We start from the raw sequence: 57,671 nt of genomic DNA, 5'->3' as shown, positions 1-57,671 counted from the left end.
TACAAAGGCCTGGGCGAAATGAACGCCGAACAGCTTTGGGAAACCACGCTTGACCCGAATGTGCGTTCGCTGCTGCAGGTCAAGGTGACGGATGCGACCGACGCGGATTCCTTGTTCTCGCGCCTGATGGGCGACGAAGTGGAGCCGCGCCGCGAGTTCATCCAGGAAAACGCGTTGAGCGTCGCCAATCTGGACGTTTGATAAAGAAAGCCCCGGAAATCCGGGGCTTTTCTCATTTCAGACTTTTATTCGCCGCGGCGCTTCTTGCTGTAACCGCCGCCTTCGGGCTTTTTACCGCCCTTTTTGAAGCCGTCTTTCTTGAAGTCGTCTCCACGGGAGAAATCGCGCGGCTTGTCCCACTTGTCGCCCTTCGAGCGGTCGCCTTTGTAGCCGTCGCTCTTGTAGCCGTCGCGGAAGCCGCCTTCCTTGAACTTCTCGCCGCGCGGCTTGAAACCGCCCTTGCCTTCGCGCGGGGCAGCGTCGCCGCCTGCACCTGCAACAGCGGTGCGGATCACGAGACCCTTTTCGCCAGTGCCGCGTTCTTCGACCGAACGGCGGAACTCGTCAGCCTTGGAGGCTGTGATTTCGAAGCGGGTTTCATTGTCGAAAATCTTGATCGATCCGACATCGCGCTTGGAAACATCGCCCGCCTTGCAGATCAGCGGCAGCAGCCATTTCGGATCGGCGCGATGCTTGCGACCTGCGGAAACCGAGAACCACACGCCGTCAAACTGAGCATTGCGGTCGAAACGTTCGCCCGGTTCGCCACGATCACGACGCTCGAAGCGGTCGCCACGGTCAGAACGCTCACCTTTTTCAAAACGATCCCGGGGCTTCTTGCCGCCAACCGGATGCACCGGCGCGTCGGAAACTTCTTCGGCTGCGGGGTAGGAAGCCACTTCGCGGTTGAGGAAGGCACTCGCAATCTGTTCGGGCGTATAACGCTCGGTCAGCGCCTTCAGGAGATCCTGATATTCTTCTTCGACCGGCTGGTTGAAGACTTCGGCATTCAGGATGCGCTCATTGGTCTTGCCCTGAACCGCAGCAATGCTTGGCGCGGGGACCGTCTGCGCATCGAGCTTTGCCATGTGCAGAAGGCGCTCGGCCGTGCGGCGGCGCGAGAACGGCACAACCAGCACGCAGGTGCCCTTGCGACCGGCGCGGCCGGTGCGGCCCGAACGGTGGAGCATCGTTTCAGGATTGTTCGGCAGATCGGCGTGGATGACGAGGTCGAGATTGGGCAGATCGATACCGCGCGCGGCAACGTCGGTTGCAACGCAGACGCGGGCGCGGCCATCGCGCATGGCCTGAAGCGCATTGTTGCGTTCTGCCTGGCTCAATTCGCCCGACAGTGCCACCACCGCAAAGCCACGATTGGAAAGCCGGCTTGCCATGTGCTTCACCGCTTCGCGGGTCGAGCAGAAAATGATCGAGTTCTGGCTGTCGTAATAGAGCAGCGTGTTGATGATCGCGTGATCGCGCTCATGCGGCGGCACCGGCATGGCGACATAGTCGATGTCGGCGTGCTGGCTGGTTTCGCTCTGGACCGTGAGACGAAGCGCGTCGTTCTGGAAGCGCTTGGCAAGCTGGGCAATCGGCTTCGGCACGGTTGCCGAGAACATCAGCGTGCGGCGATCTTCCGGCGCTTCGCCGAGGATGAATTCGAGGTCCTCGCGAAAGCCCATGTCGAGCATTTCGTCGGCTTCATCGAGAACAACCGCGCGCAGTTCCGACATATCGAGGGCATCGCGGGTAATATGGTCGCGCAGGCGTCCCGGCGTGCCGACGACGATATGGGCGCCACGTTCAAGCGCACGGCGTTCGGTGCGGATATCCATGCCGCCGACGCAGGATGCGATGCGCGCGCCGGTATCGGCATAGAGCCATTCCAGCTCACGGCGAACCTGAAGCGCCAGTTCGCGCGTCGGCGCGATGATCATGGCAAGCGGCGCACCGGCATCGCCGAAACGCAGTTCGTCTTCGAGGATGGTATTGGCCATTGCAAGGCCGAATGCGACCGTCTTGCCCGATCCGGTCTGTGCGGAAACGAGAAGATCGGCATCGAGCGTTTCGGATGCCAGAACGGCATTTTGAACGGCGGTGAGCGTATTATAACCGCGAGCGGCTAATGCTCCGGACAGAGCCGGAGCGATGGTTTCGGGCAAAGACATGAACCACTTTCACGAAAAAAGCTTCTCAAGCCGTATACCCATTGGTCGCGAACCACATGTCCACGACTCCCCTGACGACCACCGAAGCAACAGAATTAATGCTTCCCTATAGGGTTGGGCCGCTCAGGTCAACCGGCCAAACCTCAATGCGCCTCATCCCAGTTATGCGCTGCACGCGCATCGACATGCAGCGGCACTGCAAGCGAGACGGCAGGCATGGCCGCATTTTCCATGACATGACGAACCACGGAAACGGTCTTTTCGACTTCATTTTCCGGAACTTCGAAGATCAGTTCGTCATGCACCTGCAAAAGCATGCGGGCAGCAAGCTTTTCCTTCGCCAAGGCATCTTCCATGCGGATCATGGCACGGCGAATGATGTCGGCCGCAGAACCCTGGATCGGCGCATTGATGGCGGCGCGCTCGTTGAAGGCGCGTATCTGCGGATTCGAGGCCCTGATATCCGGGTAGTGCGCACGGCGGCCGAAAATGGTTTCGACATAGCCATGCTCGCGCGCAAAGGCCTTGGTTGCTTCCATGTAATCCTTGATGCCGGGGAAGCGCTCGAAATAGGTGCGGATATATTGTCCGGCTTCTTCGCGCGGGATCGACAACTGGTTCGCCAGACCGAAGGCTGAAATGCCGTAGATGATGCCGAAATTGATCGCCTTGGCGCGGCGGCGCACTTCCGAAGGCATACCCTCGACCGGCACGCCGAACATCTCGGATGCGGTCATGGCGTGAATGTCGATGCCGTCTGCAAAGGCCTGCTTCAGTTGCGCGATATCTGCGACATGCGCCAGCACACGCAGCTCGATCTGGCTGTAGTCTGCAGAGATCAGCTTGTTGCCGGGTTCGGCGATGAAGGCCGTCCTGATCTTGCGGCCCTCTGCGGTGCGCACCGGAATATTCTGCAGGTTGGGATCGGATGACGACAGGCGACCGGTCGAGGTGGACGCCATCGCATAACATGTATGAACGCGTCTGGTTGCAGGGTTTATGAACCCCGGCAACGCATCGGTATAGGTGGATTTGAGCTTGGTGAGCTGTCGCCAGTCCACGATCTTGCGGGGCAGCGGGTGACCCTCGGCGGCAAGGTCTTCCAGCACCTGCGCGGAGGTGGACCATTGGCCGGTCTTGGTCTTGGATGCGCCGGGCAGGCCCATCTTGCCGAAGAGAATGTCACCAAGCTGCTTGGGCGAACCGATGGTAAACCTCTCGCCTGCCAGTTCGTAGATCTCGTCTTCATAGGCCGCAGCAGCCTGCGCCAGATCGCCGGAAAGACGCGAAAGCACCTGACGGTCGACGGCGATGCCGCGCTCTTCCATGCGCGCCAGCACATCGACCAGCGGACGCTCGAGACGTTCATAAACCGACATCAGCCCTTCTGCGGCGAGGCGCGGTTTCAACACCTGCCAGAGGCGCAGTGTGACATCGGCATCTTCCGCCGCATAGGCCGTCGCCCGGTCGATATCGACCATATCGAACGTGACCGAACTCTTGCCGCTGCCTGCCACGTCCTTGTAGGCAATCGGCGTATGACCGAGCCAGCGTTCGGACAGCGGGTCCATGCCGTGGCTGCCGGTGCCTGCATCCAGCACGTAGGAAATCAGCATCGTATCGTCGAACGACACGGTGTTGATCCCATAGCGCCGCATGATCAGCCAGTCATATTTCATGTTCTGCGCGATCTTGAGGACCGAGGCGTCCTCAAGCACCGCCTTCAAGGCGGCCAGCGCCTCGCCCAGCGGAATCTGTCCCTCCACCATGCCGCCGCCCAGCAGATCGCCCGCACCGGATTTGTGCTGAAGCGGAATGTAAGCGGCTCTGCCCGGCGCAAGCGCCAGCGAAAAGCCGACGAGTTCCGCCTGCATCGGATCAACGGAAGTGGTTTCCGTGTCGAAAGCCAGGAGGCCGGTTTCCACTGCTTCGGCGAGCCACAGCTTCAATGTCGCGATATCGCGAATACAGGTATAGGCGCTGGTATCGACCTTTTGCGCACGCGCCGCTTCCGCGCGTTTGTCGGCAAGCGCTGTCGGTGTGTAGCCGGCTTCTGTCGTGGAAACGGACACCGTCGCCGTCACGGCCACGACCGTCACTTCGCCATCCGCCTTTGGCGGGATATCCATGTCCGGCCCGTGAAGGTCGGCAGTGGACGCATCGGCGCCCCAGCCGGTCTCCACATGGCTCGGCTCCACCGAGGAAGCATCCGTATCGGTCGCCTCGGCAACACGGCGCGTAAGCGAGGTGAATTCCATGGCCTTGAGGAAACCGATCAGTTTCGGCCCGTTCTGCGGCTCCAGCACAAGCCCGTCCAGATCGACATCCAGCGGCACGTCGTTCTTGAGCGTCACCAGTTCGCGCGCAATCTTGGTCTGGTCGGCAAAGGCCAGAATATTCTCGCGGCGCTTGTTCTGCTTGATTTCCGAGGCGCGGGCCAGAAGCGTGTCGAGATCGCCGAATTCCTCCAGCAACTGCGCCGCGGTCTTTGGGCCGATGCCGGGAATGCCCGGCACATTGTCGGTGCTGTCGCCGGTCAGCGATTGCAGGTCGATCATCTTTTCCGGCGGAACGCCCCATTTCTCGATCACTTCCGGGATCGAAATCTGCTTGTCCTTCATGCTGTCATACATCGACACGCTTGGCGTCACGAGCTGCATGAGGTCCTTGTCGGACGAGACGATGGTGACATCGCCGCCCGCTTCCGCCGCAATGCGGGCGTAGGTCGCGATCAGGTCGTCGGCCTCGAAACCCTCCTTCTCGATGCAGGGCAGGTTGAAGGCGCGCGTCGCCTGACGGATGAGACCGAACTGCGGGATCAGGTCTTCCGGCGGCGCGGTACGGTTGGCCTTGTAATCGGGATAAAGCTCGTTGCGGAAGGTCTTCGACGAATAGTCGAAGATAACCGCGAAATGGGTCGGCACCACGCCCACATCCGTGTTGCGCGCATCCTTCAGGAGCTTCCACAACATGTTGCAGAAGCCCGAGACGGCGCCAACCGGCAGACCGTCCGTCTTGCGGGTCAGCGGTGGCAGGGCATGATAGGCGCGGAAAATGTAACCCGAGCCGTCAACGAGAAAGAGATGATCGCCTTTTTTCATACGGTAGAATTAGAGGAAAGCGGCGCCAAAGGAAACCGCTCCCTTGTCAGGAGAAACAACCGTCCACGTGAAAGAAACCGATCACGTCGCGATAACGGGTTTGTTACAGATTTGTAATCTTCCACGCCCTTGAATAGCCACAGTTGAAAGGCCAAATTCAGGTCATCGACAGTTCGTCGGTCGCCGGTTTTCTGACCCGTCCCCCGTTGGATGCCGGATGTTAGCGGCAGCCTCATTTCCCCTCTCCGGGCTGCCGCTTTGAGTGTAGTGATATGGCCGTTACGGTAACCCCCTCACCGTAACGGCCAATTCATTTTTCGGAGAACGGCTTTCCTTCAAATTGGGTTTCTTCTTGACGACGCTGGTTGTAGTGTGCCGCCAGTTTACGTTACGACTCGTCAGGAAATCTTCATGTCCCAGCAATCGTCTGCGCCATCGCTCGACAAAGTCCTCGCCCATCTCGACAACAATCTCGACAAGAGCCTCGATCGCTTGTTCGATCTCCTGCGGATCAAGTCGATTTCCACCGATCCGGCCTACAAGGCCGATTGCCGCAAGGCCGCCGAATGGCTGGTCGAGGATTTGAAGACGATCGGCTTCGATGCGAGCGTGCGCGATACGCCCGGCCATCCGATGGTGGTTGCCCATCAAGAAGGCGCGACACCCGATGCCCCGCATGTGCTGTTCTACGGCCATTATGACGTGCAGCCGGTCGACCCGCTCAATCTTTGGGAAAACGACCCGTTCGAGCCTGCGATCAAGGATGTGGGAAACGGCCGCAAGATACTGACCGGGCGCGGCACATCCGACGACAAGGGCCAGCTCATGACCTTTGTGGAAGCCTGCCGGGCCTATAAGGCAGTGAATGGCAATCTGCCGGTCAAGGTAACGCTGCTGTTTGAAGGCGAGGAAGAATCCGGTTCGCCCTCGCTCAAGCCTTTCCTCGACGCCAACAAGCAGGAACTGAAAGCCGATGTGGCGCTTGTCTGCGACACGGCCATGTGGGATGCGGAAACGCCTGCGATCAGCGTTGGCCTGCGTGGCCTCGTGGGCGAAGAAATCGTCATCAAGGCAGCAGACCGCGATCTGCATTCCGGCTTCTTCGGCGGAGCTGCGGCAAACCCGATCCATATCCTGACCAGGATTCTGGCTGACCTGCACGACGAAACCGGGCGCGTGACGGTGCCTGACTTCTACGAGGGCGTGGAAGAAACCCCGACGCAGATCCTGAAGTCGTGGGAAAGCCTCGGCCGCACGGCGGAAAATTTCCTCGGTCCGATTGGACTTTCCATCCCGTCCGGTGAGAAAGGCCGCAGCGTGCTGGAACTGACATGGGCGCGCCCAACGGCGGAAGTCAACGGCATTACCGGCGGCTATACCGGAGAAGGCTTCAAGACAGTCATCGCCGCACAGGCTTCCGCCAAGGTTTCGTTCCGCCTCGTCCACAGCCAGGACCCGGTCAAGATTCGCGAATCCTTCCGCACCTTCGTCAAGGAACGCGTGCCCGCCGACTGCTCGGTGGAGTTCCATCCGCATGGCGGCTCGCCAGCCATCCAGCTGCCCTATGATTCACCGCTCGTTTCCAAGGCTAAGGACGCGCTTTCCGACGAATGGCCGAAGCCAGCCGTGCTGATCGCCATGGGCGGCTCGATCCCGATTGTCGGCGATTTCGACAAGTTCCTCGGCATGGAGTCGCTGCTGGTCGGCTTCGGTCTCGAAGATGACCGCATCCATTCGCCCAACGAAAAATACGAGCTGAACTCCTTCCATAAGGGACAGCGCTCATGGGCGCGTATCATGGCGGCTATCGCCGCCAAGTAGGGCACGCATCATGGCGGCTATCGCCGCCAAATAAGGACAGTTAAATGACAATCCGTTTTCATAAGAACGATTTGCCGAACCTCCATCATTATCAGGTCGATGCGGTCGCCATCGATACCGAAACGCTGGGCCTGAATCCGCATCGCGACCGGCTTTGCGTGGTACAGATTTCGCCCGGCGACGGTACGGCGGATGTGATCCAGATCGAAGCAGGACAAAAGAAAGCGCCAAATCTGGTCAAGCTTCTGAAAGATCGCTCGATCACCAAGATCTTTCATTTCGGTCGCTTCGATCTGGCCGTGCTGGCGCACACATTCGGCACCATGCCGCAGCCCGTGTTCTGCACAAAGATCGCATCGAAGCTGACCCGTACCTATACGGACCGTCACGGCCTGAAGGAGCTTTGCAACGAGCTTCTCGACGTTTCGATTTCCAAGCAGCAGCAATCGTCGGACTGGGCGGCGGAGACACTGTCGGCGGCGCAGCTCGAATATGCGGCTTCTGACGTGCTTTACCTGCATCGCCTGAAAGCCGTGCTTGAGCAGCGGCTTGAACGCGACGGCCGTGCCAAGCAGGCCGAAGCCTGCTTCAAGTTCCTGCCGACACGCTCGGAACTCGATCTCATGGGCTGGCCGGAAGACGATATTTTCGCGCATAGCTGAGGCTTGCGTGAAAAGCTCTCCAACCATCAAACGGCGGCGGCAGCCGCCGTTTTCTTTTGCGGAACCTCATCGATATAGGCCCAGGCCGGACGGCGGAACAGAAACCGACCGTAGCCGCTCCACTGGATAAGGCCATAAAGAATGACCGGACCGACGACGCCGCTTGCCGTGGTCAGAAGCGAGACGGTGCCGATATCGCCGACGCCGAGTTTCAGCAGCACCGTGCGGGCAATGGCCATCGGCAGGAAGAAAGCGAGATAGACGACGATCGAATGCGCGCCGAGCCAGCTCAGGCCCCGATGCAGCCAGCTGCCAGCTGGCAGAAGGCTCAGGAGCGAGGAGATGGAGATGATCGCCAGCGCCCCCACCAGACCCAGCAGGAGTGAGACGACCGGCAGATCGCTGACCGCGCCGCGTCCGTCCAGAAGATCACCTGCCGGCGATATCAGCGCGGCGAGACTTTCCGGCACCGGCATGAAGACGAGCATATATTCGACGAGCCCCCAGACGAGCAGTCCGGCAATGCCGATGAGCGGTCGCTGGCGCAGCCAGTCTGCAACCCGGAAGATGGCGGGAGCAAAGGCGTAGCCCGCATAGAAATAGACGAACCGCGAGCAGAATTCGTCCACCATGACCCAGCCCGTATGGATCGGCAGGATTTCCAGCAGTGCCAGCACCGTAAAGGTCACCCCCACCGGAACGCGCTTCAAAGCCCTTGTCGCAATGAAGAAAACGGGCAGGATATAGATGAACCAGAGCGTGCCGAACGGCTCGATGAAAGCCATCAGATAGGCATTCACCACGCCCGAAATTCCGGCTTCGCTGGCGATGCCGGGTGCCTTGAATGCGAACTGGATCGTCAGCCAAAGAATGTAGAAATAGAGGAAGTGCACCACCTTGCGGTCGAGATAGCGCCGCCAGGGCCGGTCGATGACGAGACCGAGGAACAGGCCTGAAATCATGAAGAAATCTGGCATGCGGAAGGGCTTGGCGAAGGCCACCACATAGTGCATCCAGCCTTGCGCGCCGGCAGCCTTCTCCACGCCGAGCGTCGAATGCATCATGACCACGAAGATGATGCAGATGCCCTTTGCAATATCGACCCAGTCGACCCGCTCCCTTACGCCCGTCGTGCCATGCATTTCCATGTTCCCCGCAAGTTTTCCTGCCCTCTATAACCTGAATGGCGGCATAATCACATCCCGAAGAACTTGCGCCTGCCTGCGCCATATTGCGCCTGTCTCCGGTCGAGACTCATCACAAGCGGATCACGGGAACGTGTACTGCGGGGGCGACATTCCCCTTGCTGTGTCCCGTTTGCTACAGACTTTTGACAGCAATCGCTTATATTGGGGATAAATATTGGTTCTGAGACTTTCCTTCAGGAGGTTTATCATGAAGCTCAAGGCCCTTCTTCTTGCATCGACTGTCGCCCTTGTGGCCGCTACGGGCGCAAAGGCTGCCGACGCCGTCATCGAACAGGAACCAGCTCCTGTTGTAGTCGCTCCGTCCTTCACCTGGACCGGCGCCTATATTGGTGGCCAGATCGGCTACGGCTGGGGCAAGTCGAACTTCGACGGCGATGTGTTCAGCTATGGCAATGTCAAGCCGGATGGTTTCCTCGGCGGCGTTTATGCCGGTTATAACTTCGACCTCGGCAACAACGTCGTTCTCGGTATCGACGGTGACGTGACCTATAACGACGTCTCCAAGGATATCGACGTATTCGCCGGCGGCGTCCCAGTTGGCGATTTCGAAACCAAGCTTCGCTGGTCCGGCGCCGTTCGCGCTCGCGTCGGCTATGCGGTTGACCGTTTCATGCCTTACCTTGCTGGCGGTGTGGCCTTCGGCAACATCAAGAACAGCGGCAGCATCGACAATATCGGCAGCTTCTCCGAAAGCAAGACGCTCACCGGCTGGACCGCAGGTGCCGGCGTGGATTACGCCGCGACTGACAACCTGATCGTTCGCCTTGAATATCGCTACACCGACTACGGCGACAAGGACATCGACTTCGGTGGCCTGAACATCAATCAGGACTTCAAGACCAACGAAGTTCGCCTCGGCGTCGCATACAAGTTCTAAGCTCCAGGCAGCTTGTGATTGTGAAGGGCCCCACTCCGGTGGGGCCTTTTTTTGTGCATTGAAGATTTACGTCCCTTTAAACTGCCGCATTTACCCTGCACCGCATTAGGCCCTATTTGCTTTTGCGGCGCAAAACCCCGTAAAGCACGCAGACATTGTTCAAAATGACCGGTCCGCATGACGGCATGGACCGGCAATCGGGTGGGCGGCTCCAGACTGACATGGCATCGCGTGACGACAAAAACCGGCGCATCGAACCTTCCTTCGGTGGCGAAGAGAAAAAAGACGATGAGGTTTTTCGCGTCGACGAGGAGGACCGCATGGCTCGCTCGCAGCAGCGCCGACGCAGGCAATCGGATAGACCGGAACCGCGCGCGTCGCGCCGCGGCAAGAAGAAGCCGCGCGGCTTCTTCGGCTTTGTGCGCCGCTCGATCTACTGGTGCCTGGTGCTGGGTCTGTGGGGCGGCATCGCCTTTGCGGGCATGCTGGTCTATTTCGCGGCCAAGATGCCACCGACGACCGACTGGGCCATTCCCGACCGTCCGCCCAATGTGCGCATTGTCGACGTCAACGGCAACCTGATCGCCAATCGCGGCACGACCGGCGGCGAGGCGGTCAGCCTGCAGGAGATGTCTCCTTTCATCCCGAAGGCGGTCATCGCCATCGAGGACCGCCGCTTCTATTCGCATTTCGGCATCGACCCCATCGGCCTTGCCCGCGCGGTTGTAACCAATGTCGTTTCTGGTCGCGCCGTTCAGGGCGGCTCGACGCTCACGCAGCAGCTTGCCAAGAACCTGTTTCTCTCGCCCGACCGCACGCTGGAACGCAAGGTACAGGAAGTCATGCTCGCCCTGTGGCTCGAGCACAAATACACCAAGGACCAGATTCTGGAGATGTATCTGAACCGGGTTTATCTCGGTTCTGGCGCGTTCGGCGTCGATGCAGCCTCGCGGCGTTATTTCAACAAGTCCGCCAAGGAGGTGAACCTTATGGAAGCGGCGACCTTGGCCGGTCTCCTGAAGGCTCCGTCGCGCCTGTCACCGGCCCGCGATCCGGAAGCCGCCGCCGCGCGCGCCAAGCTGGTGCTGGGCGCGATGCGTGAAGAAGGCATGATCGACGACAGCCAGATGGCCATCGCCGAAAGCGAACCGCCGACACGGGCGCCTTCCTACTGGCAAGGTTCGGAAAACTATGTCGCCGACAAGGTGGTGGCCGCGCTGCCCGAACTGATCGGTGAGGCGAAGGACGACATTACCGTTCAGACCACGATCGATCTCAACCTGCAACGCGCGGGCGAAGACGCTATCAAGGACCAGATTTCCCAGAACGGCAAAAAGATGAATGCGAGCCAGGGCGCGCTGGTTTCCATCGACAGCACCGGCGCGGTTCGCGCCATGGTCGGCGGGGTCGATTATGCCACCAGCCAGTTCGACCGTGTGACGGATGCCCGCCGCCAGCCCGCCTCCTCCTTCAAGCCCTTCGTCTATCTGACGGCGCTTGAACAGGGCCGCACACCGGACTCCGTGCGCAACGACGCACCGGTCCGCATCGGTAAATGGACCCCCAGCAACGACAACGGCAAATATATGGGGCAGGTGACGCTGGCCACAGCACTTTCCCACTCGCTGAACTCCGTCGCCGCACAGCTCGTCATGGAAGTCGGCCCGCAGACCGTGATCGACACGGCGCACAGGCTGGGTGTTCAATCGAAACTCGAGGCCAATGCCTCGCTGGCGCTTGGCACATCGGAAGTGACATTGCTGGAACTGACCGATGCCTATGTGCCATTTGCCAATGGCGGCTATCGCGCGCCGGTCTATTTCATAACCAAAGTGACCGATTCCGAGGACAAGGTTCTCTACCAGAAGGAAGATGGCGTCGGACCGCGCGTCATCGACGAGCGCAATGTCGGCATGATGAACGCGATGCTGCGGCGCACCGTCGAAGACGGGACGGCAAAGCGCGCCGCCTTCGGCTGGCCCGCCGCAGGCAAGACCGGCACCAGCCAGAATTTCCGCGATGCATGGTTCGTCGGCTATACCGCCAACCTCACGACCGGCGTATGGTTCGGCAATGACGATGGCAAGGGCATGAAGCGTGTGTTCGGAGCGACCTTGCCGGTCGCGGCCTGGAAAAGCTTCATGAAGGAAGCGCACAAGGGCGTGCCGATCGCCGAGCTTCCCGGCCATTACGACATCCAGAACATCGTCCCCGGCGGCAGCGACGGCATCGACCCGAATGCGCCCTACGACCCGGGCATGATGCCGCAGGATCCCTATGGCGGCCAGCCGATGGCGGGTAATGGCGATGACGGCTATTGGCCGCCTGCGCCGGATTCCACGATGCGCGGCACCGTCCAGCAGCCCGGTGCCGTGGCCTACCCGGCCAATGCCAACGACGATTTCCGTCCGTTGCCCCCCGGCGATATCGGCGGCGGACAACCGCAACAATCGGGAAAATCCACGACACTGCTCGATATCATAATGGGGAACTCGCAATAGACCTTAGCAACAAAAGTCATTTTAGAAGGAAGGCAGAGAATGAATAGTTCATCGAAACCGGTCTGCCGGATCGTCCGTCCCGGAAACACTTATTCCGGGAAACAGGGCCTTGATTATTTTGAAGGAATTGCAGCCGAAACTGTCGGTTCGGAAGGCATTTGCATGCATCTTCTGACCATCCCGCCGGGTGCCCGCGCCAAGGCCCATCTTCATGCTTCCCACGAGACGGCGATCTATGCGCTTTCCGGCGAAACACATTGCTGGTTCGGCGAAAAGCTTGAGGAGCATGTCATCGTTCGCGAAGGGGAGATGTTCTACATTCCGGCAGGCGTCCCGCATCTTCCCGCCAATCTCAGCGACAAGCCCGCGACAGCCATAATAGCGCGAACCGATCCAAACGAGCAGGAAAGCGTCGTCCTGTTGCCGGAGCTGGAGCAATACGTTCCGCGCTGAGCAAGCCATGAGCGCCGGTTCCCGATGAATTTCTCTCATCGGGAACTGGTGAACCGCGCAGTAGCTCTCACTTTTCAGAATGTGCTCCGATTCCCCTCGAAATCTTGAGCGGCTTGGTCTATTCAAGATCGGAGAGCGAGGTTTCCATGTCCCCAGTCACCAAAACAGACGTTGCCGGTTCCGATACTTCCAAGGCAGATGCCGAACGCAAGACGCTGGTCCTGACCGGCGCCAGCCGTGGTATCGGCCACGCGACAGTGAAGCGCTTTTCGCGCGCCGGATGGCGCGTCATCACCTGCTCGCGACAGGATTTTTCCGACAATTGCCCGTGGCCGGCTGGCCCGGAAGATCACATCAAGGTGGACCTCGCCGATCAGGAGGATGTCGGCAAGGCAATTGCCGAAATCCGGCGCCGTCTCGAAGCCGATGGCAGCAAGCTTCATGCACTGGTCAACAATGCCGGCATTTCGCCCAAGGCGGAAGGCGGACGCCGCATGAATTCCATCGAAACGCCGATGGCAGTCTGGCGCGACGTGTTTCAGGTGAACTTCATGGCCCCGATCATGCTGGCACGCGGCCTGTTCAAGGAACTGGAAGCGGCGCAAGGCTCGGTCGTCAATGTGACCTCGATAGCTGGCAGCCGCGTACACCCCTTCGCTGGCACAGCCTATGCGACATCCAAGGCCGCACTCGCCGCGCTTACCCGCGAGATGGCATCCGATTTCGGCCCCTATGGCATTCGCGTCAATGCCATCGCGCCGGGCGAGATCGATACGGCGATCCTTTCGCCGGGAACCGACAAGCTGGTGGAACAGCTTCCCATGCGCCGCCTCGGCAAGACATCGGAAGTGGCGGAAACCATATACTTCCTTTGCTCCGAAGCCTCATCCTATGTGACCGGCTCGGAAATCCATATCAATGGCGGCCAGCACGTCTGACACCATGCAAGGCGCGGAGATTGAAATTCTCCGCGCTTTTTGTTTATCTCCATTCAATCGATTTAGAACCAGAGAAACGACCGATGATCCTTTGCTGCGGTGAATCCCTGATCGACATGCTGCCCCGTGAAACCGCAGCGGGCGAGACCGCGTTTCAGCCCTTTGCAGGCGGTTCGGTTTTCAATACGGCCATCGCGCTTGGGCGTCTCGACGTTCCGACCGGATTTTTCTCCGGCATCTCGTCGGATTTTTTCGGCGAGATACTGCGCGACACGCTGGCGCGGTCCAATGTTGATTATTCCTTCGCCGCCATCTCGGATCGTCCGACGACGCTGGCTTTCGTGCGCCTGGTGGATGGGCAGGCCCGCTACGCCTTCTACGACGAGAACACGGCGGGCCGCATGCTGGCCGAGAGCGACATGCCCTATGTCGACGACGCCGTCGACGCCATGCTGTTCGGCTGCATCAGCCTGTTTTCCGAGCCGTGCGGCAGTGTCTATGAGGCGCTGATGACGCGCGAGGCGCCTAAGCGGGTCATGTTCCTCGATCCGAATATCCGCACCAGCTTCATCACTGACCGCGAAAGGCATCTGGCCCGCATGAGGCGCATGATCGCGCTTGCCGATATCGTCAAGCTTTCCGACGAAGACCTCGACTGGTTCGGCGAAAAGGGCAGCCACGATGAAATCGCCGCCGAATGGCTGAAGCTTGGGCCTAAACTGGTGGTCATCACCAAGGGTGCGCATGGGGCCGATGCCTATACGGCGCGGGCAACCGTGCGCGTGCCCGGCGTGAAAGTGGACGTGGTCGACACGGTTGGCGCAGGCGATACGGTCAATGCGGGCATTCTCGCCAGCCTTCACAATCAGGGCCTACTCGACAAGGATGCGCTCGAGGACCTTACCGAAGACCAGATTCATTCCGTCGTCGCGCTAGGGGTGCGGGCTGCTGCCGTAACCGTCGCCCGCGCAGGGGCAAACCCGCCATGGGCGCATGAGATGAAGGATTGACGCACGGCAAAGCCGTGACATGATGCCCGCAGGAGCATTGCCAGTTCGCCATTACCAGTAAGGGCATTTCCAGCAAAAGTGCGAAGCGGTTTTGCGCGGACAATGCGCAAAGGAAAGCTGACGCATCATGAGCATCGAATTTCTGCTGACATCCTTCATCATAGTTGCCTCGCCGGGCACCGGCGTGCTGGTAACGCTTGCGGCAGGCCTGTCCCGTGGCGCACGCGCATCGGTCATTGCCGCGCTCGGCTGCACGCTTGGCATCGTGCCGCACATGCTGGCTGCCGTGACCGGGCTTGCTGCCCTGCTCCATGCCAGCGCACTGGCTTTCGAGCTGATGAAATATGCGGGCGTCGCCTATCTGCTCTATATGGCCTGGATGACGCTCAAGGAGCACGGCACGTTGAAAATCGAGACCGATGACGCGCCGCGTTCAGACCGGGAAGTCATCCGGTCTGCGATCCTCGTCAACCTTCTCAACCCCAAACTGTCGATATTCTTCTTTGCCTTCCTGCCGCAATTCGTGAATACGCAGCAGGGCGCAACGGTGGCGCGCATGGTGGAACTGTCGCTCGTCTTCATGGCCATGACATTCGTGGTGTTTGCGATCTACGGCGTCTTTGCCGCTGCCGTCCGTAACCAGATCATCTCACGCCCCGCCGTGCTTGCATGGATGCGCCGCAGCTTTGCAGCCGCCTTCATCGCGCTCGGGGCCAAACTCGCACTGACCGAACGATAGACCATGGCCCAGAACATTTATGACCGCGACGATTTCTTCACAGCCTACAGCCAGTTGCCGCGCTCGGTACACGGGCTGGACGGCGCACCGGAATGGCCCTTTGTACGTTCCCTTCTGCCCGACCTGACAGGCCGCGATGTCGCCGATCTCGGTTGCGGTTTCGGCTGGTTCGCCCGCTTCGCCCGCAAACAGGGCGCGGCCTCTGTCATCGGTTACGACCTTTCGGAAAACATGCTCGAACGCGCGCGCCGCGATACGCCGGATGACGCTGTCCGCTATGTTCAGGCGGACATGGAAGAGCTGGAACTTCCCGAAGCGAGCTTCGATCTCGTCTATAGTTCGCTGGCGTTTCATTATATTCGCGATTTCCCGCGCCTTTTGAAAACGATCCGTGCGGCTTTGCGGCCGGAAGGCCGTTTCGTATTCACGATCGAGCATCCGATTTTCATGGCACCGCTGGCGCCGGGCTGGATCGAAGACCAGAATGGCGGGAAGCACTGGCCTGTCGATCATTATGCCGTGGAGGGCGAGCGGCGGACCGACTGGCTGGCCGAAGGCGTCATCAAATATCACCGTCGTCTCAGCACCACGGTCAACGCCCTGATCGATACAGGATTTGCCATCAATCGCCTGGAGGAATGGCGCCCCTCCGCGGAGCAGATCGAAGCATGGCCGGGGCTGTCGGAGGAAATGGAGCGGCCCATGCTGTTGATAGTTTCCGCTAGCCGACAGACAGCTTGACCAGCCACATTTCACGCTCTTTATAGGGAGGGGCGGGACACGAATCAGACTGGCGAGGAGAAACCATGGACGTGTTGCGCATTGCAGCCTTTTCGCAAGGCAATCAGGGCGGCAATCCCGCTGGAGTGCTGATTGCCGATCACCTGCCCTCCCCGCAAGACATGCAGAAGATCGCCAAGGATGTCGGCTTTTCCGAAACCGCCTTTGCCGCGCCGGAAGGCGACAGCTGGCGCGTTCGTTATTTTGCGCCGGAAATGGAAGTTCCGTTCTGCGGCCATGCCACCATTGCGCTCGGCGCGGCGCTGGCCATGCGCGAGGGCGACGGGCGTTTCGCGCTCAAGCTCAACAATGGCGATATCAGCGTCGATGGCCGCAAGGAAGGCGAGTTGTTCGCCGCCAGCCTGCAATCGCCGCCAACCCGCCAGCGCGCTGCCAACGATGCGGAAGTGGAGCAAGCGCTGGCGCTGTTCAGCTTTGAAAAGGACGATCTGGCGCCCGGTCTTGCTCCCGCGCTGATCCACGCCGGTGCGGACCATATCGTGCTGCCGCTTCGTTCCCGCGAGAGGCTCGCCTCGATGCATTACGACATGGCGCGCGGGCGCACCCTGATGAACCGGCAGGGCTGGACGACGATCCTGCTCATCTATTCCGAGACGCCGAGACGCTTCCACAGCCGCAATCCGTTTGCATCGGGCGGCGTTTATGAAGACCCGGCCACCGGTGCCGCGACCGCTGCCTTTGCCGCTTATCTGCGCGACAGCGGCTGGCCGCATGGCGGTGAGATCGAAGTCTTTCAGGGCGAGGATATGGGCAGCCCGTCGCACCTGCGCGCCCAGATCGGCAATGAGCGCGGCGGTTCCATCCGCGTTTCCGGCACCGCACGGCTGATGGAATAGCAGCGCATCCCGAAAAGGGTGAAACGGTTTTCGGGATGCGCGTCAAAACAAAGGATTAAAGCGCGTTGCAGCTCGTCACACGCGGACGAGCTGCTCCACCCGTTCCTCATTTCCGAAGAACTTGAGATAGCGCGCCACTTCCTTGGGGTGGCCGGTCGCCTTTTGCGGATTATCGGAAAGCTTGACCGCTGGATGGCCGTTGGCATCCGTCACCTTGCAGACGAGGGAGATGGCGTTCAGCCCTTCGATTTCCTTCGGGGCGCAGCCCGCGAAATCATTGGTGAGGTTGGTGCCCCAGCCGAAGCTCATGCGCACGCGCCCCTCGAAGTGACGATAGGTTTCCTCGATCGTATCCACATCAAGCGCGTCGGAAAAGATCAGCAGCTTTTCGCGCGGATCCTTGCCGCGTGACTTCCACCATTCGATGATGCGCTCGCCGCCTTCGATGGGCGGGGCGCTGTCGGGGCGGAAGCCGGTCCAGTCGGCAACCCAGTCCGGCGCATTGCGCAGGAAGGCCGCCGTGCCAAAAGCATCGGGCAGCACGATCAGGAGATTACCGCCATAATAGCGGTTCCAGTCCTGCAGGACGCGATAGGGCGCGGAACGCAGTTCATCGTCATTCCTTGCAAGGGCCGCCAGCACCATCGGCAATTCATGCGCATTGGTGCCCAGTGCTTCGAGGTCCGTATCCATGGCCAGAAGCACATTGCTGGTGCCGGTAAAGGCATCGCCGATGCCTTCCTTCAGCGCCTCGACGCACCAGCGCTGCCACAGGAAGGAATGGCGGCGGCGCGTGCCGAAGTCGGAAATCTTCAGGCCCGGAAGCTGGCGCAGGCGTTCGACCTTGCTCCACATCTTCGCCTTGGCGCGCGCATAAAGCACATCGAGCGAGAAGGGACCGAGGTTTTTCATCGCCGCGCGCGAGCGCAACTCGTTGATGATGGCAAGTGCGGGAATTTCCCACATGGTCGTGTGCGACCAGGCGCCATGGAAATGCAGCTCGTACTGCCCATCCTTGCGGCGCAGCTCATATTCCGGCAACTGGAAATCATGAAGCCAGTTCAGGAATTCGGGCTGGAAAATCTGCTTGCGGCCATAGAAGCTGTTACCCGCCAGCCAGATCATTTCCTTCTTGGAGAAACGCAGTGTGCGGGCATGGTCGAGCTGTGCGCGCAATTCGCCCTCATCGATCTCATCGGCAAGGCGCACGGAAGTGGTGCGGTTGATGAGCGAGAAGGTTGCATCCACCTTGGGGTAGAGGCCCCAGATCATCTGCAGCATCAAAAGCTTGTAGAAGTCCGTGTCCAGAAGGCTGCGGACGATGGGATCGAGCTTCCATGCGTGATTGTAGACGCGGCGCGCAATATCAGTCTTGGCCATGACGGCCTCCATTGCATGAACTTGTACTGCAACCGCCCCAGAGGAATTGCAGCAAAAAGAAAGGCGGGTTTTTCACCCGCCTTTTTAATCGGTTCACTTCTGTTTGGGAAGCTCTACGACGATTTCATGTTCACCGTCCGGCTTGATCGGCACGCCCTCTTCCGGCTTGCCGATCTTGCGGCCATTGAGCTTGACCGCCTTGTCCTTGCCACCGGCCACGACCTTCACGCGGTAGAGCGCCTCGCCGAAGCGGAGTTCCGCTTCATAGCCATCCCATTCCGGCGGCAGGGCCGGGTCGAGATGCAGGCGGTCGCCGCGTTTGGTGACGCCGAGGATACCCTCGGTTGCGACGCGATAGAACCAGCCGGCGGAGCCGGTATACCAGGTCCAGCCGCCCTGCCCGCGACGCGGCTCCACGGAATAGATGTCGGCTGCGATCACATAGGGCTCGACACGATAGATATCCGGATTGCGGCCATGGTTGACCGGGCTGATGAGCGAGAAGAGCTTCCAGGCTTCCGCCGCCCTGCCCATGCGGGCGAGCGCCATGATCGCCCAGGTCGCGCCATGGGTGTACTGGCCGCCATTCTCGCGGACACCCGGCGGATAGCCCTTGATATAGCCCGGCTCCTGCACGGTCTTGTCGAAAGGCGGCGTGAAGAGACGCAGCAATTCGCCCTCGTCATCCAGCAGGTATTTTTCGAGCGAGGCCATCGCCTGTTCGGCGCGTTTCGGATCGGCCACGCCAGACAGCACGCTCCACGATTGCGCGATGGCATCGATCTGGCATTCGTCACTGTCCTTGGAGCCAAGCGGCGCGCCGTTATCGAAGAAGCCGCGGCGATACCATTCGCCGTCCCAACCGTCGCGGTCGAGCGCAGCCGTCAGGCTTTCCAGATGGGCTTTCCAAATGTCGACGCGCTTCACGTCCTTGCGTGCTTCGGCAATCGGAATGAACTTGCCGAGCGTATAGGCAAGGAACCAGCCGAGCCAAACGCTCTCGCCCTCGCCCTTCACGCCGACCAGATTCATGCCGTCGTTCCAGTCGCCGCCAAGCATCAGCGGCAGGCCGTGCTTGCCGGTGCGCGCGACGGCGAGATCGAGCGCCAGGGCGCAATGCTCGTAGAGGCTGGCCGTCTGCCCGGAGATTTCCGGCTGATAGAAGGCATCATGTTCGCCCTCCTCCAGCTTGCGCCCTTCGAGGAACGGCAGCTTTTCGTCGAGGATGGCGCTGTCGCCCGTCGTCTCGACGTAGAGCGAGGTGCCATAGCCGAGCCAGACGACATCGTCCGAGATGAGCGTGCGGACGCCCGCACCCGTTGCGGGAAGCCACCAATGCTGGACATCGCCTTCCGGGAACTGGCGCGATGCGGCGTTGAGTATCTGCGCACGGGCAAGCGTCGGATCGATGAGCAGCAGCGACAGCGTGTCCTGCAACTGATCGCGGAAGCCGAACGCACCGCTTGCCTGATAGAAGGCGGCGCGCGCCCAGATACGGCAGGCGATTGCCTGATAGGGCAGCCAGCCATTGACCAGAAGGTCGAAAGCCGGGTCCGGGGTCTTGACCTGAACGCGGTCGAAGAGGCCTTCCCACTGCTGCCTCGCGGCAGCAAGCATATCGCTGAACGAAACCTTGCGGGTCTCGGTGATCAGCGCCTTTGCCTGTTTCTGGTCGGCGGCATTGCCGAGCAGGAAGACGATTTCACGGGCTTCACCCGGTCCGACTTCAATGTCGAGGGCGAGCGCGGCACAGGGATCGCGGCCCGCTTCAACCGTGCCCGAAAGCGCCTTGCCTGCCAGCACGATCTCCGGTTTGTCCACCGAACCGGTGGTGCCGATGAATTCGCTGCGGTCGGCAGTGACGGATTGCGGCTTTTCGGTCGCGGCAAAGAAGGCGACCTGCCCTGACTTGTCAGGATGATACGGATTGCCCGCAAAGAGCGCGCCCAGTTCCTCGTCCTGCGACGGCACGATGAAAGGCACATTCTTGGCGCGGGCATTGCCCAGCACCCATTCGACATAGCCATAGACGCGCAGCTTGCGCTTCGAGCGGCCCTTGTTGGTGATCGTGAGGCGCGAGAGACGCACCGGCTTGTCCGCATCCACGATATGGGTGAGGTCGAGCGCCAGCTCGCCGTGCTGCGCCCCGAAGCTCGAATAGCCGTGGCCATGGCGCGCTTCATAAGTCACCGCCTCGTCGCGCAGCACGCTTGCGGTCGGCGCAAAGGTGCGGCCCGTTTCACGGTCGAGGATATAGATCGCCTCGCCCGGACGGTTGGTGACCGGATCATTCGCCCATGGGGTGAGCTGGTAATCGCGGCTGTTGCCTGCCCAGGTAAAGGCCGAACCTTCCGCCGAGACGTGGAAACCGAAATTCGGATTGGCGATCACATTGATCCACGGATGCGGCGTGGTGGTGCGATTGTTGATGCGCACCACATAGGAGCCATCCTCGGCAAAGCCGCCATAGCCGTTCCAGAAGCGGAGGTCGCCGCCTGCCGGAGCAGGACGGTTCACCGCTGGCTTGACAGCCGGGCGGCGTTCTTCCGTCCCGCGCTCAATGGCGATGGGCGCGAGACCGGCGGCACCGAGCCCCTGGCTCGAAGCCTGTCCGCCAATCGCGGTCTTGGCATCGCGCGCGGCGAGATCGACGGTGATTTCCTCGCTGCGGCGCAACTGTTCGGCCAGCGAGCCGTTCTGTGCGTGCATGACGATACGCGCCGAGGCAAGCAGCGTGTTGTAGCTTTCGTCGCTCATCTGGTCGCGGCGCACCGCGAAGATGTGCGGCTGGCCGCCGCCGCGCGCCCGGAATCCTTCGACGATCCAGTCGATGGCGCGCTGCGTATCCTGCGCATAGGAGAAGGCGCGCTCATTGACCGCCACGACATCGACCGTGAGGCCCTTCGAGCGCCAGTATTCCTGCGCACGCAGCACACCGCGCAACACGTCGAGATCGGCTTCATTGTCGATGCGCAGCGCGAAGATCGGATAGTCGCCGGAAATCGACATCGGCCACAGGTCCGACTGCTTGCCGAGGCCGCTGGCGATGGTTTCAGGCGGCTGGCGCAGGGTCCGCTCGGGATAAAGCAGATAGGCGGCGACCTTCTGGTAATCCGCAGCTTCCGCGGGCTTGATGCCGATATGATAGAGCTGCACCTGCGACGAGGTCCAGGATAGCGAATATTCGCGGGCGAAGGTTTCGGGGTGACGATGGGTCGCCACGGCATGTTCCACCGCATCGCGGCTGCCGCCTGCGAAGGTCCAGAACACGAGGCTCACCTTCTTGTGCGCCGGAACGCGGACACGTGTGCGCACCGAAGCAATCGGATCGAGCACGCAACCCTGGCTGCCGGTGAATTTGGCGCCGGCGTCGAAAGCTGCCGCATCGCGCAAGGAACGACCGCGTCCGACAAAGGCACGGCGGTCGGTTTCGACTTCCGTTTCGCGGATCGAGCCGGAAAGATCGGTCACGAAATGCGCGACATGAATATCGGGATCGGACGGCGCGCGCTTGCGGCGCTTGGCATAGATGGTCGAACCGTTATCGGAGATTTCGGTTTCCACGAACATCTTGGCAAAGGCCGGATGGGCGGCGTCGCTGTCGCTGTCGGTCAGCACCAGTTCCGCATAGGAGGTGACCTCGATCATGCGGTCGCGGGCGGAGGTGTTGATGATGTCGAGCCTGCGGCCCTCACCATCGGATTCCGACGACACGATGACTTCCATGACCGTCTTGATATCACCGGCGGTCTTGTAGAATTCCGCCTTGTCCTCGGTGAAGACCGTCTTGGTTTCCTCATCCGGATTGCGGACCGGTTCGCCGGTTGCCGACCACCAATAGCCGCTTTCCATGTCGCGCAGGAACAGGAAAGTGCCTTGCAGGTCTTCCGACGCATCGGCGTGGAAGCGGGTGATGTCCCAATTGTGCCAGCGGCTGTAGCCCGAGCCGTTGGCCGTCACCATCAGCGCATATTGTCCGTTCGACATCATATGCGTGGTGCGCGGCGCCTTGAAGGGCTTGTCGACGATCCGCATCGGCGCATCGTCGAAACCGCCGGAATCCACGCGCATCGGGTTTTCCGTCTTGGCGTAGATCATCGGGATTTCGCGCGGCGCCTTTTCCTGCAGCAGCAGTTCGGCAGCCTCGATCACGGGGTCGGAGTGGAAACGCTCGCGCATCCGGCCTTCGAAGATCACGTTGTTGACCGCGATGATCGACATGCCATGATGGTGGGCATAGTAGTTCTTCACGACGGCGCAGAGTTCGCCTTCGCGGACACGCGACGGGGTGAAGTCCACCGAATCGTGGAAGCCGTAGCGTCCAAGCGCGCCGAGCTTGGCAAGACGCTTGAGGTTGGCGACGGCGGCGGCAGGCTGGTATTGCGCGGCGAGCAGGCTCGCATAGGGCGCGATGACCGCGTTGCGCGACAGGCCGCGCTGCAGGCCGAGATTCGGCACGCCGAAGTTGGAATACTGGTAGTTCATATGCGCGTCGCGCGCATTGAACGCCGCTTCCGAAATACCCCAGGGCAGGCCGCGCGAGGTCGCATAGTCGATCTGGCGCTGCACCACGAGCTTGTTGGTCTGGTCGAGCAGCGAACCGAGCGGCTCCGACATGACCAGCGGCGGCATCAGATATTCGAACATCGAGCCGGACCAGGACAGCAGAGCGCCCTTCCAGCCCACCGGCACCAGAAGACGGCCAAGCTTGAACCAGTGTTCGACCGGCACGTCGCCCTTGGCGATGGCAAACAGACTCGCCAGACGCGCTTCCGATGCGAGAAGATCGTAGCAGCTTTCGTCCAGCTCGTTTTCCTGCACGCGGAAACCGATGGAAAGCAGGCGGCGTTCCTTCCGCTCAAGGAAGCCGAACTGCATGTCGAAGGCAAGCTGGCGCGAGCGGGTCGCCAGATCGCGCAGGCGCTCGCGCAGCGCGTCCGTGTCATGCTCGCCGATGGAATCGTCGGTATGCGCCTTGCAGGTATCGACCAGAATGCGCGCCCATTCCACCGCTTCCGCGCTTGCGGAGGTTTCGATTTCGCCATCGAGTTCGTCCATCAGGCGAACGATATCGGTAGCGAAAAGCGACAGGTTGATGGTGCGGAAGGATGCCGTCTCCGGCTCGTCCTTGATGGACAGGACGGCACGGCGGAAATTGGCGATCCGCTCTTCCAGGCGGCGGCGCAGCGGACGCAGTATCCGGCGGTCGTCGGGGATTTTCGCGATGGACTCTTCAAGAATGTCGTTGACATCGAGAATGCCGTCGAGGTCGCCCTGCATGTAGACGGAGGGAGCTTCCGCCCATTCTTCCAGCGCGGACGACAGCGTAACCAGATGACCGGCGAGATTGCCGCTGTCCACCGCCGATACATAGAGGGGCCGCATCGGTGTCAGCGTGTTGGTCTCGTACCAGTTGTAGAGATGGCCCTGGTACTTCTCCATCTTTTCGAGCGTATTGACGGTGGCGGCGACACGATCCAGCGTTTCGCCGAAGCCGATCCAGCCGAAATCGCGCGCGGCGATGACCGACAGCAGATAGACGCCGATATTGGTCGGCGACGTGCGCTGCGCGACGATGGGCGCCGGGTCTTCCTGGAAATTGTCCGGCGGGAGATGGTGGTTTTCCTCATTGGTGAACTCGGCGAAGTAACGCCAGGTCCGGCGCGCATAGCGGCGCAGGTCCGACTTGTCGGAAGAAAGCACTTCCAGCGTGTCCTGCGGCTTGGCCGAACGGCTGACGAGCCAGGCGATCAGCGGCGAGGCAAACCAGATGACGGCGAAAGGTGCGGCGATCAGCGCGGCATGGCTTTCAGCGGCAAGGGGGAAGAAGATCGCCAGACCCGCAATGGCCATGGCGGGCCACATCAGCTGGAAATAGAAAAGCAGCGTATCTGGAGAGGTTCTCGCCTGCGCCGCCGTGCGCCATTCCAGAAGGTTGCGGTGCGAAACGAACAGACGATAGACGGTGCGCGCAATCGCGTCCGCCATCAGGAACGCCGAATGGGCGATGAAGGTGGTGCGCAGCGCCACATCCGCCGTGCCGAGCGCAATGTCGGTCAGTACCGACTGCGCATGGCCTTTCAGCGAATAATCCATGTTGCGCGGGATGAGATTGGTGACGATCCCGAAGGTCGGCGCCACGAACATGGAAAGGATGAGGAAGCCCTGCCAGACGGCGGCAGGCCCGATCGGCAGCACGCTCCAGCCGACGACGGCTGCGATCAGCCACAGGATCGGGTTGAGCGAGCGGCGCAAGTTGTCGACCATTTTCCAGCGCGTGATGGCGCTGACGCCTGCATTGGTCGAAAACAGCCATGGCAGAAGCTGCCAGTCGCCGCGTGCCCAGCGATGGTGGCGCGAGACGTCGACATTGTAGCCGGTCGGATAATCCTCGACCACCTCCACATCGCTGACCAGAGCGGCACGGGCATAGCCGCCTTCCAGAAGGTCGTGGCTGAGGAGCGTGTTTTCCGGCACGCGGCCCTTCAGCGCGGCCTCGAAGGCGTCGATGTCGTAAAGGCCCTTGCCGGTGAAGGTGCCTTCGCCAAGCAGGTCCTGATAGGTGTCGGACACAGCAAAGACATAAGGATCGATGCCGCGATTGACCGAGAAGACGCGCTGCAGGAACGATGCTTCGTCGCCGGTCGTCAGCGACGGCGTGACGCGCGGCTGGAGAATGCCATAGCCACGGATGACCTTGCCGGTCTTTTCGTCAATGATCGGGCGGTTCAGCGGATGGCTGAGCTTGCCGGCCAGATGCGTGACGGATTCCGGCGTCAGACGCGTATCGGCGTCCAGCGTCATCACATATTTGATTTCCTTCGGCAGGCGTTCGTCCGGCGGGAAGAAGCTCGTATCCTGATCGCCCCGCAGCAACAGGTTCAGCTCATGCAGCTTGCCGCGCTTGCGCTCCCAACCCATCCAGCAGTTCTGCTTCTCGTTGAAGAGGCGGCGGCGGTGCAGAAGGAAAAAGCGCGGCTGGTCATCGCCCGTATAGTGCTCGTTGAGCTTGGCGATTTCCTCACGCGCATATTCGTAGATTTCCATATCCGCGGGCGTGATCTCGTGCTTCGCATCGGTCCAGTCGCTGACCAGCGCGAAGTAGATTTCGCCACGCGGATTGGTGAGATAATGCACTTCGAGATTGCGAATCTGCTCGTCGATGGAATCACGCGAGGTGATGAAGGTCGGCACCGCGACCAGCGTGCGCGCCTCTTCGGGCAAGCCTTCCTTATATTCAAAACCGATGAGGCGCGTGGGCTGCACGAACCACGGCACCAGCGCGTTGAACAGCGAATAGGACGCGTCCATCGCCGGGAAGAGCGCCAGCAGCGTGAACAGCGTGCGCAGATCGGTCGAAAGACCGGCGCGGATCATGCAGTAATTGACGAGAGTGAGAATCAGGATCGTGAAGATCGCCGTCGGAATGAACAGGCCCCAGAGGCCAAGGCCGCGATAGAAACGCAGCGCCCTGACACCGAACGGCGCCTTGTAACCGCAGACCCTTTCAAGCTCCGTGCGGCCTTCGCCCGACAGGTAATAGGCGATTGCGCCCTTGCCCTCGGCTTCCGGATGACCGGCCTTTTCGGCGCGGTGGCCGTCTTCCGCCAGCTTGAGCGCCGCCCAGGTGATGTCGATTTCGCTCATGTCCGAATAGCGGGCGAGCTTTTCGATGGTCACGCGGTAGGCATTGCGGGAGCGGAAGTCCAGAAGCTCGAAATCGCTGTGGTCGCGCAGGATCGCATCGACCTCGTTGACGGTTTCAAACCAGGTTTCCCAATCCACGTCATCGATGGATTTCAGGCTGCGGATGACATTGCCCATCGTGACGCCGCCGGTGGACTGGCGGGCATGTTCCTCGACGATGGCGTCTTCCGGGTTGCTGCCTTCCTGTTCCAGAATCCGCTCCAGCCAGTGGGCGGCTGCCGTGGTGTCGGTGGAGGAGGAACGCAGGCGATAAAGGAGATGCGTCGCGAAGGTGCTGTCGCGGGCGGCATCGGCATATTGCGCCAGGACCGAATCCAGCTCGGCTCCGTCGGCAGCGACCACGATGCGGTCGGCAGCCGTATTGGCGAGATTGCGCATGATGCGCGCGCGGTCGACGCGCAGCGCCAGACGTCGCGCATTCTCGATCAGGAAATAGCGCACCGCAGACGGCAGCGCCCACAATTCGCCGATCTTCAGCGGCTCGACGGTCTGGAAACCCTTGACGATGGCCGTCAGCGTCTTCAGCGAGAAATTGCTGTCCGTATGCGCGACATAGAGCCAGGCCAGCGCGAAGATGCGCGGCATGCCCTCGTATTTTTCAACCGGCGCCTTGTAGAGCGGCAGCTGGCGGATAAAGCGGCGCGGCAGGTCGCGGCGCGCCTGCTGGACGTTCTTGTCGATCTGGTAGTGGTTGTCGAGCAGCCATTGCGCGGCAGGGGTGATGGTTTCACCCGCGCGCGAGGCGGCATCGGAGGCGCGATAGGCATGCAGGATCAGCTTGCCGTTTTCCGACAGGCGCTGATCGAACGGGAAGGCAATATAGCCCGGCAGCGGAATGTCTTCGCCCCGCGCCACGGCAGCGGCAAGCGCGCCAAGTTCTTCCTCGGTTTTATACAAGGCCCGGATGGGCGACGGCTGTTCGGGGGGAATCTGGCCTGACGCATCGCGGTCGCTGGATTTGGGCTCCATCGAAGGCTGCTGCATCGGCGATTTATTCTCGGTAGAGGTTGATTTGGAGAGCGAAGAAGACAATTCCGGCATCTGCCTTAACAGCCTTTCCGAAGGAAATGAGTTATATGCGGCGGGTGGACACTGACATTAGTCTGAATTTTCATTTCAGGGAAACGGCAGTATCCGTGATCGGTTCCCTGAATGTCGGCTGCATTTGGCTAAAATGCGACGGCGCAATGTGCTGATATTCAAACCGTTTAAATCGCAACGCACAATTCTTTCCGCCTATTAATGTTGCGTTATGAAACACCCCGTTTCCTGCAACCCTAACATATTGAAAACAAAAATAATACCACCCCTGGTAAGGTGCCGGGAAATTTCGGCGCCCAGCACCTCGCATCCGCCAATAGGGAGGAAGCCCGGCGGATGCGCGGGAATCACCGCGCATCCGCCGGGCCTCGTGTTTCGACAGACCGGCCATTCACCGTAAAGTGACGATCAGGAAGCTGGTTCGGATGCCGGAAAAAGCTTCCAGTAACGTGGGCGGAAAGCGATGCGGCTTTTTTCCGCCGCCGGATGTTCGGCCGGGATTTCGATCTCGACCCGCTCGCGCGCGCCGCCCACTTCCAGTTCGACGCGCCGCTTGCCGCCCGAACGGCGGCTCGCCACCACCGTGCCTGCGATGCAGCCGCCGCAGCCGTCCAGCAGTTCGACATCGTGCGGACGGAAGAAGAGTTGCGCGTCCCCATCGGCCACACCATCGGCGGTCAGGCCGATATTGCGGTCCACCAGCCAGACCTCACCCTTTTCGACCCGGACCGGAAGCGTGCTCGATTCTCCGATGAAGCCATAGACCCCGGGGGAATTCGGATTGTCGTAGACCTCATCCGGCGTGCCAACCTGCTCGATACGGCCCTGGCTCATCACCACCACGCGGTCGGCCAACTCCAGCGCCTCGTCCTGATCGTGGGTCACGAAAACGGTGGTGTGGCCCGTCTTGTCGTGGATCTCGCGCAGCCAGCGGCGCAACTCCTTGCGCACCAGCGCATCAAGCGCGCCAAACGGCTCGTCGAGAAGCAGGACTTTCGGTTCGATCGCCATGGCGCGGGCCAGAGCGACGCGCTGGCGCTGGCCACCGGAAAGCTGCGCCGGATAGCGCTTTTCCAACCCCTGCAACTGGACGAGATCGAGCAGTTCCAGCGCGCGGCTGCGAATGGCGTCGCTCGACGGGCGCGTCGCGCTCGGGCGCACCTTGAGGCCGAAGCCGATATTGTCCGCAACCGTCATATGGCGGAACAGCGCATAATGCTGGAAGACGAAACCGACATTGCGCTCCTGAACGCTCTTCTGCGATGCGTCCTCGTCACCGAAGAAGATCGTCCCCTCGGTCGGCGTTTCCAGCCCGGCAATGAGGCGCAAAAGCGTGGTCTTGCCCGAACCGGAAGGCCCCAGCAAGGCGATCAGCTCGCCGGAACGAATATCCAGCGAGACATTATGCAACGCCGGGAAGCGAGCGAACTCCTTACGCACTCCGGCAACACGAACTTCCATTCCCAATCCTTTCCCCTGCCGCCATGCGGGCGACCGTCGATTTAATTTCAATGCCCGTTTCCGCTGCCAGCCAGTTCATCGCCATAGCGCAATTCGAGCGCCGTCTTGATGGCAAGCGTCAGCAACGCCAGAAAAGCCAGCAGCGACGCCACCGCGAACGCACCGACGAAGTTATATTCGTTGTAGAGAATTTCCACATGCAGCGGCATCGTATTGGTGAGACCGCGAATATGTCCAGAGACGACGGAAACCGCGCCGAACTCGCCCATCGCCCGGGCATTGCACAGCAGCACGCCATAGAGAAGCCCCCATTTGATATTGGGCAGCGTCACATAGCGGAAGGTCTGCCAGCCATTGGCGCCGAGCGAAATCGCCGCCTCCTCGTCGCCCGTTCCCTGTTCCTGCATCAGCGGGATCAGTTCGCGCGCGACGAAGGGAAATGTGACGAACACCGTCGCCAGCACGATGCCCGGAACGGCGAACAATATCTCGATGCCATGCCGCGACAGCCACGGCCCGAGCAGGCTGTGACTTGAGAAAAGCAGCACGAAGACAAGGCCTGAAATGACCGGCGACACGGAAAACGGCAGGTCGATCAGCGTCGTCAGCAGTGCCTTGCCCTTGAATTCGAACTTGGCGATCGCCCACGCTGCCGCAATGCCGAAGACCAGATTGAGCGGCACGGCGATGGCTGTAACCAAGAGGGTCAGCCTTATCGCAGCCCACGCATCCGGCTCGACCAGCGCCGCCAGATATTCGCCCGCTCCCTTGCGGAAGGCTTCTACGAAGACCGCGATGACCGGCAGGATGAGGAAGAGCGCCAGGAAAGCCAGCGCCAGAGCGATCAGCGTGATGCGCGTTAGCGGGCTCTCGGTGAGGGCGCTCCGGCTTTCGCGGGGCGCGGAAGAAGCAGGTTCATTCGCCATGACCATATTTCCTCCGTGTCCACGCCTGGATGAGATTGATGAAAAGCAGCATCGCAAAGGAAAGCGCCAGCATCACCGTGGCAAGCGCGGTCGCTCCGGCATAATCATATTCCTCAAGCTTGATAACGATCAGAAGCGGCGCGATTTCCGAAACATAAGGCGTATTGCCCGCGATGAAGATGACCGAGCCATATTCGCCGACCCCGCGCGCAAAGGCGAGCGCGAAGCCAGTCAGGATGGCCGGTTGCAGGCTTGGCAGCAGCACCCGCCAGATCGTCTGGAACCGGGAAGCGCCAAGTGTTGCCGCAGCTTCTTCCACCTCGCGGCTGATTTCCTCCATGATCGGCTGCACCGTGCGCACCACGAAGGGCAGGCCGATGAAGATCAGCGCGATGACGATGCCCGCCCGCGAGAACGCGACGCGGATGCCCAGCGGCGCCAGCAGGCTGCCGATCCAGCCATTCGGCGCATAGATCGCGGCAAGCGCGATACCGGCCACGGCCGTCGGAAGAGCGAAGGGAATATCGACGATAGCATCGACGAAGCGGCGCCCGGGAAAGCGATAGCGCACGAGAACCCAGGCGAGGATGACGCCAAAGACCACATTGACCAGCGCCGCGATGAAGGCGGTGCCGAAACTCGTTTCGAGCGCTTTCAACGTGCGCTCGTCGGTGACGAGGCGCCAGAAGCCGGAAATCCCGACTTCGCTGGAACGCAGCACCAATGCCGCAAGCGGAATGAGAATGAGAAGGGTCAGATAGGCAACACTGAAGCCGAACGTCAGCCCGAAACCGGGAATGACGCTCGGCTTTCTGAAGTGCGACCCTGCCCTGGCCCGTGCAGGGAGCGAAGTCATGCGCTGGTTTGTTCCCTCTTCAGTATTTGATATTACCGATTGCTCACGGTTTCCGGATTATTTTCCCGGCTTGTAGAGCTGGTCGAACGTTCCTCCATCGCCAAAATGATAGGGCTGCGCCTTGGCCCACCCGCCGAAAATCGGATCATCGATCGTTACCAGCGTCAAATCGGGAAACTTGCGCTGCTTGTCGGCCGGGATGATTTCGGGCTTCGACGGACGGTAGAAATGCTTGGCGGCAAGCGCCTGGCCTTCCGGCGAATAGAGATATTCGAGATAGGCCTGCGCCAGCTTGGTGGTGCCGTTTTCCTCGGCATTCTTGTCCACGACCGCGACCGGCGGTTCGGCCAGAATGGATTGCGGCGGCGCGACGATGTCGAATGCGTCCTCGCCAAATTCCGCGACCGAAAGATAGGCTTCGTTTTCCCAGGCGAGCAGCACGTCGCCCAGCTGGCGCTGCACGAAAGTGGTTGTCGAGCCGCGCGCGCCGGTGTCGAGCACGGGCACATGGCGGAACAGCTCGCCGATGTAATCCCTGATCTTCTGTTCGTCGCCGCCAAACTGCTTGTGGGCCCAGGCCCAGGCGGCGAGATAGTTCCAGCGCGCGCCACCGGAGGTCTTCGGGTTCGGCGTGATGACCTCGACGCCATCCTTCACCAGATCGCCCCAGTCCTTGATGCCCTTGGGATTGCCCTTGCGCACGAGGAAGACGATGGTTGACGTATAGGGGGCGGAATTGTTGGGCAGGCGCTTGCGCCAGTCCTTGTCGATCTTGCCCGACAGCTGGGCAATGGCATCGATATCGCTTTCAAGCGCCAGCGTCACCACGTCGGCCTTGATGCCGTCGATCACCGAACGCGCCTGTTTGCCCGACCCGCCATGGGAAGCGCGAATGGTGACGGTTTCGCCGGTTTCCGCCTTCCAGTGGGCGGCAAAGGCGGCGTTGTAATCCTTGTAGAGTTCACGCGTCGGATCGTAGGACACGTTGAGAAGTGTCTGGTCGGCGAAGCTTGACCCAACCGTTCCGGCCAGCGAAGCCGCAGCCACCAATGCCGCCAGAGTGAGCGAAAATCTCGATATCTTCATGACCGCCTCCATGTTTCATTGGTCAAGACAGTATCAGAGCTCTTTGACGACAGGATGCCACAAGCCGGTCGTTATTTGAAACGACTTCGAAAAATCCGCGCAGTTTTGAGGAGATTTCGAGGATAATTTTTTCACCGGCAGGTCGAAACATGCGGGCGATAGTATCATTAACTCATTGGGCCGATGCGGGTTTGAGGGAAGGCGCCGGCGTGCCGCTCGTGGCCAGTTCAAGCTCAGGCTGCCTCGGCTCGTTCCAGCCCATGAAATTGTAGACCGTGTAGCGCCAGAGACCGATCTCCTCGTGAAGCGCCACATCCGTGACAAGGAAATAAAGGGCAGTTGAAGACATGTTGGTATGGGAGCCCGTCAGAAAACCGGCGGCGACCGGCTCGGGCTTCACGCCGAAATGCGCCAGATAAAGAAGATCGCGGGTCAACATGGGCGCAGCCTGCAACAATACGACCCTGGCCGGCCTGATCTCGCGCAGGATCGCCGCCGTGTTTTTGGAATTCTGCCAGCTGTTGCGGCTCTTTTCGTCAAGCAGGATGGAAGCCGGATCGACCCCGACCTTTTCAAGCTGCACGGCGATGGCCGTGGCCTCGGAAACGCCGGTGCCGCTCACATCCGCGCCGCTGGCGATGAACTTGCAACTGAACCCCTTGTCGACGCACTGGCGGTTCATGGCGGCTGCCGCCAGAAGCGGAGCATAGGAGAAGGCCAGCGGCTCGACCGCTTTCTGGCCGCGCTCGTCAACGACCTGCGTTCCCGTGCCGAAAATGATGAAGGCGGTATTGTCTTCAAGCGGCCTCTGCAATTGCGACGTATAGGGCGATTGCAGACGGTTCATCAGGTAATCCGGGGCCAAGCCTGAAGCAATCGCGCCATAAAGAATGACTGCAAGGCCAATCAGAACAGTACCCGTCTTGCGCCATTTGAAACAGAAAAGGATTAAACCGACAGCGGCAAAGGAAAGCATGATATTGATCGTCATTGAAAATCACCGCTTTCAATATAATATTTCATCAATCGGCGGATTTGTGATATACGTGAACGCGTTGCTTGAAAACAACCCCAAGAATTTCGGAAATAACGATCTGTTTGTTGTGAGAAGCCGCTGTTCAGGATGCACCCTGCCCCGAAAGGGTGAGGCCCGGACTGGGGTTGCGGGGGGCAAGTATTCATCCGGGCCTCGGCCAGTCTCGCGACCGGCAGGCTAACAACGGACGAAACCCGTTTCGGTTGCACGAAATCTCGACAGGCAGCGAATATTTTTTCGCTTTCATTTGCAGGCCCTTCGGCGGCCGGATCGCTCTTGAACCGTACAGGCGAAGAGTTATTCTCCCCGGATGGATTGGCTGACCAGAGGATTTTTCACCATGGCATTTGGCAAACGCTCTATCGGCACCCTTTTCGTGATTGCCGCAGCCCCGGCACTGCTCCTGGCGTCGTCCCTTTCCCTAAAGGCCGAGGAGTCGAATCCGATCGAGCGGGTCGATTACATCTGCGAGCGCGGGGTCGTCGTGCCGGTCACCTATATCCGCAAGGGCAGCGCGCCCGGATTTGCGGTCCTCGACGCCGAGGGCAAGATGATCGCGATGCAATGGCATGAAAGCCTGAAGAAATATGTCGCTCTCGACGAGCAGGACAGCTATCGCTGGAGCGACAATGACGGTCAGGCGGTGCTGAGCCATCTGGAAGCCGATCACACCGCCAAGGAGGTGACGCTGCTTTCGGCCTGCCGCTCGGACGATGCGGAAGAATAGGAACTCCCGCTACGGGACGAGGTAATGCCGGTCCCACTGATCCTGCGGTACTTCATCGCCAATGTCGTAACGGAAAGACACGATATTGATGTGGTCCTGATCCGTCTTGCAGACGAAGGACAGCCTGTACCAGTGCTCGCGGCTGCGGAATGCCGCGCCATCGGCCTTGATGGAATTTTTCTTGGTCACAGGATCGGAAAAGGCATAGGCCAGAACCTTGTCGACGGAAAACTTGCCTTGTTCCCGCGTGATGCGCTCCATGGCTTCCACGTCGCAACGCTGCTCGAGGCGGGTCGCCGGGTCGAGCTTTTCAAGCTGGGCCTTTTCGGAAGCATTCATGGCGAAGGACGGGAAAACCGCCAGCCCGAAGGAAAGGAAACCGGCAAGGGCGGACGCAGGCAACACAAGGGACATGCATTTCATCGGACTTTCGGGAACTCCTCGCGCGGATATTGTTGGTCACAATAATAAGCATGATTTGCTGCCCTGTCTGGATTATCACCGGAAAGTTACCGGCGACCAACAGCAAAGCCGACCTGCGCGAAACCGCATCGCACTTTTGCTGGAAATGCTCCAATGCGGGCTATGGCACGCGACTCAGCCCTGCCGCTTCCACATAGGTGCGGTTGCGACCGTCCTTCTTGGCGGCATAGAGGACCTTGTCGGCCTTGTCGACCGCCTGCCACAGATCGCCCTGCTCCTGAAGGCGGACGCAGCCGATACTGCATGTGACGCTGGTTTCATCCGACAGCCGCTGGAAACGATGGGTTTCGATGTTCCGGCGCACGCCCTCCATGAGTTCCAGGACGTTATCGGCCTGCATATCATGAAGGCAGATGACGAATTCCTCGCCGCCCGTGCGGGCAATCAATGACCGCTCGCCTAAGAGCTTGCGCAGGATTCCGGCAAATTCCTGCAGCACGGCGTCGCCGGCCGCATGGCCGTAGTCGTCGTTCAGAGCCTTGAAATAGTCGATATCGCAGACGGCAACCCAGCCCGATGCGCCCCTCTTCGTATGCGAAAGGGCATTGTAGCGCATTTCCAGCCCACGCCGGTTGAGAAGGCCGGTCAGCGGATCGCTGTCACGTTCATGGGAAAGCTCGCCGATACGGTCATGTCCAGCCGCCGCCAGCAAGGCGAAGCCGGTGAGAACCGCGGCGATGGCCGTGGAGAACACCGTCCATTGCCAGAAGACCGTCGCCGCGAAATTCTCGCCGTCGACTTCGCCGAGCAGGGAACGGGCAGTCAGGAGCGTGCGCGGCACCAGTTGCAGCGCCACCAGAACGAGCATGACCAGCAGAAGCTTGTCCACCAGCGGCCCCTTGAACAGGCGCCGCGCCCGCCAGGCGAAAGAAAGAATCAGCGTCGCCATGCCGAGATTGAGCACATAGACCCGTGCCAGAAGATTGGACTCGACATAGCAGAAATACCAGACGCCGCCGACAATGAGCGCAAAGCTCAATATGTAGAAGGCGGAGGTCAGGCGCAGCCCGCTGCGCTGCAGAATGCCATAGCCGCCGACCAGCGTGCCGCCCACATAGAATGCAGCCGAAAGCACCGTGTTCAGCCGGTCGTCGGCGGGAAAATTGCCAAGCTGCACCAGCATGGCAAGGCCGATCAGCAGGAAACAGGCCCCGCAGGACACAAGAAAACGGCGCCCGCGATCCGACAGCCAGGCCGTGAAAAAGGCGAGTGAGAATAATAGAAGGACGGCGGGGAGTACGAACTTCATATAAACCGGATGTGCAATTTGCAGTTTCAATAAGAATCCTTATTGCGTCCTCTCATCAAAATTACAATTCAGTAAATTAACACGTTTTGTGAACCGACATGCATTGAGCCGCCAGCCCGGACGTCTTGTCCCGGCGTGCTTTCGCTCTTGATTTCATCGGGCCGTCCGTGTTTGTAACCTGCAAACAGTGCTGCCATATGCGCTATCATGCGCATCACGCAGCCCCGTCGCGAAAGGTAGAGACATGAAGCCCGTTTTCCTGCAACTGCAGTGCACGCCCGGCAAGACCTACGAAGTTGCCGATACGCTCTTTCAGCGCGAAATCGTCTCCGAGCTTTATTCCACCAGCGGCGAATTCGACCTTCTGGCCAAGATCTACATTGCCGAGGATCAGGATATCGGCAAGTTCATCGCCAGCAATGTTCTCGACATTCCCAATATCGTGCGCTCGCTGACGACACTGACCTTCACCGCCTTCTGACGCTCCTGAAAGCCGCCAGCGGGCGGCAGATGCCGCCGGGGAAACCGGTAAAGGTTTGATTCACCATTAACGAATTATCATGCCGGCGAAAGGAACCTCTGCTTGCGCTCGCGCATTTGTTGCGTGATGGGCTTACCTCGAAAAGGGAGGCAGCGAGACAAGTGATGAACGATCTTGGACATCGGCGGGTGCTGGTGGTGGAAGACGAGGTTTTCGTCGCCCTTGACGTTGCCGCGACTGTCGAGGACGCGAACGGAACCGTTCTCGGCCCGGTCGGCACCGTGCGGCAGGCGATAGATATCATCAACCGCAATGAAATCGACGCTGCCATTCTGGACGTGAACCTCGCCGATGGCGATGTGGAAGCCGTGCTCGACCGGCTGAAAAGCCGCGATGTCTTCGTGGTCATCCATACCGGCGGCGGGCTGCCCGCGCGCCTGGCGGACCGCTATCCAGAAGTGCCGGTTTTCCAGAAGCCCATCCCGCCATCCGTACTGACACGCACGCTCGCCTCCGCTCTCGCCTCTCACATGGCCTGACGAGGCAGGATGCAGCCGACATTTCCCGATTTCGCAACCGTGCTAAAGGAGGTCGAGGCTGATCAAGGCCCTGCGGACGACATTCGTGGCCCGCAATTCGGATTTGCCTCCGCCGTTTTTTCCGCCAGCCTGTCCGACCTGCCGGCCTCCCCTCGCCAGCCGGACGATCTGGAAAGCCTGTTCGACATTGGAAGCCCGCCGGAAGCGGCGCCCGATCCGGAGCACGAACGGCAGGAGATTGCCGCGCGCATGCAAAGCCAGTCGGCGGACGCCATCCGCCGCGAGCTTGACCTTCAGCCGGGCCTGAAGCGCGCCGAACTGCAGCGCCGCCGCCGCAGCTTTGCCGCGAGGAACCACCCCGACCGCCTGCCGGGAGAATTTCGCCCTGCCGCCGAACAGCGGATGAAAACCGCGAATGCCTTGCTGGACAAGGCCATGGCCGAGGCCTTGCGCTGACGCGCCAGCGCATTGCCAGTTTGAATTGAACCATTGGAAATGCTCTACTTCCTGACTGCAGGCTTTATCCTGCGCAAAGCCGCTTCGCACTTTCGCTGGAAATGCTTAAAGCAACTTCCTTACGTTTTACGCGCAAAATCTTTTGCCTTATAACAATAACGTGCTAGATTGGCTTGTCTGTGCCTGCGAAAGCTGTCGCACGCCGGAACCCTTTCCGTTGTCCGCAAGCCCGCAAACGGTCCCGCTGCTCCCCGTACACCGGGGCAAAATGGGCAATATGGGGCAATTTGCGCTTTGCTCGGCGGGAGCGGTTCTGTCATATCGACGTTACACATTGGAATAGTTCCTAAAAGGTTTGAAAATGCCTCCTTATCGTTCGCGTACAACCACCCACGGCCGCAACATGGCCGGCGCGCGCGGCCTTTGGCGCGCCACCGGCATGAAGGATGAGGATTTCGGCAAGCCGATTATTGCCGTGGTGAACTCGTTCACCCAGTTCGTGCCCGGCCACGTGCACCTGAAGGACCTCGGCCAGCTCGTAGCGCGCGAAATCGAAAGCGCTGGCGGCGTCGCCAAGGAATTCAATACCATCGCGGTTGATGACGGCATCGCCATGGGCCATGACGGCATGCTCTATTCGCTGCCCTCGCGCGAACTCATTGCCGACTCCGTCGAATATATGGTCAATGCGCACTGCGCCGATGCGATGGTCTGCATTTCCAACTGCGACAAGATCACCCCCGGCATGCTGATGGCAGCCCTTCGCCTCAATATCCCGGTCGTATTCGTTTCCGGCGGACCGATGGAAGCAGGCAAGGTCGTCTGGGACGATCAGGTCAAGAAGCTCGACCTCGTCGATGCAATGGTTGCCGCTGCCGACGATCATTACACCGACGAGCAGGTCAAGACGATTGAACGTTCCGCCTGCCCGACCTGCGGCTCATGCTCGGGCATGTTCACCGCGAACTCGATGAACTGCCTCACCGAAGCGCTTGGCCTGTCGCTGCCGGGCAACGGCTCGACGCTCGCAACCCATGCCGACCGCAAGCGCCTCTTCGTGGAAGCCGGTCATCTCATTGTCGACCTCGCCCGCCGTTATTACGAACAGGACGACGAAAGCGTGCTGCCGCGCTCGATTGCGAGCTTCCCGGCCTTTGAAAACGCCATGACGCTCGACATCGCCATGGGCGGCTCGACCAACACGGTCCTGCATCTGCTTGCCGCCGCGCAGGAAGCCGAAATCGACTTCACCATGGCCGATATCGACCGGCTGTCGCGCCGCGTGCCGGTGCTCTGCAAGGTCGCGCCAGCCAACAACACGGTTCACATGGAAGATGTGCACCGCGCAGGCGGCATCATGGGCATTCTCGGCCAGCTCGACAAGGCAGGCCTGATCAATACCGATCTGCCGACCGTGCACAGCGAAACGGTTGGCAAGGCGCTCGATCATTGGGACGTGACCCGCACCAACAGCGAAATGGTGCACAAGTTCTATTCGGCGGCACCGGGTGGCGTGCCGACACAGGTTGCCTTCTCTCAGGAGCGCCGTTTCGACAGCGTCGATACAGACCGCGAAAAGGGCGTCATCCGCTCCAAGGAACATGCTTTCAGTCAGGATGGCGGTCTGGCCGTGCTTTACGGCAATCTGGCCGAAGACGGCTGCATCGTGAAAACGGCAGGTGTGGATGATTCCATCCTGAAATTCTCCGGCCCTGCCCGCATTTTTGAAAGCCAGGATTCGGCTGTGCTCGGCATTCTGAACGGCAAGATCAAGCCGGGCGACATCGTGCTGATCCGCTATGAAGGCCCGCGCGGCGGCCCCGGCATGCAGGAAATGCTCTACCCGACCAGCTATCTGAAGTCGAAGGGCCTCGGCAAGGCATGCGCGCTGATCACCGACGGACGCTTCTCGGGCGGCTCTTCGGGTCTCTCGATCGGTCACGTCTCGCCGGAAGCAGCCGAAGGCGGCACGATCGGTCTGGTGCGCGAAGGCGATATCATCGATATCGACATTCCGAACCGCAAGATTCATCTGGCTGTGGACGATGCGACGCTTAGCCAGCGCCGCGCCGAGCAGGATGCAGCAGGCTGGAAGCCAGCAGAGGAACGCAAGCGCAAGGTTTCGACCGCGCTGAAGGCTTACGCCGCCATGGCTACCAGCGCCGCCAAGGGCGCGGTCCGGAAACTGCCGGATTGATAAGTTCGAATGAAATAAAGGGCCATATGGCCCTTTATTTTTGGATGATTATCGGTTCGCAGGATATTCCATGGTTGTGCCAACCCCATCAGACGCTGGCCAAGTTCTTACCCCACATGCATTGTCAACGGGATCACCAAATGGAAGATCATACTCTTTGGCCTCGAAAAAACCCACTACGTGAAGTGGATAAAACGTGATATCTGTAGTAGAAACTTGATCACACGGATCATCTGTTCCTTCTACCCATGAAATCATGTTCTTAAAATACGCAGCCCCTTGAGCAACCTCTATTGTTCCGATTTCTTTATTATCGATAATTTTTCCGTCTCCGTCAGACACTTCAACCGTACCTGCAACAACAATTTGATACTGATCTCCGCTTATAATCTTTGCATTTAGCTTGTATGTATAGCCTTCATGCGTAGGAAGATCTATTGCGCAAGTAACACCCTCTTCCGCGTCCGCACCTTTGCTACAAGTATCGCTTTTTCCAACTCCATCTTTCCCAAAGTATGAAAAATGCGCTTACCCAGGATATCCTTGCGAAAGCTGAGTCGGATTAACCCCTATGTACATAACCCCGACATCTCCGCCCAGTATTTTTTTCAAATCAAACTGCGTAGCGACAAACTTCGTACCACGAGGAGACTCTTTAATTTTATTAAAAGTAAAAGAACTATAAATATTAATCACGCCGCCGTTGTTGCCATCCGGCATTACACTTGCGTCATAACTAATATTAATATAATTCCCATGGTTGTTTGGCGGAAAATAATCGCCTTCTCTCGCCTCACCATAAGATATTCCAGCCAAAGCAAAAAATAACAAAAACACTATACCTTTATTAGAAACCTTCATTTCATACCCCAAAATTCAAATTAATAAGGAAAACTCATGTTAATTTACAATTACTAAACTGTAATAAGAGCCTGACCGAAAAAGGGTTTTATTTTTTCAAATCCTTGCGAGACGTGTTGTTAGCGTATATGGGCATGACCAACCAGGCTTCGGCCGAAGCGATAGTCTTTTCAAAGTCCTCACAAGTCTTCGTCATCGTCCCAACTATGCAAATGTACGTTGACAACCCATCTGCCTGGCGGGACTTGGAAACCGCTGACTTGATCCGACCGCTTAACGATTTCCAACGTAAATTTACCGACCTTTTCCATTTTACCTCTTAGAGGTAATGCTAGCCAATATTAATGTCAGTATATTTTTTCTATGCGTGAATTTTCTCCTCAATTATTCTAAATTATATTATATACTTTTTTGTACATAAAATTTGTATTAATTTGCTATTTTGTGCTATTTTTTATTGTTGTGTAGATTATTTTAATAAGTATATTATCTTGTTTATACTGTAACTAATTACAGATAGGCAAATTAGTTTTAAATGTGTAAAAAAGTCTAGCCGAAAGAAAGTTGAGTTACTTCAGTTAGTTGTGATTCAATGTTGTTTACGAAGCCACGCTGAAGAGCACGATGGATTAGGCTGAAATCACCCGCAAACAATATGCTCGAGGCGGTCAACGTTATGCAAGCGACCTTATTCCAAGGCCTTTTATCAATCTTCAATAATTTAACCATTGTACTCAATCATATACGCGGAGATTATTAATGTTTGACGTCATAAATTATATAATCGCTAGAGTTAAATGTGTCGAAACTGGAACTTATCTACAATATAATGTAAATATTAATGGTGACACTCTCTGTACAGCACCGCTAAAAAGTATGGATGACCCCGATCATATCGCTTTTTATTGGAGGATTGGCTACCTTTGGGACGCCAATACAAACGCGAACATCTATGTAGATTTCAATACTGTATTCGACGGTCTATGCATTCAATTTCCAAGTGGAATCACCGAACAAACGACATTCAGTAATTTGACATTTACAGATGAAACACATGATATCGCTCACTTTTCTCCTATAGAAATGGCAGATAATCAATTCAAATTCCAACTGGTTACTACTTATCAAGATTCTTATTCAGGGCCAGAGATGTTTCTTGCTGCCCGAGGCGCAGGTGAGTCGGCTGCTGGTGTAGCCAGAGAGCCATTACCTAAATATGCAAGCAACGTCTGGACAATTGAACGAATCGACAACCTATAATCGATCACTTGAAGAGCTGGGAAACCGCCGGCATCAGATCGTTCTTCACCGACTCCGGCGTAAACGGCCCGACATGCTTGTAGACGATCTTGCCGTTCTGATCGACGAGGAAGGTTTCCGGCACGCCGTAGACGCCCCATTCGATGGCTGAGCGCCCGGCGCGGTCGGCGCCGACGGCGGCAAACGGATTGCCGAGATCGCCGAGGAAGCGGCGCGCATTTTCCGGCTGGTCCTTGTAATTGAGGCCAACCACGCGGATGCGCTCGTCCTTGGCGATTTCCATCAACAACGGGTGTTCCTGACGGCAGGGAACGCACCACGACCCCCAGACATTCACCAGTGTCAGCTTGCCGCCCGGACCCGTTTTGAAATCTTCGCTGTCGAGGCCCGGAACAGGTGCGCCATCGCGCACCAGACCCTCGACAGGCGGCAGGTTCGTCTGCGGGGCCTGCTTGCCGATGAGCGCCGAAGGTATCGTCGTATTGTCCTTGCCCGACAGAAGCTGAACCGCGAACACCGCCGCCAGTGCGACGAAAATCGCCAGCGGCAGCAGGGCAACCCAGGTGGAACGCTTTTTCGGCGCGGCGGGCTTTTCGGTCGTTTCGGTCATTGTGCCTTACCGGGGACTTTCGCGGAACGGCGGCGCACGCCCTGCACTTCCAGCCGCTTCAACTCGTTTTTCTGGATACGCTGGTCGATCAATATCCAGCCGATGGTGACGACAAGTGCCGCGACCGTGATGCCATATGAGGCGAGAACAAAGCCGAGGTGATTCATACCGCGTCCTCCTGTGCCTTGCGGTTGCGGTCGGTTCCCCGGTCGGCTCCTCGGTCGGCATTGCGTGCGGCAAGCTTCTTCATCGACGCGACACGGCGGCGCCAGATTTCATTGCGCATGGCCATCATGTGCAGCGTGAAAAACAGAAGCGAAAAGCCGATCGCCATCACGAAAAGCGGGCGCAGCATGGATGCGTCGATGGTCGGGCCGTCCATGCGGAACACCGAGGCTGGCTGGTGCAGCGTGTTCCACCAGTCGACCGAGAATTTGATGATCGGGATGTTGATGAAGCCGACCAGCGTGAGAACGGCCACCGGCTTGGCGCTCTTCGCCGGATCGTCCATGGCGCGCGACAGCGCGATGATGCCGAGATACATCAGGAACAGCACGAAGACCGAGGTCAGCCGCGCATCCCACACCCACCATGTACCCCACATCGGCTTACCCCAGAGCGAGCCGGTGGCAAGCGCAAGCGCGGTGAAGACGGCGCCGAGCGGCGCGGCGGCGCGGATCGACACATCGGCCAGCGGATGCCGCCAGACTAGCGTGCCCAGCGCTGAAACCGCCATAATCGAGTAGCACATCATGGAAAGCCATGCGAAAGGCACATGGATATACATGATGCGGACCGTCATGCCCTGCTGGTAATCCTCCGGCGACAGGAAGAAGACCATGTAGAGGCCAGCCGCCAGAAGCAGCGCCGAAAGCCCGGCCAGCCATGGCAATACCTTGCCTGCAAAGGCAAGGAACCGCGTGGGATTGGCCAGATCGAGCCAGCTCGTGGTTTTAACGGCGTCTTTGGTCATGTCTTTTTCCATGGCCTATGTTTACCTTCCGCCCCTGTGCCGTTCAATTGACCGAAATCAACTGCGTCAATCGGTCGAACATGATCGTTTCCGAAAACGGGTGCCCACTTTTCGGGATCATGTTCAATCCGCCGAACTTTTCAGGGCCGCGCTCGCGGCCAGAGGCCCGAGGACGGCAAAGAACAGGGTAAGTGCAGCAAGAATGAGGAATGGCGCCAGAAAGGGCGCATTGTCTACCGTCGCCCCGTGCGAAGCTGATACACCGAAAATGAGCACCGGAATGGTGAGCGGCAGAACGATCACCGACACCAGCAGGCCGCCGCGCGGCAGCGCCACGGCAAGGGCTGCACCCACTGCACCGATGAAGGCGATGGCGGGCGTTCCCACCAGAAGCGTCAGCGATGTCGCGCCGATTGCCGATGCATCCATGTTCATGAACAGGCCCAGCATCGGCGATGCGATCACCAGCGGCAGCACGCTTGCCACCCAATGCGCCACGCATTTCACGAAAACCGTGAAGGGTAGCATGTGGCTGTCCGCGCCGATCAGCAGCAGGTCGAGCGAACCGTCCTCCCGGTCGGCCTGAAACAGCCGGTCGAGGCCCAGAAGCGTTGCCAGCAGCGCGCCGATCCACAGCATGGCCGGGCCGATGCGCGCCAGAAGGTTGAGGTCGGGTCCGACGCCGAAAGGCATGACGGCGATGACCGCGAGGAAGAACAATATGCCAATCAGCGCGCCGCCACCGGCGCGGAAACTGAGGCGCAGGTCTCTCAGGAAAAGCGCCAGCATCAGGCAGCCTCGAGCGAACAGGCGGCCATGTCGAGGGTGCGGACACCTTCAAGGCCAAGGGGAATATGCGTTGCGGCGACGATCATGCCGCCCTCCCGCATATGCCCGCGCATGATTTCCGCAAAGCGGGCTTCCGACGCCTTGTCGAGACCGGCGGTCGGCTCGTCGACGATCCAGAGCGGACGATGGCTGACCAGAAGCTTGGCAATGGAGACACGGCGTTTCTGCCCCGTCGACAGATAGCCGAACGGCAGATGCTCGACGCCGGGCAGGTCGACCGCCTCCAGCGCCTCATCGATCTCCACCTGCGCGGCGCCGTTGAACTTCTGCCAGAAGGACAGGTTCTCGCGCACGCTCAAGGCCGGTTTCATTGCGTTCTGGTGTCCGAGATAGTGGCAGGCGGCGCGCACTGGCAAAACGGTGCCATCCTCGCGAAGCTCAACCTTGCCCGCTTGCGGCGCGAGCAGGCCGCAGATGATTCGCAGCAGCGTGGACTTGCCGGAGCCGTTCGGGCCGGTCACCACCAGCGCCTCGCCGTCACCGAGCGCAAAAGACAGGCCAGCGAAAATCGTTTCGCCACCCCTTTCGCCCGCCAGATTGTCGGCTTCCAGCCGCATTTTATACCCTCTAAGCCCCGATGGATAATTGCCAGACCATTAGAACCGGAACCCCGGAAGATCCATGGAAAGGCATCGCAACATTTCGCCGCAAGGGGCCGAATTCACGATATTCTGTCTGGAATCGTTTTAGAAAACTCTCTATATGAGGGCTACCACGCCAGCGGTCGGCGTGGAAACCATTTTTGGCCGATCTCAACCTGTTGCCCGTAAGGATGCAGGCTTCGGGACGGACAGCGGAAATGACTGCACCCGCACCTTGGCGCGTCCTTGAAACGCTAGCCTAGGCGTTCGTCCTGGTTTTCTGGCCAGCAGCATAAGGACGAACGCAGTGTCGCACATCGACAGCTTTAAATGCCGCAAAACCCTTACCGTAGGCGGTAAGGATTATGTTTATTACAGCCTGACCGAAGCCGAAAAGAATGGCCTCGAAGGCGTTTCCAAGCTTCCATTCTCCATGAAGGTTCTGCTTGAGAACCTGCTCCGCTTCGAGGACGACCGCTCCGTCAAGAAGTCGGACATCGAAGCTGTTGCCAAGTGGCTGAACGACCGTGGCTCCGCGGGCGCGGAAATCGCCTACCGTCCGGCGCGCGTTCTCATGCAGGACTTCACCGGCGTTCCTGCCGTCGTCGACCTTGCAGCAATGCGCGACGGCATCAAGGCGCTCGGCGGCGATCCTGAAAAGATCAACCCGCTCGTTCCCGTCGATCTCGTCATCGATCACTCGGTCATCGTCGATGAATTCGGCAATCCAAGCGCGTTCAAGGCCAATGTGGACCTCGAATACCAGCGCAATGGCGAACGCTACCGCTTCCTCAAGTGGGGCCAGCAGGCATTCCAGAACTTCCGCGTCGTTCCTCCGGGCACCGGCATCTGCCATCAGGTGAACCTCGAATATCTGGCGCAGGCCGTCTGGACCAAGGAAGAAGACGGCGAGACCGTCGCTTACCCAGACACCTGCGTCGGCACCGACAGCCACACCACCATGGTCAACGGCCTTGGCGTTCTGGGCTGGGGTGTTGGCGGCATCGAAGCTGAGGCGGCCATGCTCGGCCAGCCGGTTTCCATGCTCCTGCCGGAAGTCGTCGGCTTCCGCCTGACCGGCAAGATCAAGGAAGGCGTGACCGCGACCGACCTCGTGCTCACCGTCACGCAGATGCTGCGCAAGAAGGGCGTCGTCGGCAAGTTCGTCGAATTCTTCGGCGAAGGCCTCGAAAACATGACGCTGGCCGACCGTGCGACCATCGCGAACATGGGTCCGGAATATGGCGCGACCTGCGGCTTCTTCCCGGTTGACCGCGAAACGCTGAACTACATGAACACCACCGGCCGCGACGAGCATCGCATCGAACTGGTCGAAGCCTACTGCCGCGCGCAGGGCATGTGGCGTGAAAAAGGTGCAGCCGATCCGGTCTTCACCGACATTCTCGAACTCGACATGGGCGACGTCGTTCCGTCGATGGCCGGCCCGAAGCGTCCGGAAGGCCGCATCCCGCTGGAAAACATCGGTTCCGGTTTCGCGACCTCGCTCGAAAACGAGTACAAGAAGACCACCGGCCAGACCACGCGCTATGCCGTTGAAGGCGAAGACTACGACCTCGGCCATGGCGATGTCGTGATTGCCGCCATCACGTCCTGCACCAACACCTCGAACCCGAGCGTGCTGATCGCCGCTGGCCTTCTGGCCCGCAATGCGGTCGCCAAGGGCCTGAAGACCAAGCCATGGGTCAAGACCTCGCTTGCGCCCGGTTCGCAGGTTGTCGCCGCCTATCTCGAATCCGCTGGTCTCCAGAAGGATCTCGATGCGCTCGGCTTCAACCTCGTCGGCTTCGGCTGCACGACCTGCATCGGCAATTCCGGTCCGCTGCCTGCTCCGATCTCCAAGACGATCAACGAAAAGGGCCTGATCGCGGCTGCCGTCCTGTCCGGCAACCGTAACTTCGAAGGCCGCGTTTCGCCGGACGTTCAGGCGAACTATCTGGCTTCGCCGCCGCTCGTCGTCGCCCATGCTCTTGCCGGTACGGTCACCAAGGACCTGACCAAGGAGCCGCTCGGGGAAGACCAGAACGGCAACCCGGTATATCTCCGCGACATCTGGCCTTCCTCGCAGGAAATCCAGGAATTCATCGCCAAGAACGTCACCCGCAAGATTTTCTCGGAAAAGTACGCGGACGTGTTCAAGGGCGACGAAAACTGGCAGGCCGTTCAGGTGCCCGCTGGCCAGACCTATGCATGGGACGACAACTCGACCTATGTGCAGAACCCGCCTTACTTCGTCGGCATGGGCAAGTCGGCCGGCACGATCGGCGACGTCAAGGGCGCCCGCATTCTGGGCCTCTTCGGCGACAAGATCACGACCGACCACATTTCGCCTGCCGGTTCCATCAAGGCGCAGTCGCCTGCCGGCAAGTATCTGCTGGACCATGGCGTCGGCGTTGCCGACTTCAACCAGTACGGCACGCGTCGCGGCAACCATGAAGTGATGATGCGCGGCACTTTCGCAAACATCCGTATCCGCAACCACATGCTGGGCGAAAACGGACGCGAAGGCGGCTACACCATCCATTATCCGTCGAAGGAAGAAACCTCGATCTATGATGCTGCCATGCAGTACAAGGCCGAGGGCGTTCCGCTCGTCGTCTTCGCAGGCGTCGAATACGGCAACGGCTCCTCGCGTGACTGGGCTGCCAAGGGCACCAACCTGCTCGGCGTCAAGGCCGTGATCGCGCAGTCCTTCGAGCGTATCCACCGCTCCAACCTAGTGGGCATGGGCATTGTGCCTTTCGTCTTCGAGGAAGGCACCAGTTGGCAGACGCTTGGCCTCAAGGGTGATGAAATCGTCACCATCGAAGGTCTGGCCGATGTGCGCCCGCGCCAGAAGGTCGAAGCCTCCATCACCTATGCCGACGGCACGGTGAAGAAGGTTCCGCTCATCTGCCGCATCGATACGCTGGACGAGCTGGACTACATGAAGAACGGCGGCATCCTGCAGACCGTTCTGCGTGACCTGGCTGCCTGATCCACACGCACCTGAAATTCAGAAGCCGCCGGAGAAATCCGGCGGCTTCTTTATTTGGACTGAACCCGTCCCCGCACAATCTATTGGGAGCCAATTTTGAGAGGAGATTCGCAACCCTTTCGAATCTCACCGCAACGTGAATTCCTATTGATCGCAAGGCTTCTTACATAATAGATGTCAGCGACAATTATTGCAGGATGAAACGAAGTGATACTCCACGCCCCCTTCTACGGGACAGGTCCATGGCTTGCAGGCGAGCATCTGCCCGGCTGGCGTAGCATCTGTGCCGTTCTGGGGCTGGCGGTTACCGGCTGCATTTCCATGCAAGGCCCGGCGCGGGCGCAGGACAGCGACAAGAAGACGACCGTTCTGGAGCTTTATACCAGCCAGGGCTGCAAATCCTGCCCGCAGGCCGATCGCAACCTCGCCAGATATGCCGATGATCCCAATGTTCTGGCGCTGTCGTTTCACGTCAATTACTGGGATTACATGGGCTGGCGCGACACGCTTGCCAATCAGGAAAACACCGACCGGCAGAATGCCTATCGCAATTCCTTCAATGCGCGCATGATCTATACGCCGCAAGCCGTCATCAACGGTACTGCCGAAGTGAATGGCCGCGACAGCGAAGCCATCAAGACGCAGATCGCGGCAAACAAGCTGGATGTGCCGGTTTCGATCAAGCAGCTCGATGACGGGCGCCTGTCCATCGATATCGGCGCAGGCAAAAAGCCCGACGCGCCTGTGCATGTGGTCCTGTTCTATTTCCGCGATTCGGTGACGATCCCGATCACGGAGGGCGAAAATGCCGGGGAATCGATCACCTATCGCAATACGGTCAGCGATACCGATACGATCGGCATGTGGGACGGCAAGCCGTTGAAGATCGAGATTCCGGCGTCAGAACTGAAACGCAAGGATGTTTCGGGTTGCGCCGTCGTGTTGCAGGAGACCCGCAACGACAATTCGCTCGGCGCCATACATGGCGCAGCCATGTTCAAGCAGTCGAGGCCCGTGGGCCTTTAGAGTGGTTCCTGTTCCAACAGAATCGCCGGAACCGCTCTAACTTGTTCTATCGCATTATCCAGCGCATCGAGGCGGGGTAAGAAATCAGTCCAGTGAACTGATCCCCGCGTAGAGGTTTTACACTTTTGATGGAAATGCTCCAGGCAGCCGGTTCGCGCGGGCAGCAATGCGCGCTTCGGCGGTGTTTTCTTCCAGAAAGTTCAGCGGGAAAGCGTCTGTCCGGGCTTCGCAGAGCGGTCATCGAACCGGAGTGGAAACCGGTCTGGCAGCCAGGCCGGGAAAAGGTTGGTTCGGTCCGAGCAGTCCTTTGGGCGGGGGGCTTGGGGTCGGACTTGCCCGAACCGAACCGTCTCAGGCAACGTGTAGATGCTGAAGCCATAATCGGGCTGCAATGCGAAGCTGACAAGGCGAAAATGTGGCCAACAATCACCATTGCAAACACACATTCTCTTTTCGTGAATGACGGCTTCCCGCCGCTAATCCCTATTTATTGGGGCTTCTTTCGGCCCATGAGCGGCAGCAAAAACAGGCTCGCGGACGCGGCCCCTTGAAATTGCTTCACAAAAGCATCACCCTGTTGTCATGCGCCGGGTCCGGTTCGCTTCACCACCCTTGCTGAACACCGATCCCGGTTGCACGCAGTTTGTTCCTGAGCCTGTCCGGCTTCCGGGCGGCGCTCCGCAAAAGGCTGAAAGGAAGGAAATGGATACGTCAAGCGCAGCGAATGAGGATTCGTCGTCCCCTTCCCCCTCGTCTGCTTCGCCAAAGGTCGTTCCTCTCGACCGTGCGCGATCTGCTCCCGTCAGTTTCAACCGGCATGAACTCGGCAAAATCCTGAACATCTATGGCCGCATGGTCGCCTCCGGCACGTGGCGCGACTATGCCATCGACCATCTGAGCGACCGCGCCGTGTTCTCCATCTTTCGCCGTGCAAGCGAGATGCCGCTTTTCCGCATCGAGAAGAACCCGAAGCTCGCGCAGAAGCAGGGCGCCTATTCGGTCATCGCCGCAAGCGGGCTGATCATGAAGCGCGGCCACGAACTGGAGCGCGTGCTGCGGGTTTTCGACAAGAGCCTCAAGCTCGTCGAAAGCTGATCCTTCGAGACACCGTTTTCAACGGCCTCTCAGGATGAGGGAGGCGTAAGCGGCGGGGTTCCCGGTTCCGTTGAGCGACCGCCATTGAGCGGCAGTTGCATCAGCACCGTGTCGAGCCAGCGCCCATGTTTGAAGCCCGAACCCTCGATGCGCCCGCAATGGGCAAAGCCGAGGCTTTCATGCAGCCGGACCGAACCGATATTGTGTTCGCCGTCACCGATCACCGCCAGCAACTGACGGAAGCCCAAAGCGGAAATGCGCTCGATAAGCGCGCGCAGCAGCAGCTTGCCGATGCCCTTTCCCTTGGCATCCGGGGCGATATAGATCGAATCCTCCGCAAGCCAGCGATAGGCGGGCCTGACGCGGAAATGGCTGGCATAGGCATAGCCCAGAACCCGGTCATTTTCCTCGGCCACGAGGATCGGAAAGCCCTGCGCCACCAATGCCGCGAAACGCCTTGCCATTTCATCGGCGGTCGGCGGTTCGATCTCGTAGGAACCGGCGCCGGTCAGGACGGCTTCCGAATAGATCGCGGTGATTGTTTCGATATCGGCAGGCTGGAAATCACGAATGACGGGCATGTTGAAACCGCAGCAGCGTGGGAGACGGGTCCCTAACATGCATCAGAAATCGCCCGGAAAAAAGCAAAAAGGGCAGCGTTTCCGCTGCCCTTTTGTTCAAGCCTCTTCGGCTGATTATTCACGGTTGCCCATGAACTGCAGCAGGAAGGTGAACATGTTGATGAAGTCGAGATAGAGGCGCAGCGCGCCCATCACGACCTTGCGGCCATGCGCATCCGAAGAATCGCCTTCGTAGTACATTTCCTTGATCGACTGCGTGTCGTAGGCGGTGAGGCCTGCGAAGATCAGGACGCCGATCACCGAGATCGCGAACTGCAGCGCGGTGGAGCCGAGGAAGATGTTGACGACCGAAGCCAGGATCAGGCCGAACAGGCCCATGACCAGGAACGAGCCCATGGCGGACAGGTCGCGCTTGGTCGTGTAACCATAGAGCGACAGCGCGCCGAAGGAAGCAGCCGTCACGAAGAAGGTGCGAACGATGCTCTGGCCGGTGAAGACCAGGAAGATCGACGACAGCGACAGGCCGACGAGAGCTGCATAGCCCCAGAAGACGGCGTTAGCCGTGCCGACCGACATGCGTTCGATGCGGAAGCTCAGGAAGAACACTGCCGCGAGCGGCGCAAGCATCACGACCCAGCGAAGCGGGGACGTGTAGAGCGCCACACCGAGGCCGGTGAGCATCTTGCCGTTGGCGAGCTGGGCGACGGCTGCGGACGGGTCCGTGGTCGTTGCGAGCGCTGCAACGGCAAATGCGGCAAGGCCGGTAACGGCCAGGCCGATAGCCATCATGTTATAGACGCCGAGCATGTAGCTGCGCAGGCCCTGGTCGATGCCTGCATCGGCGCGAGCGCCGCCTACCGGCCTCTGCTGCGCCTGAATATTGCGAAAGTCAGCCATGACTTAAATCCTCTTGCCATGTCCCGTCCGGTGTCGGGGCGCTCATGAAGGCCGAGCCGCCGCCAGGCGCCGCTGGCGGGACCCCAGCATGCCTGCCTGACATTATGGGGATTTCGGCCTTCGCGTACAAGTACCACCTGTAAAAAAACGTGATGGGGCGACTTGAAAAGCCGACCGCATTATCCATGCGATCCAAGGGGTTACCTCATTGGAAGCTTCAGGATTACAAAAGCTTCATATCGTCCTCAGCACCTGTGCGGGCTTCTGCCCGAGGACGCGCCACGTGCCCGCGAGGCCGAAACCGACCGTCAGCACCAGCGCGATGGCCACGGTCATCAGCGCGACATCGGGCAGGAAACTCGCCTTCAGCTTCATGATTTCCACCACGACATACCATCCCGCCACGCTGCCAGCGACGAGCGCGAAGAGCGCCGTCGCCAGCCCCAGCAGCATATATTCAAGCACATAGGCCGTGATCAGCGTTCCCCGCGTCGCGCCGAGCGTCTTCAGCACCACCGCATCGTGGACGCGGGCGCGGTTACCGGCGGCAAGCGCCCCGCCCAGCACCAGAACCGAAGCCGCAAGCGCGATGGAAGCGGCGGCGCGGATGGCGGTTGCAAGCTGGCCGATCAGATCATTGGCAACATCAAGCGCATCGGTCACGCTCACCGTCGTGATGGCGGGCCATGTCCTTGTGACCTGACGCAGCACGTCAGGCGCAAGGTTCTTCTGGCTGTCGGGAATGGTGAGCGTCGCCAACCATGTCGCAGGCGCGCCGGCGAAGGTGTTGGGCGAAAACACCATGACGAAGTTCATCGCCAGCGTTTCCCACTGGACCTGACGGAAGCTTGCGATCCTTGCAGTTATGTTGCGGCCAAGCACATTGACCGTCACCGTGTCGCCGAGCTTCAGGCCGAGTTCCTTGCCTTCGCGCTCCGCGAAGGACACCAGCGGCTCGCCGCCATAGCCAGCGGGCCACCATTCGCCTTCCGTCAGCGTCGAGTTTTCGGGGACGCTATCGGAAAAGGTTATGCCGCGGTCGCCGCGTAGCACCCAGGCTGCTTCCGGCGGGATGGTCATGTCGCGCACATTGGTGCCGTTGAAGGCGACGATGCGGCCGCGCAGCATCGGCCCGGAAGTGAGCTTGCCATCCGGCACGATGCCGCTCACCAGTTTGGTGAAGTCGCCGATGTCGCGGTTCTGAATGTCGACGAAAAAGAAATCGGGCGCCTGCGCGGGAATGTTTTCCGTCACCTGACGGCGCAGATTGCCGTCGATCAGCGCGATTGCCACCATCAGCGTCAGGCCAAGGCCCAGCGAAAGCACCACAGAGGGCGTGAGCGCGCCCGGACGATGGATGTTGCCCACTGCGAGCCGCAGCGCCGTCGAGCGCACGCGCGGCACCCGGCGGGCAAGCCAGCGGATGCCGTCCGCGACAAGCCGGAGAACGCCGAAGGCAGCAATGGCCGAGACGATGAAGATCGCCGCGATGCGCCGGTCATAGGCGACGTAGAGCGCGAGCCCCGCAAGCGCTGCAATCAGCAGAACCGCAAGGGCGAGATAAAGCAGCGGCGGCAGGCCGCGCTGCTCAAACCCCTGTTCGCGGAAAAGCGCCGTCGCCGGAATATCGCGCGCGCGGCCAAGCGGAATGATCGCGAAGGCAAGCGTGGTGATGAGGCCGAAGATGGCGGCAAGCGCCAGCGCGCCGGGGAAGAAACCGCCGCCACCGGCGACCGGCAGGTAATTGGCAAGCGCCAGCGCCGCCGCATAGGGGATGATCGCCGCCAGCACCAGACCGATGGCGATGCCGATCAGGCCGATCACCATGATCTGCACCAGATAGACCAGCACGGCGAAACGCGCAGGCGCGCCCAGCGACTTGAAGGTGGCGATCACGCCGCGCTTGCCGTCGAGATAGGCGCGCACCGCATTCGCAACGCCGACGCCGCCGACGATCAGGGCCGTCAGGCCGACCAGCGTCAGGAATTGCGAGAAGCGCTCGATATTGGCGCTGAGCGCCGGAGCGGCATTGGCGCGGGAGCGGATGTTCCAGCCTGCATCGGGAAAATCGGCGGCAGCCTGCCGCCTGACTTCGGCGATGGCGGCATCGGGCGCGCCATCCGGCAACGCCACCTTGTAGATATGATCGACGAGGCTGCCCGGCTGGATAAGGCCGGAAGCGCGCAGGCCGTCCAGCGAGACCAGAAAGCGCGGCGCGAAATTGAAGCCGGAAGAAAGCAGGTCCGGTTCACTCTCGATCAGGCCGCGCAGTTCAAAGGTCTGCGAACCGAGCAGCACTTTCGCGCCAAGCGACAGGTCCATGCGATTGAGAAAGTCCTGGGTTACGGCAGCGCCATAGATGCCGTCCTTCTCGCCGGTCATATCGGCCAAAGATTGCTGCGGCTCGACCTTCAGTTCGCCGTAAAGCGGATAGGCGGCGTCGACCGCCTTTACTTCGACCAGCGACTGGTCGGAGCCATCCGGCATGCGCGCCATTGAGCGCATGGTAGCGCTTTCGGCAAGCCTGCCCTGCCTTTCGATGAAGGCGCGTTCTTCCGCCGTCGTTTCGCGCTGATTGAGCGCGAAGCTGACATCGCCGCCAAGAATGCTCTGGCCTTGCGCGGCAATGCCGGTGCTGACCGAACGCGCCACCGAATTGACGCCGCCGATGGCGGCAACCCCAAGCGCGATACAGGCGAGGAAAATATAGAAACCGGCAAGCCCACCGCGCATTTCACGGAGCGCGAAGCGGAGGGCGAGCAGGAATGACTGTGCCGCACTCATGCGCCAGCCGCCAGCGTTTCGGAAACGGTACCGCCCTGCGCGGGTTCCTCGATCCGGCCCGAGCGCACCGGAATTTCGATGTCGCAGCGCGCGGCCAGCGCCGGGTCATGCGTGACCAGCACCATGGTCAGGCCGTTCTCGCGCTGCTTGGCGAACAGGAGGTCGGCAATCTGACGCCCTGTCGTGGTGTCGAGATTGCCGGTTGGCTCATCCGCGATCAGTATCTTCGGGCTTGGCGCGAGGGCGCGCGCGATGGCGACGCGCTGCTGTTCGCCGCCGGAAAGCTCGGACGGATAATGGGTAAGGCGCTCGCCGAGGCCCACGGCGCGCAATTCCCGCTCCGCCACCTCGAACGCATCGCGGCGACCGGCAAGCTCCAGCGGCACGGCGACATTTTCGAGCGCGGTCATGTTGGGAATGAGGTGGAAGGACTGGAACACGATGCCGATATTGGCGCCACGGAAAGCGGCCGCCTGATCTTCGCTCATCCGGCTGATGGTCTCGCCCGCGATCTTCACAGTTCCGTTATCGACATGCTCCAGCCCAGCCAGAACCATCAGCAGCGTGGACTTGCCGGAACCGGACGGACCGACGATTCCGACTGACTGTCCTTGCGATATATGAAGGGAGACACCCTTCAGCACATGCACCAGCGAAGCGGCGTGACCAAGGGTCAGGTGAACGTTCTCAAGTTCGATAATCGGGCCAACAACCTGTTCCGTCACGCGGTTTTTATCCTATATGAGTCTTTGGAACCAAACAGCGCGTCACAAATTTGAACTTATGTTGCGCCAGTTATTGAAGAGAAGTCCGGCGGGCCATTTGCCCACAGCCCCTCAAATATGGGTTTTCGACGATGCGTTTCAAACTATCAATTCCGGCATGGCTCCCTATTTTTGCGGTAATGGCGTCTTTCATGGCGGCGGGCCCCATCGCGACGGCGCAGGCACAGGAAGAACCGACCGGCCTTGAAGACGCACTGCCCACCGAGCAGCTGTCGCAGATCAGGATCGTCGGCTTCGGCGACAGCCTGATGGCCGGCTATCTGCTGCCGTCCAATGCCGCCTTTCCGCAGCAGCTTGAAAAGGCGCTCAATGACAAGGGCGTCGAGGTTTCGATCGAGAATGCGGGCGTGTCGGGCGATACCACCACCGGCGGGCTTTCGCGCATCGACTGGTCGGTGCCCGATGGCACCGATCTCGTCATCCTCGAACTTGGCGCCAATGACGCGCTGCGCGGCATCGAGCCCGACATTACCGAAAAGAACCTTGATGAAATGCTGGCGCGCCTCAAGCAGCGCGGCATTTCGGTCATTCTTGCCGGCATGATGGCCCCGCCCAACATGGGCAAGGACTATGCCGCCCGGTTCAACCCGATCTATCCCAAGCTGGCACAGAAATATGGTGTGCCGCTCTACCCGTTTTTCCTCGACGGCGTAGCAACCAAAAAGGACCTTTTGCTCGAGGACGGAATGCACCCCAATGAGAAAGGCGTCGAAACGATGGTCTCCAATTTTATGCCCACTATCGAAAAGAGCCTGACGAACATGCAAAACAAGGGGACATCAGGAGGCTGAAGCCCGCCGGGAGCATAAACAGCTTGCCCCCGCTATGAAACTTTGATTCGCTTCGGGTGTATCGGCGAATATCGAATCAATTTCGATGGAACGATGCACTGACTCTCTAGGTTAGAGTGTCCTTTATGCATCCTTTGGATGCCCGGCGCTCTGACATGGAACGCTTCGAGGAGGATGCCTTATGCCGCGTCTTTTCACTGCCCTCGAAATCCCGCGCGACGCCGCGCTTTCGCTCTCGCTGCTGCGAGGCGGTCTCCCCGGCGCACGCTGGATTGATGTCGAAAACTACCACATAACGCTACGTTTTATCGGAGATGTGGAAGGCCACGTGGCCGACGAGGTTGCCAATGCGCTCGATCGCGTGCGGCGGCCCGAATTCATGCTCAACCTGTCGGGTGTCAATGCGTTCGGCTCCAAGAAGCCGCACAGCATCTATGCGGGTGTATCCCCCTCGCCTGAGCTTAACGCCTTGCAGGCTGAAATCGAAAGGATCTGCCAGCGGCTTCACATTCCCGCCGACCCGCGCAAGTTCACGCCGCATGTGACGCTGGCGCGGCTGAGAAACGCCCGCATCGACGATGTGGTGCGCTATCTTTCCTCACGCGGCAACTTCGCGACGCTGCCCTTCAAGGTGGGACGGTTCGTACTGATGTCGTCCCGCGATTCGGTCGGCGGCGGACCTTACATCGTGGAAGAAGCCTGGCCCCTGGTCGCCACGTCCTTCACGGGCCAGAACTGGTCGGCAAGCGCGATGGAAGCCGCCAGAACCATCCGGTAAACCTTCTCAAAATCCCCGGTCCCGCCATAATAGGGATCGGGGATTTCAACCGCCCGCCCTTCGGCGATCTCGGTGAAAAGCCCGATATGCGCGCTTGCATTCGCAGGCTGACGCCCGGCGATCATCCGCATATTATAACGGTCCATCCCGAGGATCAGGTCGAAACGGCTGAAATCACCTGCGATCAGCTGGCGGCAATGCTGCCCGGAAATATCGAGGCCATGCCGCGCCGCGACGCTGATGGAGCGCTCATCCGGCTCCTCGCCGGTATGGTAGCCATTGGTTCCGGCGGAATCGACCAGCACATGGCGGATGCCGCGCTTTTCCAGCACATGCCCCATCACGCCTTCGGCAAGCGGGGAACGGCAGATATTGCCAGCGCAAACAAATAAAATGCTGGCTGGGGCTTTTGCGGTTGCTGATACGGTCACGGAACTCTCGCGCTCATGATAAGTTTGTTCAGGAACCGCAACATAGGCGAAAGACGATGGCACGCAACCGGCTGACGGAAAACGAACTGAACGAAGCGCTCAAGGAGCTGGAGGGCTGGCAGAAGACCGATGGACGCGAGGCCATTTCCAAAAGCTTCAGGTTCAAGGATTTCAATGCCGCCTTCGGCTTCATGACGCGCGCGGCGCTTCACGCGGAAAAGCTCGACCATCATCCCGAATGGTTCAATGTCTATAACCGCGTCGATGTCACGCTTTCGACCCATAGCGAGAACGGCATTACCGAACTCGATATCAAGCTTGCGCGCAAAATGAATGCTATAGCCTGAATTTAGAGCTTTGAAATATAGACATATATTTTCCGGCGGTCATAGTTGAAGCTGCCATCGGCGTTGCGGCTGGAATAGGGAAGGACGCGGGTCAGGTTGGTGCGGTCCTGCCAGTTCTGCCCGAGCTTGCCGCCATGGACGCCGCGGATATAGACATCGCCGAGCGAGATGGCGGCGTGGAAAATATGCCCCGCCTGAACGTCATAAAAGCCGATGGCCTTGCCAAAGGGCAGCGCCGAATAGCCGTTCCATTGCTCGCCCGCCCTGAAATTCAGGATGGGTATCCAGTTCTGGCTGGACGTGCCGCGCAGGGTGTTGAGCGAGATTCCGGCGCCGAAGAGGAACCGCAGATAGACGGCGGCATCATAGCATCCGGCCTCGAACAGATCGATGGTGATGTAATCGTCCTCGCTTCCGGCGGCCAGCAGCTGGTTGCCGCGAAACAGCCGTGTTGAACGGTCGCTGCGGATGAAGTTTTCCCCATAGCCGGTCAAATGCATCAAACCCTCCATTCATTCCGCACCTGCTTCGTCGCGCGTCCAAAACGCTTCCGAAGCGATCCGGTCGAATCTGTATTTTGGGGATTTGACGGGGCCGTTGTAGCTGATGGTTCTGGCAGGATCGGACCGGGGCGAAATCGCCCGGACTTGCAAGGAAGGCACGAACTCCCCATTTTTAGCGCTGCAGTTGCATTCCTCGTGATGCCGGGCTGCAAAGAGCAATTTTTGCGCTCCGGTGCTCGAAAATCACTCTTTTCGCCACGGCCTGACGATTTTTCAACTGTAGCGTTAACCGGTCATGGCCCGTGTCAACGCAATCGGGACGACAGGAGTTGAACGAGAATGGATGACGTCAGAATCGGTGAAATCCTCGAACCGGGCAGCGAGAGCGAATTCAAGAAGCGCAGCGACCGGGTGAAGAACGGATTCTGGAAGGCCGCGCGCCGCGCCGGTCGCATGGTGCCGTTCATGGACGAGGTGGTTGCAGCCTATTACTGCGCGCTCGACCAGAAGACGCCGACCCGCGTGCGCATGACGCTGATGGCGGCGCTCGCCTATTTCGTCCTGCCCTTCGACGCCATTCCCGATCTTCTGGCCGGTATCGGCTTCACGGACGACGTTGCTGTGCTGATGGCGGCGCTGACCGCCGTTCGCGCCCATATCACGCCCGCGCACCGGCTGGCTGCGAAGCAGGCGTTGGAAGATGAGGCAGTAGGGCAGTAGGGCAGTAGGGCAGTAGGGCAGTAGGGCAGTAGGGCAGTAGGGCAGTAGGGCAGTAGGGCAG

At 59.7% G+C, this 57,671-nt stretch carries 49 protein-coding genes (1 of these 49 running past the window's edge); 24 read left to right on the top strand and 25 right to left on the bottom strand.

What is annotated here, in order from left to right; all coding sequences use genetic code 11:
• Positions 1–201: the 3' portion of a DNA topoisomerase (ATP-hydrolyzing) subunit B gene (gyrB, locus tag JNC63_RS06625; protein WP_063620071.1), read on the top strand. 2,241 nt of this gene lie to the left of the window's left edge; 201 of the gene's 2,442 nt are visible here — the last part of the coding sequence; its start codon lies off the left edge, out of view; the stop codon is at positions 199–201.
• A gap of 44 nt (positions 202–245) precedes the next feature.
• Here the strand turns inward: gyrB and JNC63_RS06620 are convergent, their stop codons facing one another.
• Both JNC63_RS06620 and polA read right to left on the bottom strand, forming a co-directional pair.
• Complete coding sequence (locus JNC63_RS06620; protein ID WP_063619949.1) at positions 246–2,171, bottom strand: DEAD/DEAH box helicase; 1,926 nt, start codon at positions 2,169–2,171, stop codon at positions 246–248.
• Between the two features lie 143 nt (positions 2,172–2,314).
• Positions 2,315–5,272, bottom strand: a complete 2,958-nt coding sequence (gene polA / locus JNC63_RS06615) for a DNA polymerase I (RefSeq protein WP_063619948.1) — start codon at positions 5,270–5,272, stop codon at positions 2,315–2,317.
• 411 nt (positions 5,273–5,683) lie between these two features.
• Here polA and JNC63_RS06610 point away from each other — a divergent pair, with 411 nt between their 5' ends.
• Both JNC63_RS06610 and JNC63_RS06605 read left to right on the top strand, forming a co-directional pair.
• Complete coding sequence (locus JNC63_RS06610) at positions 5,684–7,093, top strand: dipeptidase (protein ID WP_063619947.1); 1,410 nt, start codon at positions 5,684–5,686, stop codon at positions 7,091–7,093.
• Positions 7,094–7,137: 44 nt separating this feature from the next.
• A complete protein-coding gene (locus JNC63_RS06605; RefSeq protein ID WP_063619946.1) occupies positions 7,138–7,755 on the top strand; it encodes a ribonuclease D in 618 nt (205 codons plus the stop codon).
• Positions 7,756–7,781: 26 nt separating this feature from the next.
• On the opposite strand, the gene JNC63_RS06600 is transcribed toward JNC63_RS06605, so the two are convergent.
• Positions 7,782–8,903 (bottom strand): acyltransferase family protein, encoded by a 1,122-nt coding sequence (locus tag JNC63_RS06600; RefSeq protein ID WP_063619945.1) that lies wholly within the window; start codon positions 8,901–8,903, stop codon positions 7,782–7,784.
• A gap of 247 nt (positions 8,904–9,150) precedes the next feature.
• Between JNC63_RS06600 and JNC63_RS06595 the strand changes: the two genes are divergently transcribed.
• From JNC63_RS06595 to JNC63_RS06560, 8 genes are all read left to right on the top strand, one after another.
• Positions 9,151–9,840, top strand: coding sequence for an outer membrane protein (locus JNC63_RS06595; RefSeq protein ID WP_063619944.1), 690 nt, complete (start codon positions 9,151–9,153; stop codon positions 9,838–9,840).
• Positions 9,841–10,061: 221 nt separating this feature from the next.
• Entirely contained in the window at positions 10,062–12,341 is a 2,280-nt protein-coding gene (locus tag JNC63_RS06590; protein WP_063620070.1) for a transglycosylase domain-containing protein, read from the top strand.
• Positions 12,342–12,380: 39 nt separating this feature from the next.
• On the top strand, positions 12,381–12,794 hold the full coding sequence (locus tag JNC63_RS06585; RefSeq protein WP_021586407.1) for a cupin domain-containing protein: 414 nt from the start codon (positions 12,381–12,383) through the stop codon (positions 12,792–12,794).
• A gap of 146 nt (positions 12,795–12,940) precedes the next feature.
• Positions 12,941–13,732, top strand: a complete 792-nt coding sequence (locus tag JNC63_RS06580; protein ID WP_006470925.1) for an SDR family NAD(P)-dependent oxidoreductase — start codon at positions 12,941–12,943, stop codon at positions 13,730–13,732.
• 83 nt (positions 13,733–13,815) lie between these two features.
• Positions 13,816–14,742: a carbohydrate kinase family protein gene (locus JNC63_RS06575; protein WP_063619943.1), complete on the top strand. Its 927-nt coding sequence runs from the start codon at positions 13,816–13,818 to the stop codon at positions 14,740–14,742.
• A gap of 127 nt (positions 14,743–14,869) precedes the next feature.
• Complete coding sequence (locus JNC63_RS06570) at positions 14,870–15,481, top strand: LysE family translocator (protein ID WP_063619942.1); 612 nt, start codon at positions 14,870–14,872, stop codon at positions 15,479–15,481.
• Positions 15,482–15,484: 3 nt separating this feature from the next.
• Complete coding sequence (locus JNC63_RS06565; protein WP_063619941.1) at positions 15,485–16,222, top strand: class I SAM-dependent methyltransferase; 738 nt, start codon at positions 15,485–15,487, stop codon at positions 16,220–16,222.
• A 65-nt stretch (positions 16,223–16,287) separates the two neighbouring features.
• Entirely contained in the window at positions 16,288–17,118 is an 831-nt protein-coding gene (locus tag JNC63_RS06560) for a PhzF family protein (protein ID WP_021586411.1), read from the top strand.
• 75 nt (positions 17,119–17,193) lie between these two features.
• Here JNC63_RS06560 and pncB read toward each other — a convergent pair whose 3' ends face one another.
• The 7 genes from pncB to JNC63_RS06525 form a co-directional block, all read right to left on the bottom strand.
• Positions 17,194–18,498: a nicotinate phosphoribosyltransferase gene (gene pncB, locus JNC63_RS06555; protein ID WP_063619940.1), complete on the bottom strand. Its 1,305-nt coding sequence runs from the start codon at positions 18,496–18,498 to the stop codon at positions 17,194–17,196.
• 93 nt (positions 18,499–18,591) lie between these two features.
• On the bottom strand, positions 18,592–27,246 hold the full coding sequence (locus JNC63_RS06550) for a glycoside hydrolase family 94 protein (RefSeq protein WP_063619939.1): 8,655 nt from the start codon (positions 27,244–27,246) through the stop codon (positions 18,592–18,594).
• Between the two features lie 408 nt (positions 27,247–27,654).
• Positions 27,655–28,707 (bottom strand): sulfate/molybdate ABC transporter ATP-binding protein, encoded by a 1,053-nt coding sequence (locus JNC63_RS06545; RefSeq protein ID WP_063619938.1) that lies wholly within the window; start codon positions 28,705–28,707, stop codon positions 27,655–27,657.
• 47 nt (positions 28,708–28,754) lie between these two features.
• Positions 28,755–29,639: a sulfate ABC transporter permease subunit CysW gene (gene cysW, locus JNC63_RS06540; protein WP_100651984.1), complete on the bottom strand. Its 885-nt coding sequence runs from the start codon at positions 29,637–29,639 to the stop codon at positions 28,755–28,757.
• Complete coding sequence (gene cysT / locus JNC63_RS06535; protein ID WP_063619936.1) at positions 29,623–30,489, bottom strand: sulfate ABC transporter permease subunit CysT; 867 nt, start codon at positions 30,487–30,489, stop codon at positions 29,623–29,625. The genes cysW and cysT overlap by 17 nt, the downstream gene beginning before the upstream one ends.
• 57 nt (positions 30,490–30,546) lie before the next feature.
• The gene (locus JNC63_RS06530; protein ID WP_063620069.1) at positions 30,547–31,575 is read right to left on the bottom strand and encodes a sulfate ABC transporter substrate-binding protein; all 1,029 of its coding nucleotides are present in this window, start codon (positions 31,573–31,575) and stop codon (positions 30,547–30,549) included.
• Between the two features lie 172 nt (positions 31,576–31,747).
• Positions 31,748–32,566: a YdcF family protein gene (locus tag JNC63_RS06525; protein ID WP_063619935.1), complete on the bottom strand. Its 819-nt coding sequence runs from the start codon at positions 32,564–32,566 to the stop codon at positions 31,748–31,750.
• 385 nt (positions 32,567–32,951) lie between these two features.
• On the opposite strand from JNC63_RS06525, the gene JNC63_RS06520 reads away from it, so the two are divergent.
• Positions 32,952–33,338, top strand: coding sequence for a lysozyme inhibitor (locus tag JNC63_RS06520; RefSeq protein WP_245670643.1), 387 nt, complete (start codon positions 32,952–32,954; stop codon positions 33,336–33,338).
• A gap of 9 nt (positions 33,339–33,347) precedes the next feature.
• On the opposite strand, the gene JNC63_RS06515 is transcribed toward JNC63_RS06520, so the two are convergent.
• On the bottom strand, positions 33,348–33,677 hold the full coding sequence (locus JNC63_RS06515; RefSeq protein ID WP_230350314.1) for a DUF930 domain-containing protein: 330 nt from the start codon (positions 33,675–33,677) through the stop codon (positions 33,348–33,350).
• A 244-nt stretch (positions 33,678–33,921) separates the two neighbouring features.
• Positions 33,922–35,100: a GGDEF domain-containing protein gene (locus JNC63_RS06510; protein ID WP_245670641.1), complete on the bottom strand. Its 1,179-nt coding sequence runs from the start codon at positions 35,098–35,100 to the stop codon at positions 33,922–33,924.
• Between the two features lie 214 nt (positions 35,101–35,314).
• On the opposite strand from JNC63_RS06510, the gene JNC63_RS06505 reads away from it, so the two are divergent.
• The 4 genes from JNC63_RS06505 to ilvD all read left to right on the top strand — a co-directional run bounded on the left by JNC63_RS06505 (position 35,315) and on the right by ilvD (position 38,743).
• Positions 35,315–35,551: an Lrp/AsnC ligand binding domain-containing protein gene (locus tag JNC63_RS06505; RefSeq protein ID WP_006472935.1), complete on the top strand. Its 237-nt coding sequence runs from the start codon at positions 35,315–35,317 to the stop codon at positions 35,549–35,551.
• 164 nt (positions 35,552–35,715) lie between these two features.
• Positions 35,716–36,090: a response regulator gene (locus JNC63_RS06500; protein WP_021586420.1), complete on the top strand. Its 375-nt coding sequence runs from the start codon at positions 35,716–35,718 to the stop codon at positions 36,088–36,090.
• Between the two features lie 9 nt (positions 36,091–36,099).
• Positions 36,100–36,546 carry a hypothetical protein gene (locus tag JNC63_RS06495; protein WP_063619933.1) on the top strand — a complete coding sequence of 149 codons (447 nt, stop codon included), beginning with the start codon at positions 36,100–36,102 and terminating at the stop codon, positions 36,544–36,546.
• Between the two features lie 361 nt (positions 36,547–36,907).
• Entirely contained in the window at positions 36,908–38,743 is a 1,836-nt protein-coding gene (gene ilvD / locus JNC63_RS06490) for a dihydroxy-acid dehydratase (RefSeq protein ID WP_006472937.1), read from the top strand.
• A 48-nt stretch (positions 38,744–38,791) separates the two neighbouring features.
• Here the strand turns inward: ilvD and JNC63_RS06485 are convergent, their stop codons facing one another.
• Together JNC63_RS06485 and JNC63_RS06480 are read right to left on the bottom strand one after the other, a co-directional pair.
• The gene (locus JNC63_RS06485) at positions 38,792–39,085 is read right to left on the bottom strand and encodes a hypothetical protein (protein ID WP_138725254.1); all 294 of its coding nucleotides are present in this window, start codon (positions 39,083–39,085) and stop codon (positions 38,792–38,794) included.
• 186 nt (positions 39,086–39,271) lie between these two features.
• Positions 39,272–39,604, bottom strand: a complete 333-nt coding sequence (locus JNC63_RS06480; protein WP_100651983.1) for a hypothetical protein — start codon at positions 39,602–39,604, stop codon at positions 39,272–39,274.
• Between the two features lie 759 nt (positions 39,605–40,363).
• Between JNC63_RS06480 and JNC63_RS06475 the strand changes: the two genes are divergently transcribed.
• Positions 40,364–40,864, top strand: a complete 501-nt coding sequence (locus JNC63_RS06475; RefSeq protein ID WP_063619930.1) for a hypothetical protein — start codon at positions 40,364–40,366, stop codon at positions 40,862–40,864.
• A 4-nt stretch (positions 40,865–40,868) separates the two neighbouring features.
• Here JNC63_RS06475 and JNC63_RS06470 read toward each other — a convergent pair whose 3' ends face one another.
• From JNC63_RS06470 to ccmA, 5 genes are all read right to left on the bottom strand, one after another.
• Positions 40,869–41,474 carry a DsbE family thiol:disulfide interchange protein gene (locus JNC63_RS06470; RefSeq protein ID WP_063619929.1) on the bottom strand — a complete coding sequence of 202 codons (606 nt, stop codon included), beginning with the start codon at positions 41,472–41,474 and terminating at the stop codon, positions 40,869–40,871.
• Positions 41,471–41,641: a heme exporter protein CcmD gene (ccmD, locus tag JNC63_RS06465; protein WP_006465826.1), complete on the bottom strand. Its 171-nt coding sequence runs from the start codon at positions 41,639–41,641 to the stop codon at positions 41,471–41,473. The genes JNC63_RS06470 and ccmD overlap by 4 nt, the downstream gene beginning before the upstream one ends.
• Positions 41,638–42,447 (bottom strand): heme ABC transporter permease, encoded by an 810-nt coding sequence (locus JNC63_RS06460; protein WP_171053447.1) that lies wholly within the window; start codon positions 42,445–42,447, stop codon positions 41,638–41,640. Before JNC63_RS06460 ends, ccmD begins: the two co-directional genes overlap by 4 nt.
• Positions 42,448–42,570: 123 nt before the next feature.
• Positions 42,571–43,236 carry a heme exporter protein CcmB gene (gene ccmB / locus JNC63_RS06455; protein ID WP_006465824.1) on the bottom strand — a complete coding sequence of 222 codons (666 nt, stop codon included), beginning with the start codon at positions 43,234–43,236 and terminating at the stop codon, positions 42,571–42,573.
• Complete coding sequence (ccmA, locus tag JNC63_RS06450; protein WP_063619927.1) at positions 43,236–43,853, bottom strand: heme ABC exporter ATP-binding protein CcmA; 618 nt, start codon at positions 43,851–43,853, stop codon at positions 43,236–43,238. The genes ccmB and ccmA overlap by 1 nt, the downstream gene beginning before the upstream one ends.
• 331 nt (positions 43,854–44,184) lie before the next feature.
• Here ccmA and acnA point away from each other — a divergent pair, with 331 nt between their 5' ends.
• The 3 genes from acnA (at position 44,185) to JNC63_RS06435 (ending at position 48,993) form a co-directional block, all read left to right on the top strand.
• Positions 44,185–46,872 carry an aconitate hydratase AcnA gene (gene acnA / locus JNC63_RS06445; RefSeq protein ID WP_006465822.1) on the top strand — a complete coding sequence of 896 codons (2,688 nt, stop codon included), beginning with the start codon at positions 44,185–44,187 and terminating at the stop codon, positions 46,870–46,872.
• Positions 46,873–47,163: 291 nt separating this feature from the next.
• A complete protein-coding gene (locus JNC63_RS06440; RefSeq protein ID WP_025089819.1) occupies positions 47,164–47,898 on the top strand; it encodes a DUF1223 domain-containing protein in 735 nt (244 codons plus the stop codon).
• A 702-nt stretch (positions 47,899–48,600) separates the two neighbouring features.
• Positions 48,601–48,993 carry a DUF2794 domain-containing protein gene (locus tag JNC63_RS06435; protein WP_025089820.1) on the top strand — a complete coding sequence of 131 codons (393 nt, stop codon included), beginning with the start codon at positions 48,601–48,603 and terminating at the stop codon, positions 48,991–48,993.
• A gap of 29 nt (positions 48,994–49,022) precedes the next feature.
• Here the strand turns inward: JNC63_RS06435 and JNC63_RS06430 are convergent, their stop codons facing one another.
• From JNC63_RS06430 to JNC63_RS06415, 4 genes are all read right to left on the bottom strand, one after another.
• On the bottom strand, positions 49,023–49,574 hold the full coding sequence (locus JNC63_RS06430; protein WP_063619925.1) for a GNAT family N-acetyltransferase: 552 nt from the start codon (positions 49,572–49,574) through the stop codon (positions 49,023–49,025).
• Positions 49,575–49,688: 114 nt separating this feature from the next.
• Positions 49,689–50,471, bottom strand: coding sequence for a Bax inhibitor-1/YccA family protein (locus tag JNC63_RS06425; protein ID WP_063619924.1), 783 nt, complete (start codon positions 50,469–50,471; stop codon positions 49,689–49,691).
• Positions 50,472–50,705: 234 nt separating this feature from the next.
• Positions 50,706–53,255, bottom strand: coding sequence for an ABC transporter permease (locus tag JNC63_RS06420; RefSeq protein WP_063619923.1), 2,550 nt, complete (start codon positions 53,253–53,255; stop codon positions 50,706–50,708).
• Entirely contained in the window at positions 53,252–53,980 is a 729-nt protein-coding gene (locus JNC63_RS06415) for an ABC transporter ATP-binding protein (RefSeq protein WP_063619922.1), read from the bottom strand. Before JNC63_RS06415 ends, JNC63_RS06420 begins: the two co-directional genes overlap by 4 nt.
• A 131-nt stretch (positions 53,981–54,111) precedes the next feature.
• Here JNC63_RS06415 and JNC63_RS06410 point away from each other — a divergent pair, with 131 nt between their 5' ends.
• Together JNC63_RS06410 and thpR are read left to right on the top strand one after the other, a co-directional pair.
• The gene (locus JNC63_RS06410) at positions 54,112–54,831 is read left to right on the top strand and encodes an arylesterase (RefSeq protein WP_006465813.1); all 720 of its coding nucleotides are present in this window, start codon (positions 54,112–54,114) and stop codon (positions 54,829–54,831) included.
• A gap of 181 nt (positions 54,832–55,012) precedes the next feature.
• Positions 55,013–55,609, top strand: coding sequence for an RNA 2',3'-cyclic phosphodiesterase (gene thpR, locus JNC63_RS06405; protein WP_006465812.1), 597 nt, complete (start codon positions 55,013–55,015; stop codon positions 55,607–55,609).
• On the opposite strand, the gene JNC63_RS06400 is transcribed toward thpR, so the two are convergent.
• On the bottom strand, positions 55,513–56,040 hold the full coding sequence (locus tag JNC63_RS06400; protein WP_100651982.1) for a low molecular weight protein-tyrosine-phosphatase: 528 nt from the start codon (positions 56,038–56,040) through the stop codon (positions 55,513–55,515). The genes thpR and JNC63_RS06400 overlap by 97 nt on opposite strands.
• A 56-nt stretch (positions 56,041–56,096) precedes the next feature.
• Here JNC63_RS06400 and JNC63_RS06395 point away from each other — a divergent pair, with 56 nt between their 5' ends.
• A complete protein-coding gene (locus JNC63_RS06395) occupies positions 56,097–56,387 on the top strand; it encodes a 4a-hydroxytetrahydrobiopterin dehydratase (protein WP_063619921.1) in 291 nt (96 codons plus the stop codon).
• A gap of 2 nt (positions 56,388–56,389) precedes the next feature.
• Here JNC63_RS06395 and JNC63_RS06390 read toward each other — a convergent pair whose 3' ends face one another.
• Positions 56,390–56,887 carry a hypothetical protein gene (locus JNC63_RS06390; RefSeq protein ID WP_245670639.1) on the bottom strand — a complete coding sequence of 166 codons (498 nt, stop codon included), beginning with the start codon at positions 56,885–56,887 and terminating at the stop codon, positions 56,390–56,392.
• 342 nt (positions 56,888–57,229) lie between these two features.
• Between JNC63_RS06390 and JNC63_RS06385 the strand changes: the two genes are divergently transcribed.
• Positions 57,230–57,610 carry a YkvA family protein gene (locus JNC63_RS06385; protein ID WP_025089826.1) on the top strand — a complete coding sequence of 127 codons (381 nt, stop codon included), beginning with the start codon at positions 57,230–57,232 and terminating at the stop codon, positions 57,608–57,610.
• Positions 57,611–57,671: the final 61 nt, after the last annotated feature.

It is taken from the genome of Brucella ciceri (assembly GCF_041930145.1).
Classification (GTDB): domain Bacteria; phylum Pseudomonadota; class Alphaproteobacteria; order Rhizobiales; family Rhizobiaceae; genus Brucella; species Brucella intermedia.
Note: the sequence above shows the minus strand (reverse complement) of the source record. Positions and strands in the feature narration are given on the sequence as shown.

What these genes read in the sequence shown, in the direction of transcription:
- JNC63_RS06620 (WP_063619949.1), bottom strand. Translation starts at nt 2,171, where the DNA reads ATGTCTTTGCCCGAAACCATCGCTCCGGCTCTGTCCGGAGCATTAGCC.
- polA (WP_063619948.1), bottom strand. Translation starts at nt 5,272, where the DNA reads ATGAAAAAAGGCGATCATCTCTTTCTCGTTGACGGCTCGGGTTACATT.
- JNC63_RS06610 (WP_063619947.1), top strand. Translation starts at nt 5,684, where the DNA reads ATGTCCCAGCAATCGTCTGCGCCATCGCTCGACAAAGTCCTCGCCCAT.
- JNC63_RS06605 (WP_063619946.1), top strand. Translation starts at nt 7,138, where the DNA reads ATGACAATCCGTTTTCATAAGAACGATTTGCCGAACCTCCATCATTAT.
- JNC63_RS06600 (WP_063619945.1), bottom strand. Translation starts at nt 8,903, where the DNA reads ATGGAAATGCATGGCACGACGGGCGTAAGGGAGCGGGTCGACTGGGTC.
- JNC63_RS06595 (WP_063619944.1), top strand. Translation starts at nt 9,151, where the DNA reads ATGAAGCTCAAGGCCCTTCTTCTTGCATCGACTGTCGCCCTTGTGGCC.
- JNC63_RS06590 (WP_063620070.1), top strand. Translation starts at nt 10,062, where the DNA reads ATGGCATCGCGTGACGACAAAAACCGGCGCATCGAACCTTCCTTCGGT.
- JNC63_RS06585 (WP_021586407.1), top strand. Translation starts at nt 12,381, where the DNA reads ATGAATAGTTCATCGAAACCGGTCTGCCGGATCGTCCGTCCCGGAAAC.
- JNC63_RS06580 (WP_006470925.1), top strand. Translation starts at nt 12,941, where the DNA reads ATGTCCCCAGTCACCAAAACAGACGTTGCCGGTTCCGATACTTCCAAG.
- JNC63_RS06575 (WP_063619943.1), top strand. Translation starts at nt 13,816, where the DNA reads ATGATCCTTTGCTGCGGTGAATCCCTGATCGACATGCTGCCCCGTGAA.
- JNC63_RS06570 (WP_063619942.1), top strand. Translation starts at nt 14,870, where the DNA reads ATGAGCATCGAATTTCTGCTGACATCCTTCATCATAGTTGCCTCGCCG.
- JNC63_RS06565 (WP_063619941.1), top strand. Translation starts at nt 15,485, where the DNA reads ATGGCCCAGAACATTTATGACCGCGACGATTTCTTCACAGCCTACAGC.
- JNC63_RS06560 (WP_021586411.1), top strand. Translation starts at nt 16,288, where the DNA reads ATGGACGTGTTGCGCATTGCAGCCTTTTCGCAAGGCAATCAGGGCGGC.
- pncB (WP_063619940.1), bottom strand. Translation starts at nt 18,498, where the DNA reads ATGGCCAAGACTGATATTGCGCGCCGCGTCTACAATCACGCATGGAAG.
- JNC63_RS06550 (WP_063619939.1), bottom strand. Translation starts at nt 27,246, where the DNA reads ATGCCGGAATTGTCTTCTTCGCTCTCCAAATCAACCTCTACCGAGAAT.
- JNC63_RS06545 (WP_063619938.1), bottom strand. Translation starts at nt 28,707, where the DNA reads ATGGAAGTTCGTGTTGCCGGAGTGCGTAAGGAGTTCGCTCGCTTCCCG.
- cysW (WP_100651984.1), bottom strand. Translation starts at nt 29,639, where the DNA reads ATGGTCATGGCGAATGAACCTGCTTCTTCCGCGCCCCGCGAAAGCCGG.
- cysT (WP_063619936.1), bottom strand. Translation starts at nt 30,489, where the DNA reads ATGACTTCGCTCCCTGCACGGGCCAGGGCAGGGTCGCACTTCAGAAAG.
- JNC63_RS06530 (WP_063620069.1), bottom strand. Translation starts at nt 31,575, where the DNA reads ATGAAGATATCGAGATTTTCGCTCACTCTGGCGGCATTGGTGGCTGCG.
- JNC63_RS06525 (WP_063619935.1), bottom strand. Translation starts at nt 32,566, where the DNA reads ATGACGATCAATATCATGCTTTCCTTTGCCGCTGTCGGTTTAATCCTT.
- JNC63_RS06520 (WP_245670643.1), top strand. Translation starts at nt 32,952, where the DNA reads ATGGCATTTGGCAAACGCTCTATCGGCACCCTTTTCGTGATTGCCGCA.
- JNC63_RS06515 (WP_230350314.1), bottom strand. Translation starts at nt 33,677, where the DNA reads ATGAATGCTTCCGAAAAGGCCCAGCTTGAAAAGCTCGACCCGGCGACC.
- JNC63_RS06505 (WP_006472935.1), top strand. Translation starts at nt 35,315, where the DNA reads ATGAAGCCCGTTTTCCTGCAACTGCAGTGCACGCCCGGCAAGACCTAC.
- JNC63_RS06500 (WP_021586420.1), top strand. Translation starts at nt 35,716, where the DNA reads ATGAACGATCTTGGACATCGGCGGGTGCTGGTGGTGGAAGACGAGGTT.
- JNC63_RS06495 (WP_063619933.1), top strand. Translation starts at nt 36,100, where the DNA reads ATGCAGCCGACATTTCCCGATTTCGCAACCGTGCTAAAGGAGGTCGAG.
- ilvD (WP_006472937.1), top strand. Translation starts at nt 36,908, where the DNA reads ATGCCTCCTTATCGTTCGCGTACAACCACCCACGGCCGCAACATGGCC.
- JNC63_RS06480 (WP_100651983.1), bottom strand. Translation starts at nt 39,604, where the DNA reads ATGAAGGTTTCTAATAAAGGTATAGTGTTTTTGTTATTTTTTGCTTTG.
- JNC63_RS06475 (WP_063619930.1), top strand. Translation starts at nt 40,364, where the DNA reads ATGTTTGACGTCATAAATTATATAATCGCTAGAGTTAAATGTGTCGAA.
- JNC63_RS06470 (WP_063619929.1), bottom strand. Translation starts at nt 41,474, where the DNA reads ATGACCGAAACGACCGAAAAGCCCGCCGCGCCGAAAAAGCGTTCCACC.
- ccmD (WP_006465826.1), bottom strand. Translation starts at nt 41,641, where the DNA reads ATGAATCACCTCGGCTTTGTTCTCGCCTCATATGGCATCACGGTCGCG.
- JNC63_RS06460 (WP_171053447.1), bottom strand. Translation starts at nt 42,447, where the DNA reads ATGACCAAAGACGCCGTTAAAACCACGAGCTGGCTCGATCTGGCCAAT.
- ccmB (WP_006465824.1), bottom strand. Translation starts at nt 43,236, where the DNA reads ATGCTGGCGCTTTTCCTGAGAGACCTGCGCCTCAGTTTCCGCGCCGGT.
- ccmA (WP_063619927.1), bottom strand. Translation starts at nt 43,853, where the DNA reads ATGCGGCTGGAAGCCGACAATCTGGCGGGCGAAAGGGGTGGCGAAACG.
- JNC63_RS06435 (WP_025089820.1), top strand. Translation starts at nt 48,601, where the DNA reads ATGGATACGTCAAGCGCAGCGAATGAGGATTCGTCGTCCCCTTCCCCC.
- JNC63_RS06430 (WP_063619925.1), bottom strand. Translation starts at nt 49,574, where the DNA reads ATGCCCGTCATTCGTGATTTCCAGCCTGCCGATATCGAAACAATCACC.
- JNC63_RS06425 (WP_063619924.1), bottom strand. Translation starts at nt 50,471, where the DNA reads ATGGCTGACTTTCGCAATATTCAGGCGCAGCAGAGGCCGGTAGGCGGC.
- JNC63_RS06420 (WP_063619923.1), bottom strand. Translation starts at nt 53,255, where the DNA reads ATGAGTGCGGCACAGTCATTCCTGCTCGCCCTCCGCTTCGCGCTCCGT.
- JNC63_RS06410 (WP_006465813.1), top strand. Translation starts at nt 54,112, where the DNA reads ATGCGTTTCAAACTATCAATTCCGGCATGGCTCCCTATTTTTGCGGTA.
- thpR (WP_006465812.1), top strand. Translation starts at nt 55,013, where the DNA reads ATGCCGCGTCTTTTCACTGCCCTCGAAATCCCGCGCGACGCCGCGCTT.
- JNC63_RS06395 (WP_063619921.1), top strand. Translation starts at nt 56,097, where the DNA reads ATGGCACGCAACCGGCTGACGGAAAACGAACTGAACGAAGCGCTCAAG.
- JNC63_RS06390 (WP_245670639.1), bottom strand. Translation starts at nt 56,887, where the DNA reads ATGCATTTGACCGGCTATGGGGAAAACTTCATCCGCAGCGACCGTTCA.
- JNC63_RS06385 (WP_025089826.1), top strand. Translation starts at nt 57,230, where the DNA reads ATGGATGACGTCAGAATCGGTGAAATCCTCGAACCGGGCAGCGAGAGC.